This is a genomic window from Vibrio sp. S234-5, assembly GCF_000960595.1.
Classification (GTDB): Bacteria; Pseudomonadota; Gammaproteobacteria; order Enterobacterales; family Vibrionaceae; genus Vibrio.
Genome location: NZ_JZAM01000384.1, coordinates 1 through 57,671, shown reverse-complemented (window position 1 = coordinate 57,671; position 57,671 = coordinate 1). Strand labels below are relative to the sequence as shown.

Sequence of the window (57,671 nt, the reverse complement as noted above, 5' to 3'; positions counted from 1 at the left end):
AGCACCTAGAACAGTTAACAAACACAGTGAAGAATGAAGAGTTATTCACGTTAGAAGCCAACGAGCTGCTGTATCGCTTGTACAACCAAGAACAAGTCCGCCTGTTTGAACCTCAGCCTGTTGAGTTCCATTGCGGCTGTTCTCGTGAGCGCAGCGGTGCCGCGATTGTCACCATCGATAAAACCGAAATTTATGACATTTTGGCCACCGAAGGATCCGTTTCTTTACATTGTGATTACTGCGGCACGACTTACTCGTTTGACGAGCCGCAAGTGGCTGAGCTCTACACCAACGCCACTTCTGAGCGTAAAACGCTGCATTAATTTCCTTGGATTATCAAGCACGTAATTTACCCGTCAAAAGGCCAGCGCAAGCTGGCCTTTTTGTGATCAAAGCCTAGTAAATCAATACTTTCCCGTAATTTAACAACCCCTTATTTTTTGTTAATTAATAATCCTTTAACGCTGGCGCAATGGTTTGCGTGCACGATAAACTATCTCGGCCAATATGTGACGGGACACCTAAAACCGCAGGAAAATTAAGGATAATTTTTGAACTATATCCCTGTTTTCTCCCCCACCCGTTGTTAGCATGGTGAGCAGAAAAATTAAAAGATTCTTACAAAATCCCTACAAAATCCTATAAGGAGCACCTATGACCGTTATGGAACATACTAAGGCTGCAACAATTGATTTAACCAAACATGGACTGCGCAACGTAAAAGAGGTTCTACGTAACCCAAGTTACGAAGTGCTGTTTGCAGAAGAGACACGTCCGGATCTCGAAGGCTACGAAAAAGGCGTAGTCACCGAGCTTGGCGCGGTCGCTGTCGATACTGGCGTTTTCACTGGCCGCTCACCAAAAGATAAATACATCGTGAAAGACGCAACGACGGAAGAAAACATGTGGTGGACATCCAGTGCAGTTCCGAACGACAACAAACCAATCACTCAGGAAGTGTGGAACGACATTAAAGAACTGGTGACCAACCAGCTGTCTGGCAAGCGTGTGTTCGTGATTGATGGTTACTGTGGTGCTAACCCTGACACGCGCTTAAGCATTCGCGTGATCACCGAAGTCGCTTGGCAGGCGCATTTTGTGAAGAACATGTTTATCCGCCCTTCCGAAGAAGAGTTGGCGACCTTTGAGCCGGACTTCGTGGTGATGAACGCCGCGAAATGCACCAACCAGAAGTGGCAAGAGCATGGTCTGAACTCGGAAAACTTTACTGTGTTTAACCTAACCGAGCGCACCCAACTGATTGGCGGTACTTGGTACGGCGGCGAAATGAAGAAAGGCATGTTCGCCATGATGAACTACTTCCTGCCGTTGAAAGGTGTCGCATCCATGCACTGTAGTGCCAACATGGGCAAAGATGGCGATGTCGCGATCTTCTTCGGCCTATCTGGTACAGGTAAAACGACCCTATCCACCGATCCAAAACGTGCGTTGATCGGCGACGACGAACACGGCTGGGATGATGACGGCGTATTTAACTTCGAAGGTGGCTGCTACGCGAAAACCATCAAACTGTCGAAAGAAGCAGAGCCAGACATCTACAACGCCATCCGTCGCGATGCGCTGCTAGAAAACGTCACAGTACGTAACGACGGTTCAATCGATTTTGACGACGGCTCGAAAACCGAGAATACGCGCGTTTCTTACCCGATTTACCACATTGATAACATCGTCAAACCCGTTTCTAAAGGTGGCCATGCTAACAAAGTGATCTTCCTGTCTGCTGATGCCTTTGGAGTATTGCCTCCCGTGTCTAAACTGACACCAGAGCAAACCAAGTACCACTTCCTCTCTGGTTTCACCGCCAAACTGGCGGGCACTGAGCGTGGCATTACCGAGCCAACGCCAACCTTCTCTGCCTGTTTTGGCGCTGCGTTCCTAACGCTACACCCAACCAAGTATGCAGAAGTCCTGGTCAAACGCATGGAAGAAGCGGGTGCAGAAGCGTACCTAGTGAACACCGGCTGGAATGGCAGTGGCAAACGTATCTCCATTCAAGATACGCGCGGCATTATTGATGCCATCCTTGACGGCTCGATTGAAGAAGCGCCAACCAAGCACGTGCCCATCTTCAATCTTGAAGTACCAACATCGCTTCCTGGCGTCGATCCAACCATCCTTGACCCACGCGATACCTATGTCGACCCACTGCAGTGGGAAAGCAAAGCCAAAGATCTGGCACAGCGCTTTATCAATAACTTTGCTAAATACACCGACAACGCCGAAGGTCAATCCCTCGTTTCAGCTGGTCCTCAGCTTGACTAAGTGATCGGATAACAAAAAGCATGCTCAAGCCCCTCATTCGAGGGGCTTTTTAGTTGAATCACGCGCCGATTTAAGACAAGCTTATGCAACACATGCAAGGAAGCAGCGAGAGTTTGTTCAATTAGGATGAAGAAAATAATCATAACCATCACTGTCTTGCTTTTGGTCGTCGCGATTATTCCACTCGCGCTTTTGTTTTCGCTGCAAACACGCTACGCGAGTCAGGTATTCAATCAACTCAATCAATGGCTACACTCTGGAGTCAGCGCTTCAGAAGTCCGCTACCAGTTTCCCTACCATTTTTCGTTTAAGAATCTGACCTTTGACCACCCTGATGTTAGCTATGTCGAACAACTCGATCTCTGGTTCAACCCGTCACTTTACCGTGATGGACAGTGGCAGTTAGACAGTGTGCTGATCGACGGCCTCAGCCTCCAACAAGGGCTAAGCAGCAATCCGCAAACTTGGCTGCGCGATACGGTTCATGTCCAGCAAATCGCCTTGTCTCACTTTGACTACGCCGACAAAGAGTTCAGCGCGCGCGGTCTTAACGTTCAGCTCAAGCAGCCATACTGGGAGACGACAGAACAATGGCTGCCGTATGCCGAGATTCAACTTTCCGCCGATCAAATCTATTGGCAAGGCGAGGCGTTCAACAAAACATTGCTCGATATGGACTATCGCCCGCAAGAGAGCACGGTATTTGGCCTCTCCTTCCTCTGGCGTGGTGGGCATATATCCGGTCAGGCAGAACAGTACGCGCAAGGCTGGTCACTGGTCAATGTCACCGTTGATGGTCTCACACTCTCAGATCAGCAAGTGCAGTCGATTATGGCCAAACCTTGGACAACGCTGGGCAACATTAGCCATATCAACAGCCTCGATGTGATGCGTAGCAGCATTGGTTACCAAGGCTATCAACTGGTCAATGTTGAGCTCTCCTGTGAAAATCTCACCTTACCGTTTGCGTGGTGGCAGCAAAGCGATGGCCTTTTTTCTCTCTCTGCGGAAAGCGTGCAAGACCAGCACAACGTGTGGATTGAACCTAGGCTCAGCCTGCGTCTCCATCCTGCGCAAATTGATATCGAAGAAGCCGCTTTTCTCTGGCAGCAAGGGAACGTGAGCTTTTCTGGCCGCATCACTCCGGACGCGCTGGCACTGAAACACGTGAACGTCAATAACGTGAAGTGGGCCGCTGAGCAGCCCGGTGAAGGAGAGTGGCTGAAACAGTTGCTTAGAAAGGCGAAAGAGGTTTCCGTTGAAACGCTGAATATCGAGCGCAGCCAATTTATCCAACTGATCCGTGAGCCCTATTGGCAACTGACTGGACTTAATATCGAAGGCCAGAATTTGCTGATTAAGCAAGATAGGCAACTTGGCCTTTGGCAAGGCGCGCTGAGCGCCAGCGCTGCCAATGCAAGCTACCAGAGTGCACTCAGCTCACACCCGATCATTGAAATGCACAGCACTCAAGGCAAGTGGCAAATGGATCGTTTGTTTGCCCCGCTGCAACAAGGCTATGTAGAGGGACAAGCCTCGCTTGACCTAACACAAATCAGCAAACCTTGGCAACTCACCCTCAATGCCGATGGCTTCCCAGCTGGGTTGCTGTTATCGCAGTTACCGCTGCCGTTGGAGATCAACGCGATAAGCAGTATCGATTTGCAAGCCGAGGGGTTGGCGGGCGATTGGGCGATGTTCTCCCATACCTTGTCGGGCGGGGTGTATGCGCAGTTGCATGAAGCGTATATCGAGGCCCAAGACAACAGCATTACGCCATTAATGCTATCGGAGCTCAGGCTCAATATGCAGCGAGGTAAGCTGTCACTCAGCCCGATCAACGTCAGCGGCCCGTCGATCACAGGCTACATCAGCGGGCAAGCGGACCTCGCAGCCGATGCTCCACAGGGTATCAGCTATCAGTTCGTGATTGGTTGTCAGCAGTTGAGTGGTGACCTTCTCTCGGATCAACACCAGCGCCGCAGCGAATGCGACGCGGCATTAAGCAGTGAAAGCCAACCCCCGTTAGCCACGCTGACTCAGTAGCTTTTTGTAATCGGGCAACAGCATATAAGTTCCCATGAACTCCACCGCCGCAAGCTCATCACTAAAAATAGTCACATGGATCACGATGCGCGCTTTGCGCCCAGAGGCGAGTCGGTCCAAATCGCCACTAATGCCATCCAGTGAGGTGCTGGCAATCGGGTTTTTCTCCACCGGATGACGGTAGCGAATGCGACTGTCCGCCAGAACAATGTCCCCAGTTAAACCGCGCTCTTTCAACAACAACCACGCCATGCCCCAGCCTGTTAACGTCGCCAGCGTGAATGCCGATCCCGCGAACAGGGTATTATGCGGGTTTAAATTGGGGTTGAGCTGCGCGCTGCACTCAAACTGATAACCCGTATACTGGTTGATTTTGATGCCCATTTTATCGCTGATCGGAATTTGTCTATCCCAGCGATCTTGCAATTCCGTACACCACTCCGGATTACGCAATACGTTGGCCATCGGATCGAGGGGCTTTACCATCTGCTGATGACGCACCGGGCCACGCTCATCGGTCAGTTCACCTCGACGTTCAAACCCATTTCTCTCGTAAAAGGAGATAGCGTCTTCACGGGCGTTACACACCAGACGCTTCGCCCCCTCTTGACGGGCGAGCGACTCCAACGCCACCAACACCAGCGAGCCCATGCCTTTGCCACGGCGAGTTCCTTTCACCGCCATATAGCGGATCTGACCCTCGCTATCCGGCGATATATACAGCCGACCAATGGCAATCGGCCGCCCTCGACCATCGACAATCATGCGATGGTGGCTCATACCGTCGTATTCATCGCGCTCTGAACCGATCGGCATACGCCACGGCTCGCGTAACATTTGCCAACGAAAGTGGTAATACTTGTTGAGTTGGTTATCTGTTTTCGGCGTGATCAGCTTAAACATAGAAATCCTTTTTCAAGTAAATAGGCTCCTGCCTTTACACCTGTAACCAGAAGGTTACCGGACCATCATTCACTAAAGATACTTTCATATCGGCCGCAAAGCGACCTCGCTCTGTCGGCAACACATGCTCGCACTGGTCTGAAAAATAGTCATACAAACGTTCAGCCTCTGTGGGGTGAGCGCCGCGAGAAAAGCCCGCACGAGTGCCTTTTTTGGTGTCGGCAGGCAAGGTAAACTGCGACACCACCAGCACTTTGCCCCCGACTTGCTGCACATTGAGATTCATTTTGCCGTCGTCGTCTTCGAACACACGGTAAGTGGTGACACGCTCCACCAATCGGCGAGCTTTGGCTTCGTCATCGTTTTTTTCAACGCCGAGCAGGACTAACAGCCCTTTTTCTATCTGCCCAACCACTTCACCATCGACGCGAACGGTGGCTTCACTTACTCTCTGAATCAGCGCTATCACTACTGCTATCCTCTTCTGCGGCCAACATTTTTTCTGCCTGAGAGTGTATCATTTCCGCGCTCAGTCTCCACTGTTCCTTCTCGCCCAATGCCGCCGTCACTTCCGCGCCGATCAGCACAATCAGCCAGCACAAATAGACCCAAACAAACAAAATAGGAATCGCCGCCAGTGCACCGTATATCACTTGGTAAGAAGGAAATTGCGTAATGTAAGCAGCAAAGCCTTTCTTACTCATCTCAAACAAAATCGCGGCGATGATCGCCCCGATGACCGCATGGGAAAAATGAACTTTTTTGTTCGGCACCAACAGATACAAACCGACAAAGGCGCAAAACGAGAGAATAAACGGCAGCCAGCGCAGCAGTAAATTGTACATGCCAGAAATTGCTTCGCTATCGAGCAGACGCAGCGAAGTCACATACGAGGTCGCGGCAATGCTGGTTCCGACCAAAATCGGCCCCAAGGTCAACACCATCCAATACATGGAAAACGAGAACACCGCACGGCGCTTTTTCCGCACCCGCCAAATGTAGTTGAGATTTTTATCGATGTTGGAGATCAGCATCAAAGCCGCAACAAAAAGGAAGGCCGCGCCGACGGCGGTCATTTTTCCGGTATTGGCGACAAAATCCTGTAGCGCGTTATGCACCGCATCCCCAGCGGCGGGGACAAAATGGGTAATGATAAAGCCTTGCAAGACAGTACCAACATTTTCAAACACGGGAAATTTAGACAATATTGATAGAAGCACCGTCATCAGTGGCACAATGGAGAGCAAGGTAATATAGGCCAAATAACCGGCGTTCACATTCACCCGATCGTGTTGCATTCGGGCAACTAAATAGCGCGCAAACGCGATTCCATTTCCGGCGAGGGTTTGCAATCTCAACTTGTCACTCCCAGGTAACTGGTTCATAGTCCTACCCATACGGCTCATGAAAAACTGATGGAAAATAAGCATGCCTTATTTTCTCGCAGTTATGCTATCAATTTTTTATCCTGTCCGCGCTACTCATCGAAAGGTCAATCATCATTAACTCACTCTCACCATCAAAATAACTAAAAAATAAACGGCAATAAAAAACCCCGGGAGAAACTGCCCGGGGTTTTCATTTCTTACAATAACATTATTCGCGATTACTTCGCTTCACGTGAAGCACGCTTACGGTCGCTTTCAGTGAGGAATTTCTTACGAATACGGATGCTTTCCGGTGTCACTTCAACCAACTCGTCGTCATCGATAAACTCAAGCGCTTGCTCTAATGTCATGATGATTGGTGTCGTCAGTACCTGCGCGTCATCGGTGCCCGATGCACGTACGTTGGTCAGTTGCTTACCTTTCAGCGCGTTGACGGTTAGGTCGTTGTCACGGCTGTGAATACCGATCACCATACCTTCGTACACTTCCACGCCGTGACCGATAAATAGACGGCCACGCTCTTGCAGGTTAAACAGCGCGTTGGTCAGTGCTTTACCCGCTGCGTTGGCAATCAATACGCCATTGACACGTTGACCAATGTTGCCACCTTTGTGTGGACCGTAATGGTCAAAAGTATGGTACAGAAGGCCGGAACCTGAAGTCAGTGTCATGAACTCGGTTTGGAAACCAATCAGACCACGTGAAGGCATGATGAAGTCAAGACGCACACGGCCTTTACCATCCGGTGCCATGTCTTTCAGCTCACCTTTACGCATACCGATTTTTTCCATGATACCGCCCTGATGCTCTTCTTGAACATCGATGGTCACGGTTTCAAACGGTTCCATCAACTGGCCGTTCTCTTCTTTCAGGATAACTTCAGGACGAGATACCGCTAGCTCGAAGCCTTCACGGCGCATGTTTTCGATCAAAATAGAAAGATGCAGTTCGCCACGGCCAGAAACGCGGAATTTGTCTGGATCTTCCGTTTGCTCAACGCGCAGTGCCACGTTGTGCACCAACTCTTTCTCAAGACGCTCAAGGATGTTACGTGACGTCACGTATTTGCCTTCAAGACCTGAAAAAGGTGAGGTGTTCACTTGGAACGTCATGGTCACGGTTGGCTCGTCAACAGACAGCGCTGGCAGCGCTTCCACTTTGTTTGCGTCACAGATGGTGTCAGAGATTTTCAGCTCGCCAAGACCGGTAACCGCAATGATGTCACCTGCGGTCGCTTGTGCCACTTCATGGCGCTCAAGGCCAAGGTAACCGAGTACCGTACCCACTTTACCGTTACGAACTTTACCATCCGCACCGACAATGCTTACTTGTTGGTTTGCTTTCACTTTACCGCGCTTGATACGACCCACGCCGATAACACCAACGTATGAGCTGTAATCCAGCTGAGAAATTTGCATTTGTAGTGGGCCATCAAGGTCCACTTCTGGCGCAGCAACCACATCGACGATCGTTTGGAACAACGGTTCCATGTTCTCGCCTGTTTCGCCTTCTTCCAGTGTCGCCCAGCCATTCAGCGCTGACGCGTAAACCACTTTAAAGTCCAGCTGTTCGTCTGTCGCACCTAGGTTATCGAACAGATCAAACACTTGATCCATTACCCAGTCAGGACGTGCGCCAGGACGGTCAATTTTGTTGATAACCACGATAGGCTTCAGGCCATGCGCAAACGCTTTTTGCGTTACAAAACGCGTTTGTGGCATTGGGCCGTCCACCGCGTCAACGATCAGCAGTACACAGTCAACCATCGACATAATACGCTCAACTTCACCACCGAAGTCCGCGTGTCCTGGGGTGTCTACGATGTTGATGCGGTAATCGTTCCAGTTGATGGCGGTGTTTTTCGCCAGGATGGTGATGCCACGCTCTTTCTCGATGTCGTTCGAGTCCATGACTCGCTCTTCAATGTCACCGCGAGATTGCAAAGTGCCTGATTGTTGCAGCAATTTGTCAACCAGTGTGGTTTTACCGTGGTCAACGTGCGCGATGATCGCGATATTTCTTAATTTATCAATCTGTGGAGTCGTCATGGATTCTGATTCACTTGTTTAAAAACGACGCTAAAAACATGGTTGTTTTTTCGAGCGGCGGTTGTTTGATTAAAAAAACGGCCATAATGTACCAGATTTTGATAAAAAACCCAGAAATATGTGATCAGCTCGTGATTATTTTTCGCCAAGTAAAGACTAGTCGCCAAGGCGTATTTCGGCCATTTTTTTGCTAGAAAAAGAGTATGCACATTAACACATTTCTCGATTGACAAGATGCCCAAAGACGGGCTGAATGAGAGACGGTTTTGGCTTATTCTGGTGCAAACTCGCCACATTAGCACCAAAATGGTGCATTTAAAGATCATTTTGGTGCATCGAACACACCAAAATGGCGAGATGAAACACTAAAGCTATGAAATATAAGGACTTAAAAAATTGGCACAGTTTTAGCTTTGTAAGAATCAGCATCGATTAATACCAATGTAAAGAAATTAATCAATGCTAGATTCAACAACGAATCTGGCCAATACCGCTTTAATAACACTGGAGGTTATCCAAGATGTCAGTAGAAAACGTTCTATCGCTTATCCAAGAAAACGAAGTTAAGTTTGTTGACCTGCGTTTTACCGATACGAAAGGTAAAGAGCAACACATTTCTATTCCTGCACACCAAATCGATGCTGACTTCTTCGAAGACGGTAAGATGTTTGATGGTTCTTCTGTCGCAGGCTGGAAAGGCATCAACGAATCAGACATGGTGATGATGCCTGATGCGTCTTCTGCGGTACTTGACCCATTCACTGAAGAAGCGACTCTGAACATCCGTTGTGACATCCTTGAGCCTGCAACCATGCAAGGCTACGACCGCGACCCACGTTCTATCGCAAAACGCGCGGAAGATTACCTACGTTCTACTGGCATCGCAGACACCGTTCTTGTCGGCCCAGAGCCAGAGTTCTTCCTATTCGACGACGTGAAATTCTCTACAGACATGTCGGGTTCTTTCTTCAAGATTGACGACGTAGAAGCGGCATGGAACACAGGTTCAGATTACGAAAACGGTAACAAAGGTCACCGTCCTGGCGTGAAAGGGGGTTACTTCCCAGTCGCTCCTGTAGACTCTTCTCAAGACCTGCGTTCTGCTATGTGTCTAGTAATGGAAGAGATGGGCCTAGTGGTTGAAGCGCACCACCACGAAGTGGCAACGGCAGGTCAAAACGAGATCGCGACTCGCTTCAACACGCTAACAGCAAAAGCGGACGAGATCCAAATCTACAAGTACGTGGTTCACAACGTAGCGCACGCCTACGGCAAAACTGCGACCTTTATGCCTAAACCACTGGTTGGCGACAACGGCTCAGGCATGCACGTTCACCAATCTCTGGCGAAAGACGGCGTTAACCTCTTCGCGGGTGACAAGTACGGCGGCCTTTCAGAAACGGCTCTGTACTACATCGGTGGTATCATCAAGCACGCTCGTGCACTGAACGCGCTGACCAACCCATCAACCAACTCGTACAAGCGTCTGGTTCCTCACTACGAAGCGCCTGTTATGCTGGCTTACTCTGCGCGTAACCGTTCTGCGTCTATCCGTATCCCTGTGGTACCAAGCCCGAAAGCGCGTCGTATCGAAGTACGTTTCCCAGATCCAGCAGCGAACCCATACCTAGCGTTTGCCGCGATGCTGATGGCAGGTCTTGACGGTATCAAGAACAAGATCCACCCAGGGGAAGCGATGGACAAAGACCTTTACGATCTGCCTGCAGAAGAAGCCGCAGAGATTCCAAAGGTTGCAGAATCACTCAAGCAAGCTCTTGAGTGCCTAGACAGTGACCGTGAGTTCCTAACCGCGGGCGGCGTATTCTCTGATGATTTCATCGATTCTTACATCGAACTGAAAACCAAAGACGTTGAGCGCGTTAACACCGCTGTTCACCCACTGGAATTTGAACTGTACTACTCAGTGTAATTCACTCAGTGCAAATGTAACTCGGATTGCACTTTTTATCAGGCTCGCCTCGCAGGCGGGCCTTTTTCATATTCTCCCGCCAGAAATCGAGTAATAACATGTGGTTTGCATAAAAAAATAGCCAACAGCCAAGCGCATCCGATCATATCGGGCGCGGGTTGTCATTATGTGAAACCGCATCTCTTTGGAGGTGAAAGATGATAAAAAGACTTTCTCTGCTACTTGTATTGCTCAGCTCTCTTGCGCACGCACAGACCGTATACACTTGGGTCGACGCCGATGGCGTGCTTCATTTTAGTGATACCCCCGGCACTGGTGCGAAAAGCATTACGCTACCGGATTTGGACGCCAGTGCGCCTGCACCACACGTTGAATCAACGCAAAAGATGGACGCTGCGCAACCCAACACCACGCAGGCTTCTTCAGCAAAAGAAACGGCGGTTGAACCCGCGCAGCCAAGCTCGTCGGATGAAGCCCCCGCCGAATTACAGCTGAGTATGGCGTCTCCAGCGAATGACGCCACCATTCGCAGCAATCGCGGCCTTATCTTTATTCGCATGGAAAGCAATCGCAAATTGGACGTTGGTGAACAACTGCAACTGCTACTCAACGGACACCGTTATGGTGCACCGCAAACCAGCTTGACTTGGCAGCTAAAAAACATTGACCGTGGCACCCACACACTGGCCGTGCAGGCTTACAGAAACGGCAAGATAATTGCATCATCCAGCCCTATATCAGTGCATTTGCATCGCACCAGTATTAAATAGTGGCTTGAGTCGCAAGATAAGCATCTGAACGCCTTAGAAGACGCTTTCACTTCTCCCCTTAATCCGCCATACTGGCTGCCATTGCACCAATTTAGTGCATTGCACCAAACTATGACAACGACAAGGATGTGATTGTGAATTCAGCGCTTTCAGACACAATTCTCAGCAATATGGTGACCGCAACCCTGATCCTCGATGATGGGTTGCAGGTTAAACACGCCAACCCGGCGGCCGAGCAACTCTTCGCGCAAAGCGCCAAACGCATCATCCACCAACCGCTGTCACAATTGATCCAACACGCCTCCCTCGATTTAGCCTTGCTCTCACAACCGCTACAAAGCGGCCAAAGCATCACGGACAACGACGTCACTTTCGTTGTTGATGGTAAGCCGCTGCTGCTGGAAGTGACGGTAAGCCCTATCTCCATTGAGCGTGAACCGATGCTGCTGGTAGAGATGCGCAAGGTTGACCAGCAGCGGCGTATTACCCAAGAGATGAACCAACACGCGCAGCAACAAGCGGCCAAACTTTTGGTCAGAGGCCTAGCGCACGAGATCAAAAACCCCTTAGGCGGGTTGCGCGGCGCGGCGCAGTTGCTGGAGAAGATGCTGCCCGATCCGAGCCTGACCGAATATACCCAGATCATCATTGAACAAGCGGATCGGCTGCGCACGCTGGTCGACCGTCTACTTGGCCCGCAAAAGCCGGGCAAAAAGCAAGAAGCCAATCTGCATCAGGTTTTGGAAAAAGTACGCCAATTGGTCGAGCTGGAATCACAGCAAAAACTGCTGATTGAACGCGATTATGATCCAAGCCTGCCAGACATTTACATGGATGCAGACCAAATTGAGCAGGCGATGCTAAATATTGTCAGCAACGCGGCACAAGTTCTGGCCAACCAAGACGACGGCCTGATCACCATACGCACCAGAACGGTGCATCAAGCCAATATCCATGGCCACCGCTGTAAAGTGGCCGCGCGAATTGAAATCATCGATAACGGCCCCGGTATTCCGGTCGAGCTGCAAGATACCTTGTTTTACCCCATGGTCAGTGGACGAGAAGGAGGCACCGGACTTGGGCTTTCTATCTCGCAAAATCTGATAGATCAACATAACGGCAAAATCGATGTCGAAAGCTGGCCTGGGCACACCAATTTCACCATTTATCTGCCAATTTAATGCTGCAAGGAATAGACCATGAGTAAAGGATATGTTTGGGTTGTCGACGACGATAGCTCCATCCGCTGGGTGATGGAAAAGACCCTCTCTTCCGCCAATATCAAGTGCGAAACCTACGCCAATGGTGAAAGCGTGTTGATGGCGTTAGAGCGAGAAGTCCCTGATGTGTTGGTGTCCGATATTCGCATGCCTGGCATTGATGGCATTGAATTGCTGCAACAAGTGCACAGCAAGTGCCCCGATTTGCCTGTGATCATCATGACGGCGCACTCCGATCTCGACGCCGCGGTCAACGCCTATCAAAAAGGCGCGTTTGAATATCTGCCCAAACCGTTTGATATCGACGAAACGCTGACGTTAGTGGAACGCGCCATCGCTCACGGCCAAGAACAAAAGCGCGAGCAGATGGCCTCGGGCAATCCACTCAGCACCCATACGCCAGAAATCATTGGTGAAGCGCCCGCGATGCAGGAAGTGTTTCGCGCCATCGGCCGGCTTTCACGCTCCTCTATCTCTGTGCTGATCAACGGTGAATCAGGCACGGGTAAAGAGCTGGTCGCTCATGCGCTGCATCGACACAGCCCAAGAGCCAGCAAGCCGTTTATCGCCCTCAACATGGCCGCGATTCCAAAAGATCTGATTGAGTCGGAGCTGTTTGGCCACGAAAAAGGCGCTTTTACTGGGGCAAACTCGGTGCGCCAAGGACGGTTCGAACAAGCCAACGGCGGCACCCTGTTTTTGGATGAGATAGGCGATATGCCGCTCGATATTCAAACTCGCCTACTGCGCGTGCTCGCCGATGGGCAGTTTTATCGTGTCGGCGGCCACTCGCCGATCAAAGTTGACGTGCGGATTGTCGCCGCCACCCACCAAAATCTCGAACGTTTGGTGCAAAATGGCGATTTCCGAGAAGACCTGTTTCACCGCCTCAACGTTATTCGAGTGCAGATCCCGGCGTTGCGCGAACGCAAACAGGATATAGAAAAACTGACTCAGCACTTTTTACTGCGCGCCGCCGATGAGCTAGCGGTGGAAGCCAAAACACTGCATCGCAGTACCTTAGATATTCTCTCGCGTCTCAATTGGCCCGGGAACGTGCGTCAGTTGGAAAACATCTGTCGCTGGTTGACCGTAATGGCCAGTGGCAGCGAAATTTTACCGGGCGATCTGCCGAGTGAACTGCTGCAAGAGAAAAAGAGCAGCGAGGAAGAAAACGCGGCAGGGACTTGGCAGGAGATTCTCGCCAGTTGGGCGCGAAAAGAACTCAGCTCTGGGGAAAAAGAGCTGCTGACATACGCACTTCCACAATTCGAACGTATACTGTTAGAAGCAGCACTTGAGCACACCAACGGTCACAAACAAGACGCAGCCAAAGTACTCGGCTGGGGACGTAATACCTTGACACGTAAATTAAAAGAGCTTTATTGACAACGAATAGAGAAATTCATTGAGGTTCGCCATCGTTTAGCGAACCTCATTGGCAGCAGGGATAGTAAAGCACGATGGCAGAGATGGCTTCCAATAGCAAAATTTCCTTAAAAACCGCGGTCATTGTGCCTTTGGTGGTGATCTTTTTGCTCTCAATCAGTGTGGTGATTTTAGTACAAAAGCGCAGTTACGAAGAGGCGGTGCATGATCTGAGTGACAAGCAGCTCTCCGCCTTAACCGAAAACGTGCGCAACAGTTTAACCAGTTATCTCGGCGCCCCGTTTGACGCCGGGCTCAGTATGGCGCATACCATTGGCTTCAACCATTTGTATAAACCCGATGACACCACTGCGTTGCAGCACTACTTTCTGGACGCCTTTCAAACCATTTATGCCCCGATTGCCCAGCTAGACGTGATTGGATTTGGCTCGGAAGCGGCCGATTATGTCGGACTACGTAAAGAGAGCGATGGTAGCCATACCCTGATGGTGCAAGATGATCGCACCAACAGCAAACTGGTGATTTATCAGGGCGACACCATCAGCGAGAACATCCGCTCTGTGATTGACAACTACGACCCGCGAGTGCGTCCTTGGTACACGCCAGTTGCCCAAGAGCGACGCCCGATGTGGTCTTCCATTTACGCCAACGCCGACGAAAGACAAGAAATCACTCTCTCCGCTCTCGCTCCGGTGTACGACCAGCAGCAATTTGTCGGCGTCGTGGTCACCGATATTCGCATCAACACCTTCAATAATTTTCTCTCCGCATTGAAAGAAAAAACCAAGGCTTCGGTCTATGTCATGGACGAAAAGCAGCGCTTGATCGCACACTCTTCGCCAAGCAGCGTGGTCTCTTGGGGTACCGATTTGTCGAAAAAAGGCGACCGTTTGCTAGCAAGCGAAAGTGCCGACCCCATCATTAAACGCCATGCCGATGCGGTGAAAAGCCAACAAATGTTGGAGAAGAGAGCGGCGCAACGCTTTGAGTTTCTGGCCCACGATGGCCGCTACTTCAGCCTGATCTCGCCCTACACCGACGAATATGGCTTAACGTGGTATATCGGCATTTCAATTTCTGAATCACAGCTCCTGGGCGTATTGCCCAAAGCGCAGCAAGAGAGCTGGATCGTTGGCTTATCGGTGGGGACCATCGGCGTTTTGTTCTGTATGGTGATTTTTAGCCGCATTACCCATCCCATCACCACCACGGCCACTGCCGCGAAAAACTTGGCCAATGGGCACTGGGAAAGTGCCATGCCCAAACCCGGTTTGATCTACGAAACCAGCCTGCTGGTCACAGCGTTCAATGAGATGGCCAATAACCTTCGAGTCTCCTTTAAAGCGCTGCGCAACCAGTTGGTTTATGACTCGCTCACCAAACTCTACAGTCGAGAAGGGTTGGTTGATGCGAGTCGTCGCGTGCATCCCTCTCAAAGTGGCAGCCTGTTTTTGCTTGGCGTCAATCGCTTTCGCGACATCAATGACAGCGTCGGACATCACAAAGGCGATCAACTGCTGATCAGCATCTCTGAAAGACTCAAAGACTTGTTTGATGATAATTACATTCTCGCCCGCACTGGAGGCGATGAGTTCGCCATCTACGCGCCACGAGTGACCAGCGCCGAAGAGATAACCGTGACCGTTAACCGGCTGCAACAGCTGTTTATCGCGCCATTTTATATGGGTGAGGAAAGCGTGGTGATGAAGGTGTCGATTGGGGTGGTATGTACCGACAGCGAGAGCGACATGATCCGTTGGTTACGTAACGGCAGCATTGCACTGAGTAACGCGAAACAAGATCATACCTCGGTCAGCCACTACCGTCCCGAGATGGCAGACGCGTCCAAGTTTCGCACCCAAATGCTGGCGCGCATTCAAGATGGCATCAACAGCCAAGAATTCATCCCTTACTACCAACCGATTATTGAACTGGAGAGCGGCAAAGTCGTCGGTGCAGAAGCATTGGCCCGCTGGCTGAGTAAGCAAGGCATCGTATCACCACTCGATTTCATCCCGATTGCCGAAGACAGTGGCATGATTAAGGATATAGGCAGCCAAATATTGCAACGCGCCTGCAAAGAGACCGCTCAAGCAATCGCAAACAACCTCTGGCAAGGTGACTTCCAGTTACACGTTAATATCTCCGTCAACCAACTATCACGCGAAGATTTTGTCGCGGAAGTCGGGCAAATTTTGCTGGAAACGGGACTACCCGCCACCAACCTCACTCTGGAGATCACCGAGTCGCGTCTGGTCGACAGCGCCCCAACCACCTTAAATAACATGCACAAGCTGCGACGCCTTGGTGTCGGCATTGCGATTGATGATTTTGGTACCGGCTACTCATCACTGGCGTATTTGCACACCTTACCGTTTGATTGCCTGAAAATCGACCGAGCCTTTGTCGATAAACTCAGCCGCGAGGAACTCAATAACTCTGTGGTCGCTGCCATCGTCAACATCACCCGAGGCTTTAACGTCAGTGTGGTGGCGGAAGGGATAGAAACCGACTTGCAAGCCGAATTGCTCTCTGAGTTGGGTTGTCCGTTGGCTCAAGGTTTCTTATACAGCCGCCCTGTGCCCTTTGCCGATTGGCCAAGTAACTTATTAGCTAACAAGTAAGTGGGTTGAAAAATCAGTTAATTGGCCAATAAGTTGCGCGCAAAGTTAAAGTAGCAACATAAACAAAAATGCCAGCGTCTTGCTGGCATCTTTTATTGCATATAGCATTCTTTCGCTAAATGACGCGTGAGAATTGCTGTTGCCGCGCTTTGGCACGTAGGTATTTGTCAAAGCACATGCAGATATTGCGGATCAGCAGACGACCACGCAATGTGACACGGATTTCACGCTCATCAACGTCCACTAATCGATCATCAATAAAGGTCTGCAGCAGTTGCAGATCTTCTTTGAAGTAGTGGTTAAACGTCACTTTGAACTGCGTTTCAATCGCTTTTTTATCCAGCTTGAAGTTGCAAATCAATTGCTTAATTACCTCACGGCGCAGCAAGTCGTCAGCGTCAAGCGCCACCCCTTTCCACAACGCATGGCGCAATTCATTGACTTGAGCGTAGTATTTCTTCAGCTCTTTCTGATTCTGCGCGTAGGCGTCGCCAATCATCGAAATGGCCGAGACACCAAAACCGACTAAGTCACATTCACCTTGGGTGGTATAGCCTTGGAAATTACGATGCAACACGCCTTCTCGCTGGGCAATAGCCAGTTCATCATCCGGTTTGGCAAAGTGGTCCATACCGATAAACTGATAACCCGCTTCGGTTAAGGTGGTAATGGTTTGCTGCAAAATTGCCATTTTTTCTTCGGCTTTGGGCAGCATCTCATCTTTGATTTTACGCTGCGCGGCAAATAACTGCGGCATGTGGGCGTAATTAAACACCGACAAACGACCCGGCTGCATTTGCAGCACTTGGGCTAATGTTTTTGCAAACGACTCGCGGTTTTGCTTGGGTAAGCCATAGATGAGATCAAGGTTGGTCGAGCGGAAACCGAGCTGCTTGGCCCGTTCGACCATGGCAAAAATAAAGGCTTCATCTTGCTCACGATTGACCAGCTTCTGCACTTCCTTGTCGAAATCTTGCACACCAATGCTCAGGCGGTTAAACCCTTCCTGCCGCAAATGGTCGAGAATATCGAGTTCAATCTCACGCGGATCGACCTCAATACTGATCTCCGCATTGGCTTCAAAATCAAACTCTTCCCGCAGCAAGGTCATCAGCCGCGACAACTGTTTGGCCGTTAGAAAGGTCGGCGTACCACCACCAAAATGCAGTTGCGTTACCTGTCGACCATGCAGCAGTGACGCGCGCTGGCGAATTTCATGCTCCAGCACATCAAGGTACTCATCCGCTTTATGCGAATGGCGAGTAATCACTTTATTGCAGCCGCAGTAGTAGCAAAGCTTATGACAGAAAGGAATATGCACATAAAGAGAAAGTGGACGCTCAGGGTACTGCGAGCATGCCATGTCATAGTCAGAAATGGTAAACGCTTCGTGAAACTCCAACGCCGTCGGATAAGAGGTATAGCGAGGACCAGAATAGTTGTACTTGTCCAATACCGCTTGGTCCCAAACGATCTGTTGGTTCGATTCAAGAGTCTGATTCGACATGGTGTTACTTCCGTAAAATCCTGTGAGCCGCTATTTTGCCACATCCAAAATAGGGAGATAGCGCGATATTGTGGCTTTTTAAGCGCCAATCGTTAGAAGTGCTAGCGCGATCACGATAGCCCCGCACAGCAGGGCCATCGATTAGATCATCTGAATGTTGATCTGGTTGTTGAGCGGCTGCACTCTTTTGCGCAGTGCTTTCAGCTCTTCGACAATCGCCTCACTAAGACGGCCTTCGGCCTTATGACGCTCAAGGTTTTGCTTCATGCGCTCTTTTTTCTCAAGCGCCTGACGCGCTTCACCGCGTGGCATGTCTTTGACAATGTGGTACAGCTCAGCAATCGCTGGGTATTCGGCATCGAAATCCACACGTTGCTCTCCTTGCACATAATCCATGATGCAATAGACACGAATGCTGATTTCAGACAGATCGCACTGTCCTTGAATCCCCGCCATACACAAGATATTGACGTTGTCGAAAATATTGGCATTGCGTTTCTCGATCGCCAACTTCTGATGCTGCTGTTGCAACTCCTTTTGCTTCTTTAACTGGAGCAGAAGGTAGCCTGCATAACACGCCAAACCCAGAATGATGGCACCACCAATTATGGCTAGTAAGGTGACATTCATCGCACTGCTTACCCTTTGTAGTCGTCCATGTTGAAGTCTTCAAAATCCGCCAGCAGCTCATCGTCTGAACGAGCTTTGCGCGTTGGTGCTTCATCTTGAAACTCTTCGTCGTCTTCGGGTTCGAGCAAACCAAGTTGCTTCATCAACTGCTCAATGCGGTCCAGTTTCGCGTCAACGTACTGCTGCAAGCCGCGACCTAGGTTTTCACCGGCCTCAATACGATCAAGCAACACATTCAACTGGGCATCGTTTTCCAGCATTTCGAGCTCTTGTTCTGCCGACAGACGACGCTCTTGCTTAGTCAACTTCTTCGCAGGTTCGACAATCAGTGGGATTTTCTTCTTGCTGCCAAGACGCGGATCTCGCACTTGATTGGCCGACTGTTTCTGCTTGGCTTGATCTTCTGCGTTACGAGCACCGGCTTTCAAACCTTTGTGCTTTTTCTCTTTTTTGCGCAAACGTCCTGCGACATCCGACTCAGAACGGTTACGGGTAACTACAAATTCAGGCGCGCCTGCGGCACCTGGTTTTCTCGATTTTTTCTTACGACTCATTACTGGGTCTTCCTCAGTAAAATTACATCTTTGCCAATAAATTCAAGTTCGAGCTTATCCCGCTCTGCCAGAAACTGAAACGTTGCTTGGCTAAAAAAGATCACATGTGTGGGATCATTTTTGTAATGCCAATGGGCAAACGCCTCAACATTGATGACCATTTTTGTCATCAGGCCTATCCAGCCTCCAGGCTTAACCAAATTCAACCATTGTTGCCACACCTGAGCAGGTTGATAGAGATGCTCAATCACCTCTGTGGCTGTCATGAAGTCGTACTGCTCAGCCAACACACTGGTCTGTGGGTGGTAATAAATATCGTACAACGCCATGGTGTGACCACGCTCAGCCATCATCAATGAGAGCGTTGGCCCGGGTCCGCAACCAAAATCCAACCCGGTTGATTGCGGTTTAATCCGTTCCTGAAGAGGGTCAGCGATGCGCGCTAAAAAGCGCCGATAACCTGCATCCTGCGGATTATTCTCATGCAGATCATAGTGAGCTTTTTCGCTTTTTGCATCCAGACGCTGGTTCGGATGGACAAACACCAAATGGCATTGCTTACACTGCAAATACTCGCGGTGTTTGTCGACAAAATAAGGCTGAATGTGCTCATGCTGACATAAAGGGCAGGTAGGCATACTGACTTCCTCAAACAGGGATGCGCAACATACCAGAAAGTCCGACAGGATTGGAGGGGCCGCGGGCAAAATATCGCCAATTTCAGAAAAAAACGGCCGAAATAAAAAAAGCGACAGGCATGCTGTCGCTTTCTGAACCGCCACAAGTGGCAAAAACTGTGTTGCACTCAGTTAGTGCACCAATATTCCGTTTGTTTTTTGTGCTTCCCTGCCAAAAGGTGTTGTTCGTCATCATCCTGATGAGTTTTGGCTTTCCTTCGACTTCCTGTATCAAGGCTTATCCGTTAAGCCTGGATCCTTTGCACTGTCTTAACCTTTAGACGAGGTGACCATCCGTATCTGACCAACATCCTGTCGATCTGAGCTCCCTTCTCCGGCTTTCGAACAACTCCCTTGCCCGCATCCGTGGAGACCACCTTGGCCTGATTTCCTTTACCAGCGTCCTGCTGATAGTGCTAATTTACTTGCTCATCAAATTGAAACAAGTCGCTTAGCACGATTTATTGGCTCGTTTTTAAACTAAGTTAAATACTTTCTGCTTTTCATAAAGTTAGAAAAACTTGGTAGACAAAGAGGCAAAAACGAATGGCAAATCTCTTACAAAATGATCAGCAAAATGTCCGTTTGCAAAAGAACATGGCGGCAAAAAAGTGTGATAATGTGCGAAAAAGAAAACGCCCTAGTAACAGGCCAGGGCGTTTTCCTACAACATGTGCTCGAGCGGTTAGGGGTGAAATTAGTGAAGACCACCAACGTATTGAGACAGGGTGTTAATGTCATCGTCGGTCAGTTTCTTCGCGATATCACGCATCATCGCATTCATATCGTTGCCACGGGATGATTCGCGGAATTTTTGTAGCTGAGCTTTGATGTAGTCAGCATGCTGACCGGAAATTTTCGGGAAACCTGAAAGCTCGGTACCATTGCCGCGCGGACCATGACACGCAACACATGCGGTTAAACCACGCTCTGCGTCACCTGCGGTGTACAATACTTTACCCGCATCGACCACGCTTTCCGGTGTCGTGTTTGGAGAAATTGGCAGGGAAGAGTAGTAAGCTGCCAAATCCGCCATGTCCTGTTCTGTCAATGGCATCGCCATTGCGCTCATAACCGGATCATAACGTCCTTGCTTACCCGCACTTTCCATACCTAATTTGAGATCTTTCAACTGCTTCTCAATATATTTGGCATGCTGACCAGCAAGCTTTGGATACATGGTGAGTAGACTGTTGCCGTCAGCACCGTGACACGCAACACACGTTTGGGATTTTGCTTTGCCAGCCTCAATATTACCTTGGGCCCATACTGAGCAGCTGGCTAAAAGACTCAAAATTAGCGCTAATTTCTTCATGACATTCCATTATAATTATCAAGCTTCCAGTACCACGGAAGGTGAACAGACCGAGTACACTCATGGTACAATAGGCGACCTTATGCCGAGCACGGTTATTTTACACAATTTCACAAAAAAGTAATCAATCGACTACACAAAGTCGAGATGGAGTTAACAGTGAGCGTAAAAATTCATTACCAAAATACGCATTTCATCACCAGTGCGCCTGATATCCGCCACCTGCCAGCCGATGAGGGCATCGAAATTGCGTTTGCAGGACGCTCAAATGCTGGGAAATCCAGTGCACTAAACCGATTAACCAACCAAAAAAGCCTAGCGAAAACCTCAAAGACGCCAGGCCGCACGCAGCTTATCAACTTGTTCAAAGTGACGGATGGCTGCCATATTGTCGACCTTCCTGGCTATGGTTTTGCCCAAGTTCCGCTGGAAATGAAGCAGAAGTGGCAAAAATCGCTGGGTGAATATCTGCAAAAACGCCAATGTCTACAAGGATTGGTGGTGTTGATGGACATCCGCCATCCAATGAAGGATCTCGATCAACAGATGATTGCTTGGGCAATTGAGAGTCGTATCCCAGTCCAAGTTCTTCTCACGAAAGCGGACAAACTCAAGAGCGGTGCACGCAAAGCAGAACTACTCAAAGTTCGCCAGTTAGCGGCAACCTTTGGTGGTGACGTGCAAGTCGATCTGTTTTCATCATTGAAAGGGATTGGCGTGGATCAGTTACGAGCCAAACTCGACGAATGGTTTGCACCAGCACTCGCCCATCTATTGGACGAAGAAGCAGACCAAGAAAACGACTAGCCTCGCGATACAAGATTATCGATCAAAGCTCTGCCTATGCAGGGCTTTTGTTTTTTCTGCCGCCAGAAACAAAAATCCCCGCCATCCTGGCAGGGAAACGGGAGAGAAAAATGGTAATTATTATTATGGGCCAGAGCATTACTGAACTGGTCACGGATTTCAAGAGTTCGCGCGCTGAGAATATTGGGCTGCTGACTAAAAACCAACTGCAACAACAAAGCCTAAGCTACTGATATATAAAAATTTAAAACCAAAACACTCACATTAAATATGCAGTTAGTTTTTTAAGAGAATTAATAATAGTGTGATTGGTAAAAATTTACAGAACGGATTTTCAACGACAAATACGGTAGAACACGGCCAAAGGCGGTATAAACAGAGCGGAACAAGAGAAAAGTAACTAATTTATTGAAAATTAATAAATTTTATTTTGGGCAATAAAAAACGCCCCAGTCAAAACCTGACTGGGGCGGCTGAATCAGCCTAATCCAATAACGTGAAACAAAAGGTCTGAAAGATAGAACATCTTACCTCTGTACCCTACGAGGATTAATGTACAACAATTGGTCATAATTGCAAACTTTTTTTGTAGTTTATTTTCATGAAACCTTTATTAAGCTACAACTCAACAATTTCTCTTTGAACTTATTTAGATACAAAAAAAAGCCAGAACTTGTGCTCTAGCTCATACAATTTATCCGTTTTCGCACAAAAAGTGATTAGTGCGCCTGATCCCAGTTATCACCATGGCCTGCATCTGCGACAAGAGGGACTTTCAGCTGCGCTGCAGATTCCATCAATTCCTGTACTTTACTTTCAATTTCGGCCAAAGATGACTCTTCCACTTCCAGAACCAGTTCATCGTGTACTTGCATCAACAGTTTAACCCGACCATCGCCCTCTTGCTCGATCCACTGATCAACCAAAAGCATCGCTTTCTTGATGATGTCTGCCGCCGTGCCTTGCATCGGTGCGTTGATCGCCGCACGCTCCGCCGCTTTACGACGCATCACGTTACGTGAGGTAATTTCCGGCAAATGCAATCGCCGGCCAAAAATGGTTTCGACATAACCGAGTTCAGACGCCGTGCTGCGAGTATCTTCCATATACTGCATAACGCCGGGGTAGCGCTCGAAGTACTTATCCATATAGCCCTGCGCTTCGCCACGCGGAATGCCCAACTGCTTCGCCAGACCAAACGCACTCATGCCGTAGATCAAACCAAAGTTCACCGCTTTAGCGCGGCGGCGCTGCTCGGAGGTGACTTGATCGATGCTAACGCCGAGAATTTCCGCAGCGGTCGCGGCGTGAATGTCTTTGCCCTGCTGGAAGGCATCCAACAAAGCCTGATCACCGGAGAGATGCGCCATAATACGCAGCTCAATTTGCGAGTAGTCCACCGCAAGAATTTTGTAACCATGCGGCGCAACGAAAGCCTGACGAATACGACGCCCTTCTTCATTACGGATCGGAATGTTCTGTAAGTTAGGATCGGTAGACGATAAGCGCCCCGTCGCTGTTACCGCCTGATGATAAGAAGTATGCACGCGACCGGTGGTCGGGTTAATCATCTTCGGCAACTTATCGGTATAGGTGGATTTGAGCTTAGCCAGACCACGGTATTCAAGAATCACTTTCGGCAATGGGTAGTCCAGCGCCAGTTCTTGCAGCACCTCTTCATTGGTCGAAGGCGTTCCCGAAGGGGTTTTCTTCACCACTGGTAATCCCATCTGCTCAAACAGAATGGTTTGCAGCTGTTTGGGCGAGTTCATATTGAACTCTTGCTCGGCGATCTCGTACGCTTTTTGCTCTAACTCATCCAAGCGCAGCGCAATTTCCTGTGATTGCGCGGACAGTTTCATGGCGTCAATCAAAACGCCAGTGCGTTCAATGCGAGACAGCACAGGCACCAAAGGCACTTCAATCTCTTCATACACGGACTTGAGTTTCTCATCCGCGTTGAGCGACTCCTCAAAGCGATTGTGTAGACGCAAGGTGACATCGGCATCTTCTGCAGCGTACACCGCAGCTTGATTGAGATCGATCTGGTTGAAGGTTAACTGATTTTTACCTTTGCCTGCGATCTGCTCAAACGAGATGCAGCTGTGCTGCAAGAATCGCAGCGCCAAGCTGTCCATATCGTGTTTGCCACCAACGCTGTTGTAAACGTAAGAGGCCAACATGGTGTCGTGTTTGATACCCCGCATCGCAATGCCGTAGCGAGCCAATACCGAGGCATCGTATTTTAGATTCTGGCCTACCTTCGCTTGCGCATCATCTTCAAGGATCGGCTTAAGTTGTGCTAGTACCCAATCGCGATCCAGCTGCTGCGGCGCATCCAAGTAATCGTGCGCCACGGGCACATAGGCCGCGATGCCCTCTTCGATGGCAAACGAGAGGCCCACCAGATTCGCCACCATGTAGTCGAGGCTGTCGGTCTCGGTGTCGAAAGCAAACAGCTCTGCCGCTTTGAGCTTATCTAGCCATGCATGGAAAGAGTCTTGGTCAAGAATCGTTTCATACTGGCTACGATCAATGTTTGCCGCCGACGTGTTCAGCTCTTTAGCTGGTGAAGCCGCAGCGCTGGTATCGCGTGTGGATGCCGCTTTTTCTACCGCTTCAACCACACCCGTGCCGCCATCAAGTAGCTCGGTCAACCAAGATTTAAAGGTTAACTGACCGTAGAGCTTTATTAACTCATCTTTATTCGGCGCCATTTTGTGCAGAGACTCAGGCGTTTGCTCCAGCTCAACATCGAGTTTGATGGTCGCCAACTGATACGACAACAGTGCATTCTCTTTGTTATCGAGCAGTTTTTTCGCCATGGTTTTCGAGCCACGAAAGCCCAATGCAGCGATGTCATCAAGGCGCTCATAAAGTGAAGAAATCCCGCCAATGCCCTGCAACAAGGCGACCGCCGTTTTATCTCCCACACCGGGAACGCCTGGGATGTTATCCACTTTGTCCCCCATCAGGGCGAGGTAATCGATGATCTGTTCAGGCGGAATACCGAATTTTTCAATCACGCCTTCTCGATCCATCACCACATTGGTCATGGTGTTGATCAGAATGACGTTGTCATCGACCAACTGCGCCATGTCTTTATCACCAGTGCTGATCAACACTGGCATGCCTTGCTGGGAAGCTTGATAAGCGAGCGTGCCAATCACGTCATCCGCTTCAACGCCGGGTACGCAGATCAGTGGCAAGCCCATGGCGCGAATCACATCGTGCAGCGGCTCTATCTGACAGCGCAAATCATCCGGCATAGGCGGACGGTGCGCTTTGTACTCCGGATACATCTCATCACGGAAAGTCTTGCCTTTTGCGTCAAACACCACCGCGATGCGCTCAGAAGCAAACTGGCGCATCATGCTACGCAGCATGTTCACCACTCCATAAACCGCGTTGGTCGGTATCTCACCATTGCTCATGGTGCCTGGGTAAGCATGAAATGCACGATAGAGATAGGAAGAACCATCGATCAGAATCAAGGGATTTTCAGGAATACTCGCCATAATTGTAGATATCCAGCAGACATTAAATTTGATGTGCTAAGGATGCCACGTCTACACCACTGAATCCATGTTGCAGATGCAATCGTCCTTTGCGGTGCACAAAATCTTATGCCAACTGAGCACCTCAAGCTGTGGATAACTCTGTTTATATTAATTATCCACTGGATATGCACTGGTTAAAAAGCCAATCAAAATAACAATTAAACCTTTGTTTTTAAATAACAAAGTAAAAATGCCAAGACGTGAAATTAGATCCTTTCAGGATCCTAGCATGTGGAAAAAATATTTTTTGTTGAAAAACACAGCAGATTTGTCAAGAAAATGCGCATAAAAAAAGCGACATCAAAAGATGTCGCCTAGCGAAATACGGTGCAGCCCAATCGGTGAGTACCACGGCCTGACCAGAAAGCTATAAATTACACTGGAAGCAATGTGAGCAATGTCGTGTCAAAAAGAATGCGTACAAGTTCTGGGCAGTTCAGTCTCATTACTTATTAACACCTTGGTTAATCGGGCAACTCAACATCCTTGTGAACTATTTCGTATTCCCTCAGACGCATTTAATAATAATGATTCTCATTTGATAGTCAACATCTAAATGAGAAAAAATCTCATTTATTTTGATAACTGTTTGACAAAGTGGATTCGAGACTCAGCAATATTTTCCATTTTTTCAAAATTATCAATCAGATAGTTATTTCTCAACAATAACCTCAGCATGGAGGGAAACTGATTGCGTGATTTGACTCTTATACGTTGATATCCCTGCTCAAGCGCCAAAGCCTCTTGTTCCTCTAACAGGCGTTGCGCTACGCCATAGCCTCTCGCTTGTGCTGAAACACCGCCAAACCAGCTGTAGAACTCATCACTGGTTAACTGATAGCCGATTTTAAATCCCAGCAACTGCTCACCTTGCAATGCCACCAACACCAACGATTTCTTGCCCTGCAAGCGCTCATTCAAAGTGTGCACGGTTTCTTTGCGCACAAACTCGTTGATTGTCGCCACCACCGCGACCACTTCCTCCAGCGATCCTTGACGCACTGTTATCGACATCGTTTCTCCTAGCATAAAAAAAGCTGGCCGAAGCCAGCCTGTTAAGCTCTTTGCTCTTACTTTGTTTGGCGCAAATGTGCGGCCGTTTGAGCATTTTCTTCCGCCAGCCACTCGGCAACGTCTTTCGCAAAGTAGGTTAAAATGCCGTCCGCCCCTGCACGCTTAAAGCACAGCAGCGATTCAAGCACAGTTTCACGCTCTTTTAACCAACCATTGAGAATAGCGGCTTTGTGCATCGCGTATTCACCCGAAACTTGGTAAGCAAATGTCGGCACCTGAAGCTCCGTTTTCACGCGGCGAACCACATCCAAGTACGGCATCCCCGGTTTTACCATCACCATATCCGCCCCTTCGTTGATGTCTAACGCCACTTCGTGCAGCGCTTCATCACTGTTGGCCGGATCCATTTGGTAATTTTTCTTATTGCCGCCTTTTAGGTTGGCTGCTGAGCCGACTGCATCTCGGAATGGTCCGTAGTAACATGACGCGTACTTGGCCGAATAAGCCATGATTTGCGTATGAATATAGCCAGCCTCTTCTAACGCTTCACGGATTTTGCCAATGCGGCCATCCATCATGTCCGACGGTGCCACCACATCGGCCCCTGCCTCGGCGTGTGAGAGTGCCTGTTTGACTAAGACTTCGGTGGTTTCGTCATTCATCACGTAGCCGTCTTCATCAATGATGCCATCCTGACCATGAGTGGTGAACGGATCCAACGCAACGTCGGTGATCACACCCATTTGTGGAACGTGCTCTTTCAAGGCACGAACGGCACGCTGTACCAAACCTTCTGGGTTGTAGGCTTCAGCCGCACACAAGCTTTTCGCATCCTGATTGACCACCGGAAACAGAGCGATGGCCGGAACACCTAACTGCGCCAGATATTGCGCTTCTTCCAGCATCAGATCGATAGACAAACGTTCCACGCCCGGCATGGATTCGACGCTTTCACGGCGATCTTTACCCATCAGAATGAACATCGGATAGATCAGATCGCTGACCGTTAACTGGTTTTCCGCCATGAGTCGACGACTGAAATCGTGCTTACGCATACGACGCATACGACGCGCCGGGAATGGCCCCTGGATAGATACAGACACTCTATTCTCCTTGTCTGGTGTATAGAATTGGCGAAATCATATCACTCTAGGTGCATGACGCCAGCAACAAAGCGGAAAAATGGCAAAAATGACCAAACGCTCACACTGACGTATAATCGCCCCACTGCTTTTATAACGAGACTCCGTAATGATCGATACTCATGCCCATATCTACGCCAGCGAATTTGATCAAGACCGTGCACAGGTCGTAGCACGTGCACAGCAGCAAGGCATCAGCAAGATCTTGTTACCCAATATCGATCTCAAATCGATTGAGCCAATGCTCGCTACCGAAGCCGCCTATCCCGATGTCTGCCGCTCGATGATGGGATTGCATCCATGCTACGTCGATGCCAATGTCAAAGAGACACTCAGCATCATTCATCACTGGTTTGCCAAACACCCTTTCATTGCGGTGGGTGAAATTGGCATTGATCTTTATTGGGATAAAACCTATCGCCAAGAGCAGGAGTGGGCATTCATCACCCAACTTAATTGGGCCAAAGAGATGGATTTACCTGTGGTGATTCACACGCGCGATTCGATTGAGGAGACACTAAAATTGCTGCGACAAGAGCAAGATGGTTCACTGCGCGGCGTGTTTCACTGTTTTGGTGGTAGCGTGGAAGAGGCCAAAGCGATCAACGATCTCGGTTTTCATCTTGGCCTTGGCGGAGTCTCCACCTTTAAAAACGGCGGCATGGATCGCGTGATCCCACAGTTGGATATGAACTACGTGATTTTGGAAACGGATTGCCCTTATCTCGCCCCCGTGCCACATCGGGGCAAACGCAACGAACCCGCTTACACGTCACTGGTTGCCCAACGTGTGGCCGAACTGCGCGGATGGTCGCTGGAAGAAGTGGATACGCTCACCACCCATAATGCGCAGCAACTGTTTCAACTACCCTAACACAGAGTGTGATACAGGTCACTCATCAGTGAGCCACTAGAAAATGAGAGAAAGCATGTTTTTAAACAAATAATTCATTAAATTATAAAGACTTTTTATTATTTTATGGATAAAGATCACATACAGGCATGGTATAACACTCCTATTGCATATATGATCCAGCGCACAAAATACATAACACGTGAGTTATCAGCATGTGCAATCATAGTGTTCACTTACAGCGTCAGCATCGTACTTTTTGGCATAAAATCATGGGTGTAAAAGAGCTTTACATCTGCACCAAATGTGGCCATGTGGTCAAAGTGAAATAAAAAAAGCGGCTTCTTCAGCCGCTTTTCTTATTTTGACTCATGCCTTGAGATCACTCATCACTCTCCGTCAGATCCGCTTTACGCGTATAAAAACGCGCAAAGAACAAGCCCACTTCGAATAGTAAACACATTGGGATGGCGAGTAAGGTTTGCGAAATAATATCTGGCGGCGTGAGCAACATACCGACGACAAATGCACCAACCACAATATAAGGGCGTTTTTCACTCAAACTCTTCGGATTGGTGGCCCCAGTCCAGCAGAGCAGAATGATCGCCACTGGCACTTCAAAGGCGATGCCGAAGGCCAAAAATAGCGCCAAAACAAAATCTAAGTAGCTAGCGATATCGGTAGCGAACTCGACACCGCCCAATGAGATGGCGGTGAAAAAACCAAACACCAGCGGAAAGACCACAAAATAGGCGAACGCTACACCGCAATAAAACAGCAGCGAGCTGGACACCAACAGCGGCATCACCAAACGACGTTCATGCTTGTACAAACCGGGCGCGACAAAAGCCCACACTTGGTACAAGATGAACGGCACCGCCACAAACACAGAAGCGATCAAGGTCAACTTCAATGGCGTGAAAAAGGGCGACGCCACATCGGTGGCGATCATGGTTGCCCCTGCCGGTAAACGTTCGACCAAAGGCGCTGAAACGAACTCATAGATCTCAGCGGAAAAATAGATTAACCCGACAAACACCACCAGCACCGAGACGATCGCTTTAAGTAGTCGATTACGCAGTTCAAGTAAGTGGCTAATCAGGGGCTGTGTCTGCTCTACGGAAGACATATCAAACCTCTACAGTCAAAACAGAGCAAAAGGAGCGGCCATAGGACCGCTCCTGAGAAAAGAGACTATTCGGCTTTGCTATCTGCCGTTTTCGTGGGGTTGGCTTCGGGCGCCGAATCAGGTGCTTTTTCTGTCACTGACTCCTTAGGCGCAGAAGCCGCTTCAGAGGCAGCGTAAGGTCGGTTGACCGACTGCGCCGCTTGCTGCAATTGTTCCACCGACGCTTTGAGCTCTGGCGAGAGATTTTCCATCCCCATTTGCTCCGCTTTGCGTAAGTTTTCCTGCAACTCCTGCACTTTCAGTTCGTGTACCAACTCATCTTTAACGCTGTTGGCCATGCTGCGCGCCGCACCAATAAAGCGCGACACGCTGCGAATTGCATGCGGCAAACGTTCTGGCCCCAGAACTACCAGGCCCACCACAGATATCAATACCAGTTCCCAAAAACCGATATCAAACACGAATTATGCCTGCTCTTTATCTTTTTTGGTTTCGTTTGCAGCTTGCTTGGTTTGCTGCTCGAGACTCTTTGGTTCGAAGTCTGCGTCTTTTTTGTCTGACTCATCGTCATTCATGGCTTTCTTGAAGCCTTTGATCGCTCCGCCCAGATCGCCGCCAATGCCACGCAACTTCTTGGTTCCGAACAGCAATATAACGATGACAGCAATGATTAGCAGTTGCCAGATACTGATACCACCCATTTTCTTTACCTCGGGTTTTGTAAAACAAACAATTTGATTAAGAGTTTAACGCCTATTGACGATAAGCTCGCCAGCTAAACAGCCAAAATGTGACGCCCATAAGCGCCGTTATCCATGATAGCTGCTCAAACGCATGGTCCACCAATATCGCTGAGCATACGACTAAGGTGGCGCCAACGCCAAATAAAAACTTTCCTGTCGCCTGCGAGCGCTTGCTTTGTCGATAGCCCTGATAAAGCTGATCCATTCTCTGGTTCATCGCTTTACCTTGTCTTAAGCTGTCGTAAAGCAGCTCCGGCAATTCCGGTAATTTTTCTGCCCAGAACGGCGCGCGATCTTTAATCGCATTGAGCACAGCCTGCGGGCCAACCTGATTCATCATCCAGCGCTCTAAGTAGGGCTTGGCGGTTTCCCACAAATCCAATTGCGGATAGAGCTGTCGCCCTAGCCCCTCAACGTAGAGCAAGGTTTTTTGCAATAGCACCAGTTGCGGTTGCACTTCCATATTGAATCGGCGTGCTGTGTTGAACAAATTCAGCAGCACGTGACCAAAGGAGATCTCACACAAGGGCTTGGCAAAAATAGGCTCACAGACGATACGGATCGCGAACTCAAACTCGTCGATATTGGTATCGGCTGGCACCCAGCCGGAATCGACATGCAGCTCAGCCACCCGACGATAATCACGATTAAAAAAGGCCAGAAAGTTTTCCGCCAGATAGCGTTTATCTTCACTATTGAGTGTTCCGACGATGCCGCAATCCAACCCGATCCACTGAGGATTTTCTGGGTGTTTAGGGCTGACAAACACATTCCCAGGATGCATATCCGCATGGAAAAAGCTGTCACGAAACACTTGGGTGAAGAACACGCTGACACCACGCTCGGCCAGTAGCTTCATGTTGGTGCCGTTGGCAACCAAGCCTTCAATATCAGAAACTTGGATGCCATATATTCGCTCAGAAACCATGACAGTTTCATTACTGAAGTCCGGAAAAACTTCCGGCACGTACAACTCTTCACTGTTTTCGAAATTGCGTCTGAGTTGGATAGCATTGGCCGCTTCTCGGCGCAGATCCAACTCATCCAGCAGTGTTTTTTCGTACTCACGCACCACTTCAATCGGCTTAAGACGACGTGTCTGCGGCAGCGCTTTGGCGACAATACGTGCCATGCGGAGCATCAGTTTGAGATCGGCATCAATGATGGGGCGAATGTCTGGGCGAATGACTTTCAAAACCACTTCACGACCATTGGATTTCAGGCGCGCAGTATGTACTTGCGCAATCGATGCCGACGCCAGCGGTGTGACATCAAACTCATCAAACCAAGTTTCAAGCGGCCCGCCCAAGGCTTTCTCTATTTGTGCCTTCGCCAAATGGCCATCGAAAGGAGCGACTTGGTCTTGCAGCAGCGCTAAAGGATCTGCAATGTGCGGCGGGAAAAGATCCCGCCTCGTTGAGAGCATCTGACCAAACTTGATCCACACGGGCCCAAGCGATTGCAACGCCAAACGCAGGCGTTCTCCGGGCGGCTTATCGGCGTGACGATTTTTAATCCAGAATAAGCTTTTGCGCAGTAAAAGGGGCGCTTTGGTTAGCTGGTGCGCCGGTAAGAGTTCATCTAAACCGTATTCCAGCTGCACTTGAATAATCTGATACAGGCGTTTCAGTTCGGTTGGCGTCATGCTTTCTCCAGCAATCGCGTCAAACGCGCTTCCAATTGGGCAGTGGCACTTTGCAGGTCATCCACTTGGTCACAAAAGTGCGCCACTTCTAACGGCCCCGGCGCCACACGCCACTCTTCGGTTAACACTTGCCCCAAATGGTTTTGATGTTTCTTCGCCTGAGCACGCAAAAACTCGCCAACATTGCGCGCCCCTTGCACGGCGCTGTGAGCAACCACATCGCCAGTGACGCGCGACAGCCACTCTTCCACATCCGGCTTGGCATCGGTCATCAACTGGGCAAACTTCTGCGCCAATTGGATATCGCCGTCCAGCACCAGTTGGTCTTGCTTAATCAGACGCGTGATGTTGGCCTGCTCACGCAATTGCGGCAAAACCGAGAGATTGAGCGACAAATAGCAATCTGGCTGGCCTTCATAATCGGCCAGCACATCGATTTGCTGACTGAACACAAAGGTCAGCGTCTGGTCGAGCTCTTTGAGATGGATTTGGATCACCTGCCCTTTGAGACGTAACAGGCGACGCTGTAGATCCGGATTGTCGTTGAACAACACATTGAGTGTGGTTTCAATCGCAGCGGTGATCAGCGGAGCAAAAGGCATGGGCGACCTCAGAATTTAAAACCACGGTGCAAAGCGACAATGCCGCCAGTGAGATTGTAATACGAGGTATTGTCAAAGCCCGCTTCGTTCATCATGCCTTTCAGTGTCTCTTGATCTGGGTGCATGCGAATCGATTCAGCCAGATAGCGGTAACTTTCTGCATCGTTGGCCACCAACTGGCCCATTTTAGGCAACAGATGGAACGAGTACGCATCGTATACTTTGGAAAGCGGTTCAAAAACCGGTTTGGAAAATTCCAGTACCAACAAACGGCCGCCGGGCTTGAGCACGCGAAACATCGAACGCAGCGCTTTCTCTTTGTCGGTCACGTTACGCAGACAGAAACTGATGGTGATGACATCAAAATAGTCATCCGGAAAAGGCAGCTCTTCTGCGTTGGCTTGCACGTAATGCACATTGCCGACGATGCCGCTATCACGCAGCTTATCGCGGCCAACGTTGAGCATTGAATTGTTGATATCAGCGAGGATAACGTGGCCTTTTTCACCGACGATGCGCGAGAATTTCGCCGTCAGATCGCCCGTGCCACCACCAAGATCCAACACGCGCTGCCCAGGGCGAGCACCACTGCAATCAATGGTAAAGCGCTTCCAAAGACGGTGAATACCACCCGACATCAAGTCGTTCATGATGTCGTATTTCGCGGCGACCGAATGGAACACTTGCGCCACTTTGGCGACTTTCTCGTCTTTGGCGACAGTGGTAAAACCGAAGTGAGTGGTTTCCTGTGATTCTAAGGCTGTATCTGATTGCACGCTGATATCCGTCATTATTCTTCCTCTTGAGCAGCACGGTTCGACATCGGACCCGGTTTTCGTTATACGGCCCTCGACTGCGGTCGATTAGTTTACTTTATCCTCAGCGGGATGTCTTTCTACTAAAGGGTCATTTTGCGCTAATTGCGCCAATTCGGCCGAAATGGGCCGTTTCACTTCAACCCCTAACTCTTTGAAACTTTCGGCTTGGCGAATGACGTTGCCCCGCCCCGTAACCAGCTTATTCATCGCCCCTTGATAGCTCTGATTGGCTTTATCTAATGCGCCGCCGAGGTTTTGCATATCGTCGACAAACAGGCGCAGTTTGTCGTAGAGCTTGCTCGCGCGCTCGGCGATGATTTTCGCGTTCTGATTCTGCCTTTCGTTGCGCCATAAATTGTCGATGGTGCGCAGCGCCACCAGCAAAGTGGTCGGGCTGACGAGAATGATGTTGTGCTCCAGCGCCTCTTTGACCAAGCTGGGATCTGCCTGAATGGCCAACTGAAACGCAGGCTCCACCGGAATGAACATCAGCACGTAATCTAAACTGTGGATGCCGCGCAACTGGTGATAATCTTTGACACTCAATCCCTTGATATGACTGCGTAGCGCCGCCAAGTGTTCGCTCAGCGCCTGCTCGCGTTGCTCGTCCGTGTCAGCATGAAAATAGCGTTCATAGGCGACCAGCGCCATTTTCGAGTCAATCACCACCTGCTTATCTTGTGGCAGAGAGACAATCACATCCGGCTGATAGCGCTTGCCCGCTTCATTTTGCAGGCTAACCTGCGTTTGATATTCGTGCCCTTCACGCAGGCCCGACTCTTTGAGCACCCGAGCCAGTACCACCTCGCCCCAGTTGCCCTGCTGCTTGTTGTCGCCTTTGAGCGCTTGGGTCAAATTGAGCGCTTCCCGGCTCATCTGCTCGTTGAGGCGCTGCAAATTTTTCAGCTCATGCACTAAGGTGTGGCGCTCTTTCGCTTCTTGGCTAAAACTGTCGTTAACCTGCTTTTTGAACCCTTCTAACTGCTCTTTCAATGGCGAGAGCAACCCCTCTAAACTGAGGCGATTTTGTTGATCCACTTTGGCGGTTTTCTCTTCAAACAACTGGTTCGCCAGCAGCTCAAACTGCTGCTTGAGGCGCGTTTCCGCCTGTTCAAGCAACTGTAACTTCTCTTGATTGGCTTGATTGACCTGCTCGTGGCGCGCTTGCTGCTCACGCAGTTGTGTCTCTAAGCTCGCTTTTTCTTCACGCAGGCGGCTTAGCTCGTCGGCGTAGTGCTGGCGTTCTTGTTTGACCGCCTCGAAATAGCGCAGCTTCTCTAGCGCGGCCATCAACTTGCCGTGCGACTGCTTGACCTCAAACGCCGCTTTATCGCGCTCTTCGTCGTATTCATCCAGCTCGCTTTGCGCTTGGGCTAAGGTGCGCGTGAGCTGCTCAATCTGGCTCTTGGCTAGTTGTTTGTCACTTTCAAGTTGTTGCAAAAGCAACTGATTCTGATAGGCGAATTTCTGTTTGGTCCACCAACTGGCGAACGCGGCACTGCAGGTTGCGGCGCCCACGACCGCCAGCAATAGGGTCTGATTTTCGATAATCCATTGCATAATAAGGAGTTGACCGAGCTAAGATGCGTGCTTCAATGGTATTTTGGTACTGGATAAATGTCCAGTTTGTTGCCCAGAAAATCCTCGCTTACACTGGCTGCTTTGTCTCTCACGCTATTGAAACGAGGAATCATGAACGAGCGTCGCGCCCTAGGATTTGGCCTTGCTGCTGTCCTGCTTTGGTCTACCGTGGCCACTGCGTTTAAACTGACTCTGGCCGAATTTTCCCCGATCCAGATGCTCACCATCGCCAGCATGGTCTCGACCATGGCTCTGCTTGTTATCTGTGCGCTGCAAGGCAAACTGGGGCAAGTGGTCAGCACCTTTCTCTCCAACCCTTGGTATTACCTGATGCTTGGGCTGATTAACCCGCTAGCCTATTACCTGATCTTGTTTAAAGCCTATGACCTGCTACCCGCCTCGCAGGCACAAGCGATCAACTACAGTTGGGCGATCACCTTGACGCTGATGGCGGCGGTATTTCTTGGGCAGAAAATTCGCAAGCAAGATTGGGTGGCGTGCCTGTTCAGCTATTTCGGGGTGATTGTGATTGCCACTAAAGGCGATGTGCTCGGTTTGTCGTTTGACAGCCCAACTGGGGTGGCGCTGGCGCTCGTTTCCACCTTGCTATGGGCAGGTTACTGGATTCTCAATACCAAAAACCGCGCCGATCCGATTGTCGGCGTGCTCCTTGGCTTTCTGGTCGCGATCCCTTTTGCACTGGGGCTGTGCGTTTATGAAGGCGCCAAATGGCACGCCATCAGTGTGCAAGGCTGGCTGGCGGTCACCTATGTCGGTCTGTTTGAAATGGGGATAACGTTTGTCCTTTGGCTCTCGGCGCTCAAACAGACCAATAACACGGCGCGCATCAGCAATCTGATTTTTGCTTCGCCATTCATTTCGCTGATGCTACTGGCCACCATCATCGGTGAAGAGATCCACCCGACCACCTTGATGGGGCTAGTGCTCATTATCGCTGGATTGGTGATTCAACAGCTGAAATGGGGCAAAAACAAGCTCGCCACTCGCGATGCCTAACTCCCATGCTTATTTGGCCTACATGGTTAAAATATCGTGGGCCATCTGGCTGCCTTGGCCGCGAATTTGGTCGACGACAAATGCGCGCCCTGGCGAAATGCCGAGCGCAGTTGCGGCGGGATGCTCAGCCAAGTAGCACTGCTTTTCTTCTTCATCCTGCATCGTGTCCCAACAGCGGCTGACATCGCGAGCCAGATAGAGCAAGCAAGCGAGCCGCTTGGCCACTTTCGCTCGTCCGGGATGGTTGATGTTTTCAATCGCGTCTTTCATTTCGAGTGGGAACTGCCACGCTTCGGCCAGCTTCACGCCGAGTTCCACCGCGTCCGTACCCAGCACCTGCCGCTGCGCCGCCAGTGGCTTCATCCCTTGTTCAATGCGTTCGCGGATCATCAGCGCGTGCTCTGGCACTAAGGCGTGAATCATCAGCTCGCCGATGTTGTGCAACACGCCGGTGGTAAAGACTTCGCTACTGTCGAGCTTGGCCTGATCGGCCAAACGGCTGGCAATCATGGCAATATCAAAGGTTTCTGCCCAATAGCTTTTCAGATCGAGCGTTTCTACCTTAGGAAACGCGCCGCAAATGATGGACGAGGAGACCAAAGTGCGCACCGCCTTGGTACCAACCCGCACAACCGCTTCATGGAGATTGTAGATCGGCTGGTTTCCGGCAAAGTAAGCCGAGTTCGCCATACGCAACAAACGCGCACTCAGCACCTGATCCATCGCCAATTTTTGCGACAGTTCAGCAAAGCTGAAATCATCCCGATTCACCATAGCCAAAAGCTCTTGCAACACACTTTCGATACGTGGCAACTCATTGAGACGCGAAATCAGCGCATCTTGCGACATAGCTTTCTCCTTAACATCAGCAGAGTCATTAAATATAGCGCATACAGCCCGATTTAGGACCAAACAACACCTCAAGATACGCAATAAAAAGAACGCCTTAGGCAATAAATTGCTTATTTTGAGACATTCATCGGGCCAGAATAATAGACAAAACTTGCAATTTCACCTTGGGAAAGAGCGGTGAGTTGGTTAGGATATAACCAATTTTATAACATCGTTTGCGCTGATGCGAAACGCGGCTCGGTACGCGCTCGTGCCAGTCGGTTTTTTTCGGGCGCAACCTTGGCCCCCTTTTTTCTGCTGCTATTACCTATGTTTCGCTTCGCTATCTCCCATGACGTACTCGCCAGTTGGAAACAGAAGATCACCCAAGCTTCTGAGTTTCTCGAATGCGACTGCTATTTTTACTCTTTCAGCTACACGGATCAGTGGATGCTCGAGCTCTCCATACCAATGGGCAGCCAAAGCCATTTGGGGGTGGAGATCTACGCCAAACTTGAGCAGTGGCAGGCAGAATGGCCCATAGGTCAAACCGAGGCTCACTATCAAACGGTGAACGATCAGGCGATCGCACTCAGTCCGGTTTGGCTGATCGATCAGCAGTTGTTTGGCGTGTTGATCGCCCGTTGTCGCAAAGCGCAACATGCCGCGCCGATGGCAGTACAACTGTCGGGGCTCGCCGCCATCTTCAGTTTTGAACTGGCGAACTTATATCACCAGCAGCAATTGCGCCATCAAACCGCCGAACTTACGGCCATACCCAAGTTGCAAGATTTTATCGACTGTCTTGAAGATCACACGTGGATAAAAAGTGTCGATGGTAAATATCTCGCCACCAACCAAAGTGTTGAGCAGGCTTGGCAAAAGAGTGGGCTTGAGATTGTCGGCCAAAGCGATTACGAGCTGTTTCCAGAATCCAGAGCGAAGAAGTTTATCGAATCCGATGAGTTGGTTGTGGCCAGCGGCAACCAGCAGGTGGTCGAAGAGTGCTATGTGTTTGATGACCAGCAAAATAAGAGTTGGCTGGAGACGATCAAATCCCCCATTCGTAATCGTCACGGTAAATTGATTGGCATTTTGGGTATGACGCGCAACATCACCCGTCGCAAACACATCGAAACCCAGCTCACGTTAGCATCAAGAATTTTCAACAACTCCCAAGAAGGGATGGTGATCACCGATCACAACGCACGCATTCTCGATGTGAATCAGGCTTTTAGCTCAATAACCGGCTACAGCGCCGAAGAGGTGGTGGGCAAAAATCCCAGTCTTTTGCGCTCCGGTCATCATGATGATGCTTTTTATCAGCAGTTGTGGCAGCAATTGGAGCAACAAGGACAGTGGAAAGGCGAATTTGTCAACCGTCGCAAAGATGGCAGCATTTACCCGCAATTAGCCACCATCAGTGCGGTGCAAGATGAGCTGCACGAGTTGGTCAACTACATCTGCGTGTTCGAAGACATTTCCGCGCGCAAAGCCAATGAAGCCAAGCTAGAGCGCATGGCGTTTTATGATCCGCTCACTGGGTTGCCAAACCGCACACTGTTGGTGAAATTACTGCAGCAGCAGATAAAAAGTGGTGAACAATCTGGGCTGAGTTTTGCCACTCTGTTTCTCGATATCGACCATTTCAAACACATTAATGACAGTTTGGGCCACCTGTGCGGCGACACCCTGTTATCGCAGCTTGGCCGACGCCTGTCAGAAACGTTGCACGGCCGGGCACATATCTCACGGATTGGCGGTGATGAATTTGTTGTACTACTGCCAGATCTGCAAAACGACGAGCAGTTGACTCAAGCGTTGAGCGACATTCTCAAAGTGTTCAACCGCCCCTTTCATCTCTCAGAACAAGAGAGCCTGCGCGTTTCAACCAGCATTGGTATCGCCCGCTTCCCGCAAGATGGCACAGACAGCGAATCTTTGCTGAAAAACGCCGACACCGCTATGTATCTGGCGAAAAAGAATGGTCGCAATGGCTATGCGTTTTACTCGCCAGATCTGACCAATCAATCGCTCTCACGCCTACGCTACCAATCGGCACTGCACGAAGCGCTGGAAAAAGATCAGCTGTTTTTGCTCTACCAACCACAGTTTAATCTTTACGAGTCGCGCTTAGTCGGAATGGAAGCCTTGCTGCGCTGGCAGCATCCAGAATGGGGGCTGATCTCGCCCGCTGAGTTTATTCCCGTCGCCGAGAAAAGCGGGTTGATTCAGGAGATAGGTTTATGGGTTTTGCGTAGCGCCTGCCAGCAAGCGGCAACTTGGCTCAGCCAAGGGTATCGTTTTAGCCACATGGCAGTGAACGTGTCGGCGTTACAACTGCAAAATCCGCATTTTATTAGCGAGTTACAAGATATTTTGCAGGATACCCAACTGCCAGCGAGAAAACTGGAGCTGGAGATCACCGAAGGCTTCCTGCTGCACGATCCGGCCAAAGCCATCCAAGCACTCAATCAGTTGCGCGCGATGGGCGTCGAGATCGCACTGGACGATTTTGGCACTGGCTATTCGTCGCTCTCTTATTTAAAAGGCTTGCCAATCAGCAAGTTAAAAATTGACCGCTCGTTTATCAATGACATTCCCGTCGATAGTGACAGCAACGCCATCGTCAAAGCGGTGATCGCCATGGGCGAAACCTTAGCGCTTACGGTGATTGCCGAAGGGGTGGAGAACCAGCAGCAAGTCGACTACTTGATAAGCCAAGGCTGCTTATTGGGGCAGGGTTTTTATCTCGCTCGGCCACAAGATGCACAGCAAGTGGCTCAATTGATGGTCAGAGAGTAATACTGACCATTTTAACAGGCGTCCTAAACAAGCCAGATTCATTTAGGACGCAGTCCGATTTACACCCACTGCCCCGCGACAAAGCCGCTCGACCAGCACCACTGGAAATTGTACCCACCGAGCCAGCCGGTAACATCCATCACTTCACCAATGAAGTACAAACCAGAGACGGTTTTGCACTCCATGGTTTTCGATGAGAGATAATCGGTATCGACGCCGCCTAAGGTCACTTCCGCCGTGCGATAGCCTTCGGTCCCATTCGGAGCGATTTTCCACTGTTGCAGCGTTTCAATCACCGTTTGCAACTCTTTGCTGTTGTATTGTTTGAGCGGCTTGTCACTCAGCTCATTACGTTCAATCAGTACTTCGACTAAACGCTTAGGTAGCACCTTGGCCAAGGTGTTTTTCATGCTCTGGTTAGGGTGTTTTTCTAGGTTACGCGTCAGCAGTTCATGCAGATCGACTTCAGGCACCAGATTCACGTTCACCGCTTGCCCTGCTTGCCAGTAAGAAGAGATTTGCAGTACCGCAGGACCCGACAAGCCGCGATGGGTGAACAGCAGCGCCTCTTTGAACATGGTGCCGTCCTCTGCGGTGATCTCCGACGGAATCGCGATACCGGAGAGCTCAGCAAACGCTTCTTTGTCCTCTTTGTGCAAAGTAAACGGCACTAATCCCGCGCAGGTCGGCACCACCGGAATGCCAAACTGCTCGGCAATCTTGTAGCCATAAGGGGTAGCACCCAACTTCGGCATCGACAGGCCGCCTGTCGCCACCACCAAAGATTGGCATTCAAACACTTCTGCGCCCGCACGTAGCACAAAGCCTTGCTCGGTTTTTTCAATCTCAGTGAGTTGCACTTGGTAGCGCTGAGTAATGTTGGGTTGATCGCACTCACTGAGCAGCATGTTGACGATCTCTTTCGCGGAATCGACACAAAACAGCTGGCCGTGATCGCGCTCTTCAAATTCAATGCCGTACTTGTAGATCATCGAGATAAAATCCCAATTGCTGTACTGGGAAAGCGCCGACTTAACGAAATGCGGGTTGCGGCATAAATAATTTTTCGCTGACACATCATTATTGGTGAAATTGCAACGGCCACCACCGGAAATGAGGATTTTGCGTCCTGGCTTTTTGGCGTGATCGACCACCAGTACCCGGCGGCCACGACGACCCGCCTCGGCGGCGCACATCAATCCTGCGGCTCCGGCACCAATAATGACGACATCAAACTGTTTACTCATGCTCGTGAATCTCTCTGGCAATAAAAAAGGATGTGCAGTTGGCACATCCTTACTTTTTCGCCGCTATTCTAATGCGAAAGCGGGTTATTTTCCAAGCACTCGCTTACAGAAGAAATGCCGCCAGCAGTGTCACCCCCATCAAGCTGACAGAAAGAACAAACAACTCGCGTACGCGGTCGCATTTGCCAGTAAACACAGGGTCATGATGGTGGTGATATTCGCGGCTTTTTAAATAGTGATAGAGGCGCACCTGCTTGGTGACATTCCCATGTGTGGTGAAAAAGCCGTTGCCATCCACTTGTTGATACAAGAGCGGGTGGGCTTCTCGCATGATGTAGATAAGAGAACGAAGTGCGGTGAGATAACGGGCAAGATTAACGCCAGTCACCACCATGAGCGTAAATTGGATAATATCTGCATTGATCATCTTTTCCTCCCTACATCTTCAACAATGCTCAAGAGAAAAAGACGATCGTCGCCTTTTTTCCCGCTACCGGGAACTTAGCGTCCCGTTACGCAGCTGGAGCATCCATCACTGAAGATGAACCTTCTTTCGCCAGTTGTGCCAGATCTTTGTCGATAAAGAACAGTGCCTTGCCGTCTTCACCCACAAGTTCGATCTTGTCTAAAATCCCTTTAAACAGCTTTTCTTCTTCGTGCTGCTCAGCCACATACCACTGCAGGAAGTTGAAGGTTGAATAGTCCTGACAGGTAAAGGCAAGGTGAGCCAGTTTATTGATTTGTTCTGTGATCATTTTTTCATGTTCGTAGGTTTCACGGAACACTTCGCCCAAGCTCACGAAATCATGTTTTGGTGCAGCGATGGCGCCTAAAATTGGCAGAGCCCCAGTTTCGCTCACATAAGTAAACAAACGCTGCATGTGGCCCATTTCTTCTACCGCATGCGTACGTAAAAACTGCGCTGCGCCATCAAAACCTTTATCTTCACACCAAGCACTCATTTGTAAGTATAGATTGGATGAGAAAAATTCCAGATTAATTTGCTCATTCAGTTGGTCGACCATAGTCTGAGACAGCATGTGGGCTCCTGATATTTTAATGTCTGTGGCCGGCAACTATAACACGAAAAATTCGATAACTCTTTGTTCACTGGATACGGTTCTGAGATCCCAACGGCAAAAAACTGTTCACCTAAGTGCTAATGTTGAACTATACCCAAAGGGGAAAATGATAAAGGAGACCACACCATGAGTTATCAACACATACTGGTTGCCATTGATCTGTCTGACGACAGCAAACTACTGATAGATAAAGCCGTTTCTCTTGCAAAAGCACTGGAAGCCAAAGTTTCCTTTATTCACATTGATGTTAATTATGCCGAACTCTATACCGGCCTTATCGACATCAACATGGCCGAAGCCCAGCACCATGCGATGGAAGCCTCGCGCACCCAACTCACCAATTTGGCGGAATACGCTAACTTTCCCATCACTCATACTTTGGTCGGCAGTGGCGATTTAAGCAATGAGTTGTGCGACACCATTGGCGAATACAATATCGACCTGCTGGTGTGTGGCCATCATCAAGATTTTTGGAGCAAACTGCTCTCTTCTACTCGCCAACTGATCAACTGCTCGCCAGTGGATATGCTGGTTGTACCACTGAAAGAATAAGTTTTGCTTTTGCCGCCCATCGCAAATCGGTAGACTGCGCGAATTGATTAATAATTACTCTCAGTTATGTTTTATCTCAATGCAGTCACCCTACTATGGGCATTCTCCTTTAGCCTGATCGGCGTGTATCTCGCCGGTCAGGTCGATTCTTGGTTCTCTGTGCTGATGCGCGTCGCATTGGCCAGTGTGGTTTTTCTGCCGTTTCTCAAATTCAAAGGGATCAGTAAAACGCTGATCGGCAAACTGATGCTGGTTGGCGCTTTTCAACTTGGCCTGATGTACTGTTTCTACTACCAATCTTTCCTGCTGCTGTCGGTACCGGAAGTGTTGCTGTTTACCGTTTTCACGCCCATTTACGTCACCCTGATTTATGACCTGTTGAAAGGGCGCTTCTCCCCTTGGTACTTGCTCACGGCGCTGATTGCGGTGGCAGGTGCGGCGCTTATTAAATTCTCCACCATTAATGAGAATTTCTTGCTGGGCTTTTTGGTGGTGCAAGGCGCAAACCTTTGTTTCGCCATCGGCCAAGTGGGTTATAAGTTCATCATGGAAAAAGAGTCGCTGGATTTGCCGCAGCATACGGTGTTTGGCTACTTCTACCTCGGTGCGCTGTGCGTGGCATTGGTGGCGTTTGCTCTGCTCGGCAACGTCAATAAGCTACCGACCACTGATGTGCAGTGGGGCATTTTGATTTACTTGGGGCTGATTGCGTCTGGACTGGGCTATTTTGCCTGGAATAAAGGCGCGACTATGGTCAACGCAGGTGCGCTGGCGGTGATGAATAACGCCTTGGTGCCCGCTGGGCTGATTGTCAACATCGTGATCTGGAACCGCGATGTTGACTTGCTGAGGCTTGCCGTCGGAGGCGGAGTTATTCTGCTATCACTGTGGATAAACGAACGTTGGGTGAAAGCGAAAGTCGAGCGCGACTACGCACGCGCAGTCCGTTAATAAAAAAGTTCGTTGATAAAAAAGCCCGTTGATAGAATAGTCCGTTAATAAAAACCGCCCACGACATGTGGGCGGTTTTTTAGCGTCTCACTCAGTGCATGGGCGTCTCTTGGCGCACCGCTTGAGTATGATTCAGCACCCGCAGCACGCCACTGAACTTATGCAACTTGCGCTCAAGCTTCTCTCTTCGTTTCAACTGTTTGGCCTTTTTCTTGGCTAACTTAGCCAGTTTCTTGTGGTACTTACGCTGCTTTTTCAGCGCTTTCTTGGCTTTTTTCAGTTGCTTCTTATTGAGCGAGAGCAAGCTTATGGCAAAGCCGCTTAACGGCGCGCTCACCGAGGCGGTGGCCTCTGCACTCTCCATCGGCAAACTTGGTTTAACCACAATCGGCTCAGGTTGGCTAACTATATGCTCGTTTTTCGGTTCGCTTTGCGCCGCATTATGGCGCAACGCTTTTAACGATGGAATCGCTTGCGGCTTACACAGTGAACCTTTCGCTGCCGACGAACGAGCGCAGGCCCGGCAAAGATATTTGGGCGCGGCGACCAATTGGTGAATTTCCCCCAGTTGATCCGCGATCTCTTTACGGTTCATCTTACAAAAGCGTTTTGCCATGCTACTACTCCAGCGTGCGCGATGTGTATCCATCGTTGATATTTTGAATAATAATAATTCTTACTAAGATATACAGCGCAGCGGAATATTTAGCAAGCGAGTTATCACCGCAAAACGCGCTCCTTTACTTGCCGAGGAGCTAACTCATTGATGCATTAACATAGACGTCAAAACGATTCTTTTTGGTTTCGATCGCCATCGCCGGTTTTTGTCCATCGAGCCACTCTGCATAGTCAGGGCGTTTGACCACGACCCGTTTGCTCGCCAGGGCCAAAGCGGGCGCCAGTAAGGCATCGGCGTCGCTATCGGCGCCCACCAAGGATTGAAACACGCGCATCTCTTTTTTCACCAGCGCACTTTTTTTCTTATTCTCTGGATGCGGGTACATAGGATCGAGATAAACCACGTCCGGACGGACAAAATTCGGATCGCTAACCAGTTGCGTTAATGCATCGTGGCTGGAAGCGTGCAGCAGCGACATACGCTCACTGACCCACGGGCCAATTTCCACATCCTGTTTGGCGCGTTGCAAACCATCTTCCAGCAGCGCCGCCACCACCGGATTACGCTCGACCATCTGCACTTTGCAACCGAGCGAAGCGAGCACAAAGGCGTCTCGACCAAGGCCTGCGGTACCATCGAGCACACTCGGTGTCGCCCCTTTATTAAGCCCTGCGGCTTTGGCGATCGCCTGCCCTTTTCCACCGCCAAATTTGCGCCGATGGCCAACCGCGCCGCCCACCAAATCGACATAAATCGCGCCCAGTTTAGGCTCGTCCAGTTTACGCAATTCCAGCCGCTGCGGTGTCAACACCAGAGCCATCACGCTCTGCTCATCCTGCACCAGTTGCCAGCGAGCAGCGATGGCGTCCAGTTGCGCTTGCATCGTCACGTCTTCACAAATCAGCTGTAGTTGCACTGAAAGCTCCCAGAAAAGTAAGAAAATAATCGCCGCGAGTGTAGCGTAACGCTCACAGAAACCCCAGAGATTGTTGGCTGGCAACGCGCCGTTAACGCTCAAGCTCGGCAAGCAATTCCTCGATCAATTCGCCCAGCGGTTTCGGCTTGCCGATCACGTAACCTTGGGCATAGTCGACCCCGAGTTCCAGCAACCTGTCTATGATGTCTGGATTTTCGACAAACTCTGCCACCGTCTGCTTTTTCATCTGCTGGGCGAGCTCGTTAATCGCGCGCACCATGATAAGGTCCGTCTCATTTTCATGCATATCACGCACGAACATGCCGTCGATTTTGACAATATCCAGCGGCAGCTGGCGCAAGTAACCAAACGAGGAGAGGCCCGAGCCAAAGTCATCCAGCGCGATCAGACAACCCAAAGCTTTGAGCTGGGCAAAAAACTCCATCGCCAGCGCGACGTTTTTCATCGCAGCGGTTTCAGTGATTTCTAAGCACAATCTTTCGCAAGGAATCACACTGTTCGCCAGACGATCGAGCAAGAATTGAATGAACTCCGGATTCCCCATCGAATGACCGGAGAGGTTAATCGAACAGCGCCCCAGACGCGCGACCACCTCTGGCCGCGCTTCCAGCCAATCGAGGGTTTGATTGACCACTTGCTCGTCGATCAGATGGGCGATGTTGTAGCGCTCCGACGCTGGCATAAAAATAGCGGGCGACAGATAACGATTATCACTGTCACGAATGCGCACCAAGATCTCAAAGTGCATTTTTTTACATTCCCGGCTGAGCGGCAAAATGCGCTGGGCGAACAGCTCCAGACGATCGTTGGCCAGCGCATCGTGCACAAGATTGACGCTTTCCATCTCCTGCTGGCGGCGCTGCAACTCTTCGCTATCGAGGCTAAACAGTTGATAGCGGTTGCGCCCAAGCTCTTTGGCGGCGTGGCAGGCGGTGTCGGCTTGAGCGTGGACCATTTGCGGCGAATCGGCGGTGTGGTCGATCATGCGAATGCCAATCGAGCAGGTGAGATTGAGCCGCACCGTCTCCCAGACAAACGGCTCGGCACCTAAGGTGGCGAGAATCGATTTGGCAACACCAATCGCGGTGTGCTCGTTGCTGTCTTTAAGCAGCACGGCAAATTCGTCGCCGCCGAGGCGCGCCAAAACGGCGTTGTGAGGCAACACCTCTTCCAGCATGCTGGCGCAATATTGGATTGCGGCATCTCCCGCATCGTGGCCGGCGGTATCATTGAGCACCTTGAGCTGGTCCATATCAATGTACAACATGGCGTGTACGCGGCGATGGCTTTCGACTTCGCCCAGCGAGCGCTTGAGTTCGATCTCAAACTGGTTGCGATTGTAAGTGTCGGTCAACAAATCGTACTTGGCCTGATACTCCAACTGCGTCGCCAACTGTTTGTTGTGCGAAATGTCTTCGCCGACAATCAACACCTGACCTGATTCGGTTAACGGGCGAATATTTTCCCGCACCCAGACCGCTTCACCATTGGTATGGCGATACTCAATTTCACGCCGCCACACCCCTTTCATATCCGGATCGGGCTGCAATAGTACTTGGCGTGGGTTCATCGCTTTGCTGTCGCAATAAAAATCGTGCAAATGATGGCCGAGCATCGACATTTGTGGATACCCCAACAACTGCTGGGCAAAACGATTGACCTGCTGGATGCGATTGTTGGCATCAAGCGTCACCATCATCACCGGTTGCTGCTCGTAGTAATTACGCAGATTCGATTCGCGCTTGTAGAGTTTATCCTCCATCACTTTACGCGAGGTGATATCGCGCGCTTCAAACAGATAGCGCGGCGCTTTTTTGGTTTGAGAAGAGAAAGGCTTGAGCGACACTTCCAGCACTATCGAGCCTTGTTCGGCGCTCCAGATCTCCGCTTCAAAGGTACTCACCATCGACTCCGAAGAGGCAAAATAGCTCGCTAAACGGGCGCCTGATTCGTCTTCCCAATGCTTGTGCTGCCATAAAGGTCTCTCAAGCGGCATGCCCGGATAAAACAGCAGTGTTTGCAGTTGGCTGTTGCTTGAAATCAGGCAACCGTGCTGATCCAAAATGCCGATGTACTGCAAGCTTTGGTCGAAAATCGATTCGAGGATCAGTTGGCTCTCTCTGGCGAGGCTTTCACTGCGGCGCAAACGGCGCAGATAGGAAACTTGCAACAAAATCACGCCCAGCAGCAGCACAAAGGCGATGCCAACCATGCGGAGCTCGCGGCTATAGCGCTCAAAAAACGGCTCCGGTTTATTGAAAAACACCGAGGCCGATTCTCCTTCCACACCGAGCCCCCAGCGTGCGACCGCTTGATAATCGAGGCGAATATCCGGCTCTCCCACCCTCACTTTGGGCAGTGGCGCGCTTGGATTAACCAGAACGTTGAGTAACACTTCTCCGCTTTCAAAGCCTTGCTTATAGCCACTCTGGATCACCCCACCCACCGCACCATGGCCCACGCCGACATCGTGCACCAGATAAATGGGCGAACGGCTCATTTGGTTGAGCTTTTTCCAGTCGTCATTGCTGGTCAAACGGCCGCTGATATCGCGGTAGTAAGCCCAAAACAGCACCGCATCACTCATGTCCATCCAAGCCGTCTGCTGCGCCAGATCCAGCATATTATCCGGCACCAAGTGCATCACTTTGTGCTGATAGCGCGGATGCTCGGTGAGAAAGCGGTCGATCTGTACGCGCAACGCTTTCCCGCTGATGGAGTGATCCGTCACCACATAGATCTGTTTGACTTGCGGCTGCAAACGCTCAATCAGCGCGATGTTGGCGACTATGTCGGTGTCTTCGGTGAGGCCAGTGGCTTTTAAACCTGCATGCAAACTTGGCTGGTAATCATTAATTCCGCCAAAGATCACTGGCGTATCACCAAGCTGCTCGGCAAGGCGCTGCATCAACGCCAAAGCGATATTGTCGCTGACCACAATCGCGTCAAAACGCTCCTGTTCCAGCTTGGTTTTGTAGAGAGAATAGAGCTGGTTGAGAAAACGGGCGCTTTGATTGCGTTTACTGTCTAAGTAGAGCACGCGCATCGAGATATCACGCTGCTCTAGCTGCTGCGCCAGTCCACGCTGAAACGAGTCGGTCCAGTAAAAGCCTTGATGGTAGGAGTGAACCACCAGCACTTTTTTCTCTTCAGCCGTTGCAAAAGCGCTGCAGCACAGCAGCAGTAAACAGACACAAAAACGCACGCATTCACCTTGTTAATATTCAGTCGATTCAGGCGCAAAGTGCGATTGTGCAAGCTGAGCGACCCTTGTTAGTATTATACCCTTACGGCGGTTAAAAAAGGGACAAAGAATGCAGACAACCAACGCCAAACTGGATGAACTCGACCGAGCGATTTTAAAAACGCTGATGGCGGATGCGAAAACCCCCTACGCCGAGATGGCAAAACAATTTAACGTCAGTCCTGCCACGATTCACGTGCGCATCGAAAAGATGAAAGCCGCCGAGGTGATTGAAGGAACAGAAGTGATCGTCAATACCAAGAAACTCGGCTATGACGTTTGCTGTTTTATTGGCATTAATCTCAATGCGGCGCGTGATTACCACTCGGCACTGCAAAAGCTCAACGCCCTTGATGAGGTAGTGGAGGCTTACTACACCACCGGTGCGTACAACATTTTCGTCAAACTGATGTGCAAATCGATTGAAGAGCTGCAATATGTGCTGATCGACAAACTGCAAGCGATCGACGAAGTGCAGTCCACCGAAACCCTCATCTCACTGCAAAATCCCATCAATCGCAACGTCAACCCTTAACGCTGCCGTTCAGCAAAAAACAAGGCCAGCACTGTGGCTGGCCTTGTGTGAAGTTTTCGCGCTTTATTGAATTACGCCGCAATACCGCAATGACGCAGCAAAGCATCAATTTGTGGTTCACGGCCGCGGAAGCGTTTAAACAACTCCATCGGCTCTTCGCTGCCGCCCATCTCAAGAATGTTGTGCAGGAAGCTTTGCCCCGTTTCAGAGTTGAAAATCCCTTCTTCTTCAAAACGTGAGAACGCATCGGAAGAGAGCACTTCAGCCCACAGATAGCTGTAGTAACCCGCGCTATAACCACCCGCAAAGATATGCCCAAAACTATGCGATGCACGCGCCCATTCGACCGCTGGCAGCACCGCCACTTTCTGTTTCACTTCCGCCAACGTTTCCAGTACACGCGGGCCGACTTCCGGATCGAACTCAGTGTGCAGGGTGAAATCGAACAGACCAAACTCAAGCTGGCGCAAAATCCCCATCGCCGACTGGAAGTTCTTCGCCGCCAACATTTTCTCTAGCATCGCTTTAGGCAGCGGTTCGCCCGTTTCGTAGTGGCCAGAGATAAACGCCAGCGCCTCTTCTTCCCAGCACCAGTTTTCGAGGAACTGGCTTGGCAGCTCAACCGCATCCCAAGGCACACCATTGATGCCAGAAACCGCACCCGTGCTCACTTGGGTCAACATGTGATGGATGCCATGACCGAATTCGTGGAACAGCGTGACCACTTCATCGTGCGTAAACAGCGCGGGCTTATTGCCGATCGGACGGTTGAAGTTACACGTCAGATACGCCACTGGCGTTTGCAGATCGCCTTGCGCGTTAACGCGGCGCACGCGGCACTCATCCATCCACGCGCCGCCACGTTTGTGTTCACGCGCGTAGAGATCCAGGTAGAAACTGCCGCGCAGCGTGCCTTGTGCATCAAAAATATCGAAGAAACGCACCGACTTATGCCAAACATCGACGCCCTGACGCTCTTGCACACTCATGCCAAACACGCGCTTGAGCACTTCAAACAGGCCACTGACGGCTTTGGACTCAGGGAAATAAGGGCGCAACTCTTCATCAGAAATTTGGAACAGATGCTGTTTTTGCTTTTCGCTGTAGTAAGCGATGTCCCACACGTTGAGTTCAGACACACCAAACTCTTGCTCAGCAAACTGACGCAGTTCTTCAACTTCGCGCTCACCTTGCGGCTTGGCTTTGGTGGCCAAATCATTCAAGAAGCCAAGCACTTGTGCTGGGCTCTCGGCCATTTTGGTCGCCAGCGATTTTTCGCTGTAAGCGTTAAAACCCAGCATACGGGCAATTTCATAGCGCAGTTTTAACTGCTCGTTGATGATTTCCGTGTTGTCCCACTTACCCGCGTTCGGGCCGCGATCAGAGGCGCGCGTCACATACGCTTCGTAAACTTCACGGCGCAGCGCTTGGTTGTCACAGTAAGTCATCACTGGCAGATACGACGGTACGTCGAGCGTCAGCAGATAGCCATCCAGCTCTTTCGCTTCTGCCGCCGCTTTGGCCGCCGCCAGCGCGGATTCAGGCATGCCTGCTAGCTCTTTTTCATCCGTGAGGTGCTTGGTCCAGCCCATGGTGGCATCAAGGGTGTTGTTGGAGAATTTCGAGCTCAGCTCCGACATGCGTTTGCTGATCTCGCCGTAGCGATGCTGCTCGTCCGCAGGCAAGCCGATGCCCGACAACTCAAAATCACGCAGTGAATCGGTGATGGTTTTCTTCTGCGCTTGCGTCAGTTTTTGATACTCATCGCTGGCTTTGATGGTTTTGTAAGCTTCAAACAGGCCTTTGTGCTGACCGACCCAAGTGCCGTACTCTGACAGCATCGGCAAGCAGCTTTCATAAGCATCACGCAGCTCATCGCTGTTAACCACCGAGTTCATATGGCTGACGGGTGACCAAATGCGGCTCAGGCGATCATCCACTTCCTCAATCGGCGCAATCACGCTTTCCCAGCTCGGGTTGCTGTTGTCCGCCAACACTTGGTCAATCTTGGCGCGGCAATCGGCAATCGCCTGCTCGACCGCAGGTTTCACATGCTCAGGTTTGATTTGAGAAAACGGAGGCAGATCCGTAAAAGTAAGCAGTGGATTCGACATATAAATTCCTTTTGTTTGGTTCATAGGCGTGACTGGGGCAGCCGCGCGTCCAACGGGCTGCGCGCTTCCATCGACTGTTTTTCAGCCAACGGAGGTAATACGTACTGCATTATGACACTACATATGAGCAACAGGTTCAGATTTCAATACTGTGGAGCAATTTTGTCCGTGCTTAGGCTGAGAGATCCATCAACATCCGCATCACTTGCGTATATAATCACCCTATTCATCCCAGACCACACTCTGCCAAGAGTGTTACGAGAGTGTATTTTGCTGAGTTATCGCCACAGTTTTCACGCTGGCAATCACGCCGACGTGGTAAAGCATATTGTTCAGAGTTTGATTCTGGACGCCTTAAAACAAAAAGACAAACCCTTCGTCTATCACGACACCCATTCCGGCGTGGGTCGCTACGATCTGACGCATGAATGGTCAGAAAAGACGGGCGAATACAAACAAGGCATCGCACGAATTTGGGAGCAAAACAATCTTCCTGAAGATCTTAAAAGCTACCTCGATGCCATCAAGGTGCTGAATAACGGCGACAACTTACGTTACTACCCAGGTTCGCCGCGCGTGGCGCGTGCTCAGTTGCGTGAGCAAGATCGTATGGTACTCACCGAGCTTCACCCAAGCGATTACCCGCTATTGGAACAAGAGTTTCACCGTGATCACCAAGTGAGCATCTACAAAGAAGATGGCTTTTCACGCCTTAAAGCCAGCCTGCCGCCACAAGAGCGCCGCGGTTTAGTGCTGATTGACCCACCTTACGAGCTAGCCAAAGAGTACCGTGATGTGGTGCAAGCGATTTACCAAAGCCACAAACGTTGGGCGACGGGCATCTACGCGATTTGGTATCCGGTGGTCAATCGCTGCGACATCGATGACATGCTGGAAGGGCTTGAAGGGCTCGGCATTCGCAAAATCTTACAAATTGAGCTCGGCGTGTCACCCGACACCAACGAGCGCGGCATGACGGCATCCGGCATGATCGTGATAAACCCGCCGTGGAAGCTGGAAAGCCAGATGCAAGAGATTCTGCCGTTTCTGCAACAAGCCATCGCGCCAGCGACAGGCCACTGGAAAGTCGAGTGGGTGGTACCGGAATAACGGCTGATCGCCCCTCCTCTCTCAGCGCAGCGCCTTAACCGCTGCGCTTTTTTCACCCAACATCGCCACTTAACTCTGCCTCATATTCCTTGAGCGCGAGCTTTTCCGATCCTCTCATCGCTATTTGTCATAAGCATCGTCACTTTTTCCCATTAAGCAAATTGCTAGACTCGTTTTATGATAGGGGGAAAGCGGTGGCATTGACTTCACAACGCGCCACCCCAATCTATGTTGGGCACTCAAAAAATCAATAAGATCTTGGAGAAAGTAATGGCAACGCATTTTGACTATATCTGTATCGGTGGTGGTAGTGGCGGTATCGCATCGGCCAACCGTGCAGCCATGTATGGCGCGAAAGTGGCGCTGATCGAAGCGAAAGACCTAGGCGGCACCTGTGTCAACGTCGGTTGTGTACCGAAAAAAGTGATGTGGCATGGCGCGCAAATCGCCGAAGCGATGAGCCTTTACGCTCCAGATTACGGCTTTGATGTGGACGTAAAAGGCTTCGACTGGAGCAAACTGGTGGAAAGCCGCCAAGCGTACATTGGCCGTATCCATCAATCTTACGATCGCGTGCTCGGCAACAACAAAGTCAACGTGATTAAAGGCTTCGCGAAATTCATCGATGCGAAAACCGTGGAAGTGAACGGTGAGCACTACACCGCGGATCACATCCTGATCGCCGTAGGCGGCCGCCCGACCATTCCAAACATTCCGGGCGCGGAATACGGCATCGATTCCAACGGCTTCTTCGACCTAGCAGAGCAACCAAAACGTGTTGCTGTGGTCGGCGCGGGTTACATCGCGGTGGAAATCGCTGGCGTACTCAACGCGCTTGGCACCGAAACTCACCTGTTCTGCCGTAAAGAATCACCACTGCGCAGCTTCGACCCTATGATCATCGACACCTTAGTGGAAGTGATGGCGGCAGAAGGCCCAACATTGCACACCCACTCGGTACCAAAAGAAGTGGTGAAAGAAGCCGATGGCAGCCTAACGCTTCACCTTGAAAACGGTGCAAGCCAAAACGTTGATCAGCTTATCTGGGCAATCGGTCGTCACCCAGCGACTGACGCCATCAACCTGAGCGCAACCGGTGTAGCAACCAACGAGCGCGGCTACATCAAAGTCGATGAGTTCCAAGCCACCAACGTAGAAGGCATTTACTGCGTGGGCGATATTATGGAAGGCGGCATAGAACTCACCCCGGTTGCAGTGAAAGCAGGTCGTCAGCTTTCTGAGCGTCTGTTCAACAACAAGCCCAACGCGAAAATGGATTACGATTTGGTCCCAACCGTGGTGTTCAGCCACCCACCAATCGGCACCATCGGCCTGACCGAGCCAGAAGCGATCGCCAAATACGGCGAAGAGAACGTGAAAGTGTACCAATCTGGCTTTACCGCGATGTACACAGCAGTGACGCAACACCGTCAGCCATGCAAGATGAAGCTCGTATGTGCGGGTGAAGATGAGAAAGTGGTCGGCCTGCACGGCATCGGTTTCGCGGTGGACGAAATGATTCAAGGTTTCGGCGTGGCGATGAAGATGGGCGCCACCAAAGCCGATTTCGATTCTGTTGTGGCTATCCACCCAACCGGTTCGGAAGAGTTTGTTACTATGAGGGGTTAGTGTAGGAAAAGCATCTTACACACGTAAATAACTCTGGAAAATAATCAATCACTGTCCATACTATATGCATGGACAGTGATATTTTTCAGGATGATTTATGACATACCTTGTGTACTCTAGCGATGTATTTAAAGAGACTGAGCTACGAAAGCTGGATGATGGCACATTCCATTGTCAACCAACCAATGACAACATCGGTTCACTACCAACCCTTTTTTATCAAAATGGCATATTCAATTACGAAGCCAACAGCTACCTTTTTTATCTAAAGGCAATAAAGAAGGCAGAAGATCTATCTCCCTGCGCTCAGGCATTACGTGCTTACTATCAATTTCTTGAAGACAATGGGTTAAATTGGGATAACTTCCCTCCTGTTAAACGCCTCAAACCAACCTACCTTTTCCGCTCCCACCTGCTCAAGCAAATCAAACAAGGTGAACTTGCACATAGCACGGCTAGTGTTCGTATGAATCAAATCGTCAACTACTATAAATGGTTGATGCACGACGGCTATCTATGCATAAAAAACGAGAAGGAAGCCCCGTTCAAAATGGAGTTTGTTTCTATTCAGAATAATGGGACTCTTGCTCATATATCTCCAACCTTCACTATTGAGACTAGTGATTTGCGCATAAAAGTACCAAGAGATGCAGATAGCAAAAATATCAGACCACTATCCCCATTAAGTATTGATGCTCTTAGTGTTTTAACTCATCACCTTCTGCGAACATCTGAAGAGTTGCGATTACAATCTTTGCTCGCTATAGATACTGGTATGCGGATTGAAGAAGTGGCAACCTTCACATTAGATGCGTTAGATACCGCAATTCCACTTGCGGAAAGCCAATATCGCTTCGAAATGCTGTTATGTCCCCGCTCTACAGGGGTACAAACCAAGTTTCTAAAAACTCGGACGGTTGAGATTTCATCGAACTTGCTCCAGTTATTGAATCAATATCGAGTTTCAGAGCGCCGTCTTAAGCGTGTTGCCAAACTCAATGAAAAAATAGAACAGCTAGACAACGAAGTCCCCCCTTTCACCCAAAAAAAAATTGAATTACTAGATCGCAGTAAACGTCACGAACCACTTTTTATAAGCCAACAAGGTAATCCCGTCACAGGAAAGATCATTGAGTCTCGCTGGGTTGAATTCAGAGCAGAAATAAGGCAAGCAGAACCATCATTTTCTCACCGCTTCCATGATTTACGCGCCACCTATGGTACTTATCGTCTCAATGATTTACTCGAAGCTAATCTGCCCGTTGTTGAATGTATGGAGCTTTTGATGGGTTGGATGGGACATAAAAATGAGAGCACCACTTGGAAGTATCTACGCTTCCTAAAGCGTAAAGAAGCATTTAAAGTCAAGTTTGGCATCCTCGACAGCATTATGCACGAAGCGCTTGGAGGTGAAGATGAGTAAGGTTATATATCTGAGTGACTGGAAACATGAGTTGTGCATTCAGCTAAATACGTCAGATCACAATCTTGCAGACTTTAATCGATTATTAGTAAAAGGGTGCCCTTCTACGAGGCTATTACAGCAAGGTGGTAAGTTCGAGAGTGCCAACCGTGAGCACTTTATTCTTCAGTTAAAGCACAAGTTCGATGAAGAAATTCAAGAAGGTGCTAGCCACAATACGCTTTACTACACTTTTAAAGAAACCGCTAGTTACCTCTCGTGGAGTGATGCAGAAGGTATCATCACCTTCACCCAGTCTTCGTTGGAGCGATACATGTCTTTTCTGCAAAATAGAGTTATGTTAGGTAGCTTAAAGAGAAGCACTTATAAAAAGCTCCGCAGCCAAATGGTCAAACTGTTTGTTAGATATCTTGAACTACCAAGTCACTACTTTGACAATATCATCGTAATGGATAACAAAGATACCGAGTCTTTTGAAGCCTATACTCGTAGCGACTTAAATCAGCTTCTGCCATTTTTGCGACAAGTATTCAAACAGACCTACAAGCAGTTAATTGAAAACCCTGACAGACATATAAACGCCCACAGCAACCAACAAACCATGACATTCGAGTGGAAAGGCGAGCAGTATTGGTTGTGTGCTGGTATTTCCAAAATGATGTGTGCTGCAACCTTCATTTTGGCTTACTACACCTATACTAACACCAGTGACCTGTTCCAGCTAAAACAACCCAGTAACGCTTCAATGTCCATGGGCGAAGAGTGGTATACCATGCCTGCCTTCAAGCGCCGTGCATTTAAAACCATACAAGTAGAAATGGGTGGTCATGAACTGGATATTCCCAAGTATGCTTTAAATTTTTTCGACAACTTGCTCAATGCATCAAGAATAATTCGCTCAGATAGCAAAGCAATGCTGCTCCAAACAGTCGTTTCCGAAAGAGTGCAACCGCTGTCCTCGTCAACACTGCAAAGTTTCTTAAAAATATGGGTCGAAAAACATTTTACCTTTATAGACCAAACAGGTCGCCGATTACGTCCCGTAATCAGCCGTTTTCGTGAAACGGGCACCCAATTAACTGCTTATCATCAGGGTGAAATGGTTAACGACATTATGCTGAATAACACGCCACAAACCCGTAAACGCAACTACAGCAAAGGGAACAAACTGGCAAATAACGGTATGATGCAAGATACCATTTCTATTCGGGAAGAACAGATCAAAAGCGGAGTCAATTCCCAGCAAGCTAGGGAAAATCTTAGTATTAAGGTGCTAGTCATTGAGGACGAAAACAAGATTAGATATCCCGAATTAAGCCGCACTGCCAACGGCGGAAGCTGCACTACACCATTCGGGAAAAAATCAGAAAAGTACACCAAGAAAGCTAAAGCACAAGGACTACTGGCGAAGGAAGGAGAGAAACTGGCGTGCGCTGACCTCCTGGGATGCTTTGGTTGCGCAAGCCAAGCTATCGTACAGTCAATCTCAGACATCTGGTGCCTGCTCTCATTTAAAGCCTGCATTGAGGAATCTCTTTACTTTCATTTAGATGCCAGTCATTACCGAAAAAACTTTGAAGCCATCGTACAGTTCATCGAACAAAACATACTTCCAAACCTCAGAAAACGGATATTGAGACAAGCCGAGGCCAAGCTTAATGATGATGGCTTACATCCTGCTTGGGATAGTAGCGAGTCCGTTCTAGCTTTAATCCCAAACTTAACTGACGAGATAAAATAATGGATACCAGTCATCTTTACTTACCCGACTTTCCTCAGCAGCATAAGGTCAAGGATGTGGATGTTGTTGCTCTCTATCATGAGGGGCGATTTGATGAGTTGGATGCAGTTGTCATCTGCAAAGATGAAAATGGCAACGTTACTGCCACCTTTGGGCAAAGTAACTGGGATTGTTTGCCGTTTTCTCGAAAAAGAACGAACAACAACTTGAGTGCAGTTGAGTTCGATGCATTTCCTCAACTGCAACGAGAACTGAAACTCATCACATTTGGATGGCTATTTAATAAAAATCCAAAACAGAGAAGGGCATCGAAATTTAGTGGTATACGATCAAATTTCAGCAAGATAAAAACAGCCTATAGATTTTTAGCAGAAAACAATCATAGTTCGCTTAAAGCCCTTAGCACCCCTTCTGTATGGCTTCAGTTTGAGAGTTTCCTACAAAAAAAAGACTATGCACAACGAACAATTGAGAACGTATTTGTTTCCATTAATGCCGTAATACATGACGCATATTGGCACAAACTAGAGTAAGCGCATCATAAACCCCGCATTCTAATCGTCTAGCCCGAATAATAAGATCAAACCTCCAACCCAAAGGAGATTTGAAATGGCCAAACGACGCACTAACCAAGAATGGCGAACCCTGTTCGAACA

The 57,671-nt window shown here is 49.7% G+C and carries 48 protein-coding genes (1 of these 48 running past the window's edge); 21 read left to right on the top strand and 27 right to left on the bottom strand.

The window, feature by feature from the left end:
• The 3 genes from hslO to UF06_RS21860 form a co-directional block, all read left to right on the top strand.
• On the top strand, positions 1-323 hold the 3' portion of the coding sequence (hslO, locus tag UF06_RS21870; RefSeq protein WP_045572356.1) for an Hsp33 family molecular chaperone HslO. 553 nt of this gene lie to the left of the window's left edge; 323 of the gene's 876 nt are visible here — the last part of the coding sequence; its start codon lies off the left edge, out of view; it ends in the stop codon at positions 321-323.
• A gap of 331 nt (positions 324-654) precedes the next feature.
• Positions 655-2,283, top strand: a complete 1,629-nt coding sequence (gene pckA / locus UF06_RS21865; RefSeq protein ID WP_045572355.1) for a phosphoenolpyruvate carboxykinase (ATP) — start codon at positions 655-657, stop codon at positions 2,281-2,283.
• Positions 2,284-2,409: 126 nt separating this feature from the next.
• Positions 2,410-4,329: an AsmA family protein gene (locus UF06_RS21860; RefSeq protein WP_045572354.1), complete on the top strand. Its 1,920-nt coding sequence runs from the start codon at positions 2,410-2,412 to the stop codon at positions 4,327-4,329.
• On the opposite strand, the gene UF06_RS21855 is transcribed toward UF06_RS21860, so the two are convergent.
• The 4 genes from UF06_RS21855 to typA all read right to left on the bottom strand — a co-directional run bounded on the left by UF06_RS21855 (position 4,309) and on the right by typA (position 8,668).
• Positions 4,309-5,232, bottom strand: coding sequence for a bifunctional GNAT family N-acetyltransferase/hotdog fold thioesterase (locus UF06_RS21855; protein WP_045572353.1), 924 nt, complete (start codon positions 5,230-5,232; stop codon positions 4,309-4,311). The genes UF06_RS21860 and UF06_RS21855 overlap by 21 nt on opposite strands.
• Before the next feature lie 34 nt (positions 5,233-5,266).
• Positions 5,267-5,701: a D-aminoacyl-tRNA deacylase gene (gene dtd, locus UF06_RS21850; RefSeq protein ID WP_045572352.1), complete on the bottom strand. Its 435-nt coding sequence runs from the start codon at positions 5,699-5,701 to the stop codon at positions 5,267-5,269.
• Positions 5,673-6,617: a virulence factor BrkB family protein gene (locus tag UF06_RS21845; RefSeq protein WP_045572351.1), complete on the bottom strand. Its 945-nt coding sequence runs from the start codon at positions 6,615-6,617 to the stop codon at positions 5,673-5,675. The genes dtd and UF06_RS21845 overlap by 29 nt, the downstream gene beginning before the upstream one ends.
• Positions 6,618-6,838: 221 nt before the next feature.
• The gene (gene typA / locus UF06_RS21840) at positions 6,839-8,668 is read right to left on the bottom strand and encodes a translational GTPase TypA (RefSeq protein ID WP_045572350.1); all 1,830 of its coding nucleotides are present in this window, start codon (positions 8,666-8,668) and stop codon (positions 6,839-6,841) included.
• Between the two features lie 520 nt (positions 8,669-9,188).
• On the opposite strand from typA, the gene glnA reads away from it, so the two are divergent.
• The 5 genes from glnA to UF06_RS21810 all read left to right on the top strand — a co-directional run bounded on the left by glnA (position 9,189) and on the right by UF06_RS21810 (position 16,601).
• Positions 9,189-10,598 carry a glutamate--ammonia ligase gene (glnA, locus tag UF06_RS21830; protein ID WP_045572348.1) on the top strand — a complete coding sequence of 470 codons (1,410 nt, stop codon included), beginning with the start codon at positions 9,189-9,191 and terminating at the stop codon, positions 10,596-10,598.
• A gap of 197 nt (positions 10,599-10,795) precedes the next feature.
• A complete protein-coding gene (locus tag UF06_RS21825; RefSeq protein ID WP_045572347.1) occupies positions 10,796-11,368 on the top strand; it encodes a DUF4124 domain-containing protein in 573 nt (190 codons plus the stop codon).
• A 134-nt stretch (positions 11,369-11,502) separates the two neighbouring features.
• Entirely contained in the window at positions 11,503-12,549 is a 1,047-nt protein-coding gene (glnL, locus tag UF06_RS21820; protein WP_045572346.1) for a nitrogen regulation protein NR(II), read from the top strand.
• 18 nt (positions 12,550-12,567) lie between these two features.
• Positions 12,568-13,977 (top strand): nitrogen regulation protein NR(I), encoded by a 1,410-nt coding sequence (gene glnG / locus UF06_RS21815; RefSeq protein WP_039433670.1) that lies wholly within the window; start codon positions 12,568-12,570, stop codon positions 13,975-13,977.
• A gap of 74 nt (positions 13,978-14,051) precedes the next feature.
• Positions 14,052-16,601: an EAL domain-containing protein gene (locus UF06_RS21810; protein ID WP_082069808.1), complete on the top strand. Its 2,550-nt coding sequence runs from the start codon at positions 14,052-14,054 to the stop codon at positions 16,599-16,601.
• Positions 16,602-16,716: 115 nt separating this feature from the next.
• Here UF06_RS21810 and hemN read toward each other — a convergent pair whose 3' ends face one another.
• From hemN to UF06_RS21785, 5 genes are all read right to left on the bottom strand, one after another.
• Positions 16,717-18,108, bottom strand: a complete 1,392-nt coding sequence (gene hemN, locus UF06_RS21805) for an oxygen-independent coproporphyrinogen III oxidase (protein ID WP_045572345.1) — start codon at positions 18,106-18,108, stop codon at positions 16,717-16,719.
• Between the two features lie 141 nt (positions 18,109-18,249).
• Positions 18,250-18,738 carry a DUF2489 domain-containing protein gene (locus UF06_RS21800; protein ID WP_039422618.1) on the bottom strand — a complete coding sequence of 163 codons (489 nt, stop codon included), beginning with the start codon at positions 18,736-18,738 and terminating at the stop codon, positions 18,250-18,252.
• Between the two features lie 8 nt (positions 18,739-18,746).
• Positions 18,747-19,292: a Der GTPase-activating protein YihI gene (gene yihI / locus UF06_RS21795; RefSeq protein ID WP_045572344.1), complete on the bottom strand. Its 546-nt coding sequence runs from the start codon at positions 19,290-19,292 to the stop codon at positions 18,747-18,749.
• Entirely contained in the window at positions 19,292-19,930 is a 639-nt protein-coding gene (locus tag UF06_RS21790; RefSeq protein ID WP_045572343.1) for a class I SAM-dependent methyltransferase, read from the bottom strand. Before UF06_RS21790 ends, yihI begins: the two co-directional genes overlap by 1 nt.
• A gap of 736 nt (positions 19,931-20,666) precedes the next feature.
• On the bottom strand, positions 20,667-21,284 hold the full coding sequence (locus UF06_RS21785; protein ID WP_045572342.1) for a c-type cytochrome: 618 nt from the start codon (positions 21,282-21,284) through the stop codon (positions 20,667-20,669).
• A gap of 159 nt (positions 21,285-21,443) precedes the next feature.
• On the opposite strand from UF06_RS21785, the gene yihA reads away from it, so the two are divergent.
• On the top strand, positions 21,444-22,091 hold the full coding sequence (gene yihA / locus UF06_RS21780) for a ribosome biogenesis GTP-binding protein YihA/YsxC (RefSeq protein ID WP_045572341.1): 648 nt from the start codon (positions 21,444-21,446) through the stop codon (positions 22,089-22,091).
• Between the two features lie 110 nt (positions 22,092-22,201).
• Complete coding sequence (locus tag UF06_RS28235) at positions 22,202-22,324, top strand: hypothetical protein (RefSeq protein ID WP_264299417.1); 123 nt, start codon at positions 22,202-22,204, stop codon at positions 22,322-22,324.
• 486 nt (positions 22,325-22,810) lie between these two features.
• Here UF06_RS28235 and polA read toward each other — a convergent pair whose 3' ends face one another.
• From polA to hemB, 3 genes are all read right to left on the bottom strand, one after another.
• Positions 22,811-25,609, bottom strand: coding sequence for a DNA polymerase I (gene polA / locus UF06_RS21775; RefSeq protein ID WP_045572340.1), 2,799 nt, complete (start codon positions 25,607-25,609; stop codon positions 22,811-22,813).
• A gap of 615 nt (positions 25,610-26,224) precedes the next feature.
• The gene (locus UF06_RS21770) at positions 26,225-26,665 is read right to left on the bottom strand and encodes a GNAT family N-acetyltransferase (protein WP_045572339.1); all 441 of its coding nucleotides are present in this window, start codon (positions 26,663-26,665) and stop codon (positions 26,225-26,227) included.
• A gap of 56 nt (positions 26,666-26,721) precedes the next feature.
• Positions 26,722-27,768 carry a porphobilinogen synthase gene (gene hemB, locus UF06_RS21765; RefSeq protein ID WP_045572338.1) on the bottom strand — a complete coding sequence of 349 codons (1,047 nt, stop codon included), beginning with the start codon at positions 27,766-27,768 and terminating at the stop codon, positions 26,722-26,724.
• A gap of 148 nt (positions 27,769-27,916) precedes the next feature.
• Here hemB and UF06_RS21760 point away from each other — a divergent pair, with 148 nt between their 5' ends.
• Positions 27,917-28,681 carry a TatD family hydrolase gene (locus UF06_RS21760; protein WP_045572337.1) on the top strand — a complete coding sequence of 255 codons (765 nt, stop codon included), beginning with the start codon at positions 27,917-27,919 and terminating at the stop codon, positions 28,679-28,681.
• Between the two features lie 361 nt (positions 28,682-29,042).
• On the opposite strand, the gene tatC is transcribed toward UF06_RS21760, so the two are convergent.
• The 7 genes from tatC to rmuC all read right to left on the bottom strand — a co-directional run bounded on the left by tatC (position 29,043) and on the right by rmuC (position 35,157).
• On the bottom strand, positions 29,043-29,789 hold the full coding sequence (gene tatC, locus UF06_RS21755) for a twin-arginine translocase subunit TatC (protein ID WP_045572336.1): 747 nt from the start codon (positions 29,787-29,789) through the stop codon (positions 29,043-29,045).
• A gap of 65 nt (positions 29,790-29,854) precedes the next feature.
• Complete coding sequence (tatB, locus tag UF06_RS21750) at positions 29,855-30,250, bottom strand: Sec-independent protein translocase protein TatB (protein ID WP_045572335.1); 396 nt, start codon at positions 30,248-30,250, stop codon at positions 29,855-29,857.
• A 3-nt stretch (positions 30,251-30,253) separates the two neighbouring features.
• Positions 30,254-30,490, bottom strand: coding sequence for a Sec-independent protein translocase subunit TatA (gene tatA, locus UF06_RS21745; protein WP_045572334.1), 237 nt, complete (start codon positions 30,488-30,490; stop codon positions 30,254-30,256).
• A gap of 52 nt (positions 30,491-30,542) precedes the next feature.
• Positions 30,543-32,177 (bottom strand): ubiquinone biosynthesis regulatory protein kinase UbiB, encoded by a 1,635-nt coding sequence (gene ubiB, locus UF06_RS21740; RefSeq protein WP_045572333.1) that lies wholly within the window; start codon positions 32,175-32,177, stop codon positions 30,543-30,545.
• Positions 32,174-32,779, bottom strand: coding sequence for an SCP2 domain-containing protein (locus UF06_RS21735; protein ID WP_045572332.1), 606 nt, complete (start codon positions 32,777-32,779; stop codon positions 32,174-32,176). Before UF06_RS21735 ends, ubiB begins: the two co-directional genes overlap by 4 nt.
• Before the next feature lie 8 nt (positions 32,780-32,787).
• The gene (ubiE, locus tag UF06_RS21730; protein WP_039422589.1) at positions 32,788-33,570 is read right to left on the bottom strand and encodes a bifunctional demethylmenaquinone methyltransferase/2-methoxy-6-polyprenyl-1,4-benzoquinol methylase UbiE; all 783 of its coding nucleotides are present in this window, start codon (positions 33,568-33,570) and stop codon (positions 32,788-32,790) included.
• 72 nt (positions 33,571-33,642) lie between these two features.
• Positions 33,643-35,157: a DNA recombination protein RmuC gene (gene rmuC, locus UF06_RS21725; protein WP_045572331.1), complete on the bottom strand. Its 1,515-nt coding sequence runs from the start codon at positions 35,155-35,157 to the stop codon at positions 33,643-33,645.
• A 132-nt stretch (positions 35,158-35,289) separates the two neighbouring features.
• Here rmuC and UF06_RS21720 point away from each other — a divergent pair, with 132 nt between their 5' ends.
• Entirely contained in the window at positions 35,290-36,195 is a 906-nt protein-coding gene (locus UF06_RS21720; RefSeq protein WP_045572330.1) for a DMT family transporter, read from the top strand.
• An 18-nt stretch (positions 36,196-36,213) separates the two neighbouring features.
• On the opposite strand, the gene UF06_RS21715 is transcribed toward UF06_RS21720, so the two are convergent.
• Entirely contained in the window at positions 36,214-37,044 is an 831-nt protein-coding gene (locus UF06_RS21715) for an HDOD domain-containing protein (protein WP_045572329.1), read from the bottom strand.
• 312 nt (positions 37,045-37,356) lie between these two features.
• Between UF06_RS21715 and UF06_RS21710 the strand changes: the two genes are divergently transcribed.
• Positions 37,357-39,831 (top strand): EAL domain-containing protein, encoded by a 2,475-nt coding sequence (locus tag UF06_RS21710; protein ID WP_045572406.1) that lies wholly within the window; start codon positions 37,357-37,359, stop codon positions 39,829-39,831.
• A 59-nt stretch (positions 39,832-39,890) separates the two neighbouring features.
• On the opposite strand, the gene UF06_RS21705 is transcribed toward UF06_RS21710, so the two are convergent.
• The 3 genes from UF06_RS21705 to ftnA all read right to left on the bottom strand — a co-directional run bounded on the left by UF06_RS21705 (position 39,891) and on the right by ftnA (position 42,118).
• Entirely contained in the window at positions 39,891-41,078 is a 1,188-nt protein-coding gene (locus tag UF06_RS21705) for an NAD(P)/FAD-dependent oxidoreductase (RefSeq protein ID WP_045572328.1), read from the bottom strand.
• Between the two features lie 103 nt (positions 41,079-41,181).
• The gene (gene uspB, locus UF06_RS21700) at positions 41,182-41,505 is read right to left on the bottom strand and encodes a universal stress protein UspB (protein ID WP_045572327.1); all 324 of its coding nucleotides are present in this window, start codon (positions 41,503-41,505) and stop codon (positions 41,182-41,184) included.
• 85 nt (positions 41,506-41,590) lie between these two features.
• On the bottom strand, positions 41,591-42,118 hold the full coding sequence (ftnA, locus tag UF06_RS21695) for a non-heme ferritin (RefSeq protein ID WP_039433695.1): 528 nt from the start codon (positions 42,116-42,118) through the stop codon (positions 41,591-41,593).
• A 168-nt stretch (positions 42,119-42,286) separates the two neighbouring features.
• Between ftnA and uspA the strand changes: the two genes are divergently transcribed.
• Complete coding sequence (uspA, locus tag UF06_RS21690) at positions 42,287-42,712, top strand: universal stress protein UspA (RefSeq protein ID WP_039422571.1); 426 nt, start codon at positions 42,287-42,289, stop codon at positions 42,710-42,712.
• Between the two features lie 66 nt (positions 42,713-42,778).
• Complete coding sequence (locus UF06_RS21685; RefSeq protein WP_045572326.1) at positions 42,779-43,663, top strand: carboxylate/amino acid/amine transporter; 885 nt, start codon at positions 42,779-42,781, stop codon at positions 43,661-43,663.
• A gap of 91 nt (positions 43,664-43,754) precedes the next feature.
• Here the strand turns inward: UF06_RS21685 and UF06_RS21680 are convergent, their stop codons facing one another.
• The 3 genes from UF06_RS21680 to UF06_RS21670 form a co-directional block, all read right to left on the bottom strand.
• Positions 43,755-44,279 (bottom strand): hypothetical protein, encoded by a 525-nt coding sequence (locus UF06_RS21680; protein ID WP_045572325.1) that lies wholly within the window; start codon positions 44,277-44,279, stop codon positions 43,755-43,757.
• Positions 44,280-44,418: 139 nt separating this feature from the next.
• Positions 44,419-45,198 carry a class I SAM-dependent methyltransferase gene (locus tag UF06_RS21675; RefSeq protein WP_039462382.1) on the bottom strand — a complete coding sequence of 260 codons (780 nt, stop codon included), beginning with the start codon at positions 45,196-45,198 and terminating at the stop codon, positions 44,419-44,421.
• Positions 45,199-45,289: 91 nt separating this feature from the next.
• Positions 45,290-48,424 (bottom strand): EAL domain-containing protein, encoded by a 3,135-nt coding sequence (locus tag UF06_RS21670; RefSeq protein WP_045572324.1) that lies wholly within the window; start codon positions 48,422-48,424, stop codon positions 45,290-45,292.
• Between the two features lie 109 nt (positions 48,425-48,533).
• Between UF06_RS21670 and asnC the strand changes: the two genes are divergently transcribed.
• Positions 48,534-48,998, top strand: a complete 465-nt coding sequence (gene asnC, locus UF06_RS21665) for a transcriptional regulator AsnC (protein ID WP_039422561.1) — start codon at positions 48,534-48,536, stop codon at positions 48,996-48,998.
• A 71-nt stretch (positions 48,999-49,069) separates the two neighbouring features.
• Here the strand turns inward: asnC and prlC are convergent, their stop codons facing one another.
• Complete coding sequence (prlC, locus tag UF06_RS21660) at positions 49,070-51,112, bottom strand: oligopeptidase A (RefSeq protein WP_045572323.1); 2,043 nt, start codon at positions 51,110-51,112, stop codon at positions 49,070-49,072.
• Between the two features lie 270 nt (positions 51,113-51,382).
• Between prlC and UF06_RS21655 the strand changes: the two genes are divergently transcribed.
• The 5 genes from UF06_RS21655 to UF06_RS21635 all read left to right on the top strand — a co-directional run bounded on the left by UF06_RS21655 (position 51,383) and on the right by UF06_RS21635 (position 57,548).
• A complete protein-coding gene (locus tag UF06_RS21655; RefSeq protein WP_045572322.1) occupies positions 51,383-52,222 on the top strand; it encodes a 23S rRNA (adenine(2030)-N(6))-methyltransferase RlmJ in 840 nt (279 codons plus the stop codon).
• Between the two features lie 270 nt (positions 52,223-52,492).
• Positions 52,493-53,851: a glutathione-disulfide reductase gene (gorA, locus tag UF06_RS21650; RefSeq protein WP_045572405.1), complete on the top strand. Its 1,359-nt coding sequence runs from the start codon at positions 52,493-52,495 to the stop codon at positions 53,849-53,851.
• Positions 53,852-53,948: 97 nt separating this feature from the next.
• Entirely contained in the window at positions 53,949-55,274 is a 1,326-nt protein-coding gene (locus UF06_RS21645; protein WP_045572321.1) for a site-specific integrase, read from the top strand.
• Positions 55,267-57,015, top strand: a complete 1,749-nt coding sequence (locus UF06_RS21640) for a hypothetical protein (protein WP_045572320.1) — start codon at positions 55,267-55,269, stop codon at positions 57,013-57,015. The genes UF06_RS21645 and UF06_RS21640 overlap by 8 nt, the downstream gene beginning before the upstream one ends.
• Positions 57,015-57,548 (top strand): hypothetical protein, encoded by a 534-nt coding sequence (locus UF06_RS21635; protein ID WP_045572319.1) that lies wholly within the window; start codon positions 57,015-57,017, stop codon positions 57,546-57,548. Before UF06_RS21640 ends, UF06_RS21635 begins: the two co-directional genes overlap by 1 nt.
• Positions 57,549-57,671 lie beyond the last annotated feature (123 nt).

Coding starts and splice junctions, on each gene's coding strand:
- UF06_RS21685 (WP_045572326.1), top strand. CDS start 42,779: ATGTTTTATCTCAATGCAGTCACCCTACTATGGGCATTCTCCTTTAGC.
- typA (WP_045572350.1), bottom strand. CDS start 8,668: ATGACGACTCCACAGATTGATAAATTAAGAAATATCGCGATCATCGCG.
- asnC (WP_039422561.1), top strand. CDS start 48,534: ATGCAGACAACCAACGCCAAACTGGATGAACTCGACCGAGCGATTTTA.
- UF06_RS21680 (WP_045572325.1), bottom strand. CDS start 44,279: ATGGCAAAACGCTTTTGTAAGATGAACCGTAAAGAGATCGCGGATCAA.
- pckA (WP_045572355.1), top strand. CDS start 655: ATGACCGTTATGGAACATACTAAGGCTGCAACAATTGATTTAACCAAA.
- hemN (WP_045572345.1), bottom strand. CDS start 18,108: ATGTCGAATCAGACTCTTGAATCGAACCAACAGATCGTTTGGGACCAA.
- glnA (WP_045572348.1), top strand. CDS start 9,189: ATGTCAGTAGAAAACGTTCTATCGCTTATCCAAGAAAACGAAGTTAAG.
- tatA (WP_045572334.1), bottom strand. CDS start 30,490: ATGGGTGGTATCAGTATCTGGCAACTGCTAATCATTGCTGTCATCGTT.
- prlC (WP_045572323.1), bottom strand. CDS start 51,112: ATGTCGAATCCACTGCTTACTTTTACGGATCTGCCTCCGTTTTCTCAA.
- UF06_RS21635 (WP_045572319.1), top strand. CDS start 57,015: ATGGATACCAGTCATCTTTACTTACCCGACTTTCCTCAGCAGCATAAG.
- UF06_RS28235 (WP_264299417.1), top strand. CDS start 22,202: ATGGTAATTATTATTATGGGCCAGAGCATTACTGAACTGGTCACGGAT.
- tatC (WP_045572336.1), bottom strand. CDS start 29,789: ATGTCTTCCGTAGAGCAGACACAGCCCCTGATTAGCCACTTACTTGAA.
- UF06_RS21860 (WP_045572354.1), top strand. CDS start 2,410: ATGAAGAAAATAATCATAACCATCACTGTCTTGCTTTTGGTCGTCGCG.
- UF06_RS21710 (WP_045572406.1), top strand. CDS start 37,357: ATGTTTCGCTTCGCTATCTCCCATGACGTACTCGCCAGTTGGAAACAG.
- ftnA (WP_039433695.1), bottom strand. CDS start 42,118: ATGCTGTCTCAGACTATGGTCGACCAACTGAATGAGCAAATTAATCTG.
- UF06_RS21810 (WP_082069808.1), top strand. CDS start 14,052: ATGGCAGAGATGGCTTCCAATAGCAAAATTTCCTTAAAAACCGCGGTC.
- rmuC (WP_045572331.1), bottom strand. CDS start 35,157: ATGCAATGGATTATCGAAAATCAGACCCTATTGCTGGCGGTCGTGGGC.
- polA (WP_045572340.1), bottom strand. CDS start 25,609: ATGGCGAGTATTCCTGAAAATCCCTTGATTCTGATCGATGGTTCTTCC.
- uspA (WP_039422571.1), top strand. CDS start 42,287: ATGAGTTATCAACACATACTGGTTGCCATTGATCTGTCTGACGACAGC.
- ubiE (WP_039422589.1), bottom strand. CDS start 33,570: ATGACGGATATCAGCGTGCAATCAGATACAGCCTTAGAATCACAGGAA.
- UF06_RS21705 (WP_045572328.1), bottom strand. CDS start 41,078: ATGAGTAAACAGTTTGATGTCGTCATTATTGGTGCCGGAGCCGCAGGA.
- ubiB (WP_045572333.1), bottom strand. CDS start 32,177: ATGACGCCAACCGAACTGAAACGCCTGTATCAGATTATTCAAGTGCAG.
- UF06_RS21760 (WP_045572337.1), top strand. CDS start 27,917: ATGATCGATACTCATGCCCATATCTACGCCAGCGAATTTGATCAAGAC.
- uspB (WP_045572327.1), bottom strand. CDS start 41,505: ATGATCAATGCAGATATTATCCAATTTACGCTCATGGTGGTGACTGGC.
- UF06_RS21640 (WP_045572320.1), top strand. CDS start 55,267: ATGAGTAAGGTTATATATCTGAGTGACTGGAAACATGAGTTGTGCATT.
- yihI (WP_045572344.1), bottom strand. CDS start 19,292: ATGAGTCGTAAGAAAAAATCGAGAAAACCAGGTGCCGCAGGCGCGCCT.
- UF06_RS21825 (WP_045572347.1), top strand. CDS start 10,796: ATGATAAAAAGACTTTCTCTGCTACTTGTATTGCTCAGCTCTCTTGCG.
- UF06_RS21790 (WP_045572343.1), bottom strand. CDS start 19,930: ATGCCTACCTGCCCTTTATGTCAGCATGAGCACATTCAGCCTTATTTT.
- UF06_RS21855 (WP_045572353.1), bottom strand. CDS start 5,232: ATGTTTAAGCTGATCACGCCGAAAACAGATAACCAACTCAACAAGTAT.
- UF06_RS21845 (WP_045572351.1), bottom strand. CDS start 6,617: ATGAACCAGTTACCTGGGAGTGACAAGTTGAGATTGCAAACCCTCGCC.
- gorA (WP_045572405.1), top strand. CDS start 52,493: ATGGCAACGCATTTTGACTATATCTGTATCGGTGGTGGTAGTGGCGGT.
- UF06_RS21785 (WP_045572342.1), bottom strand. CDS start 21,284: ATGAAGAAATTAGCGCTAATTTTGAGTCTTTTAGCCAGCTGCTCAGTA.
- UF06_RS21800 (WP_039422618.1), bottom strand. CDS start 18,738: ATGAATGTCACCTTACTAGCCATAATTGGTGGTGCCATCATTCTGGGT.
- UF06_RS21645 (WP_045572321.1), top strand. CDS start 53,949: ATGACATACCTTGTGTACTCTAGCGATGTATTTAAAGAGACTGAGCTA.
- UF06_RS21735 (WP_045572332.1), bottom strand. CDS start 32,779: ATGCCTTTTGCTCCGCTGATCACCGCTGCGATTGAAACCACACTCAAT.
- UF06_RS21715 (WP_045572329.1), bottom strand. CDS start 37,044: ATGTCGCAAGATGCGCTGATTTCGCGTCTCAATGAGTTGCCACGTATC.
- UF06_RS21770 (WP_045572339.1), bottom strand. CDS start 26,665: ATGTCGATAACAGTGCGTCAAGGATCGCTGGAGGAAGTGGTCGCGGTG.
- glnG (WP_039433670.1), top strand. CDS start 12,568: ATGAGTAAAGGATATGTTTGGGTTGTCGACGACGATAGCTCCATCCGC.
- UF06_RS21720 (WP_045572330.1), top strand. CDS start 35,290: ATGAACGAGCGTCGCGCCCTAGGATTTGGCCTTGCTGCTGTCCTGCTT.